General features: G+C 39.2%; 50 protein-coding genes. 33 read left to right on the forward strand and 17 right to left on the reverse strand.

Annotated elements, in window-relative coordinates:
- Positions 1-591 precede the first annotated feature (591 nt).
- Complete coding sequence (locus tag H6F45_RS21480; RefSeq protein WP_190348348.1) at positions 592-1,386, forward strand: DUF2993 domain-containing protein; 795 nt, start codon at positions 592-594, stop codon at positions 1,384-1,386.
- 292 nt (positions 1,387-1,678) lie between these two features.
- Here the strand turns inward: H6F45_RS21480 and H6F45_RS21485 are convergent, their stop codons facing one another.
- From H6F45_RS21485 to H6F45_RS21520, 8 genes are all read right to left on the reverse strand, one after another.
- Positions 1,679-3,070 carry a UDP-glucose/GDP-mannose dehydrogenase family protein gene (locus H6F45_RS21485; RefSeq protein ID WP_190348349.1) on the reverse strand — a complete coding sequence of 464 codons (1,392 nt, stop codon included), beginning with the start codon at positions 3,068-3,070 and terminating at the stop codon, positions 1,679-1,681.
- A 90-nt stretch (positions 3,071-3,160) separates the two neighbouring features.
- Positions 3,161-4,096, reverse strand: a complete 936-nt coding sequence (locus H6F45_RS21490) for a UDP-glucuronic acid decarboxylase family protein (protein ID WP_190348350.1) — start codon at positions 4,094-4,096, stop codon at positions 3,161-3,163.
- Positions 4,097-4,670: 574 nt separating this feature from the next.
- Positions 4,671-6,827, reverse strand: a complete 2,157-nt coding sequence (locus tag H6F45_RS21495; RefSeq protein ID WP_137669090.1) for a cation:proton antiporter — start codon at positions 6,825-6,827, stop codon at positions 4,671-4,673.
- A 160-nt stretch (positions 6,828-6,987) separates the two neighbouring features.
- Positions 6,988-7,641: an HAS-barrel domain-containing protein gene (locus H6F45_RS21500; RefSeq protein ID WP_096569294.1), complete on the reverse strand. Its 654-nt coding sequence runs from the start codon at positions 7,639-7,641 to the stop codon at positions 6,988-6,990.
- A 131-nt stretch (positions 7,642-7,772) separates the two neighbouring features.
- Positions 7,773-7,967 carry an NAD(P)H dehydrogenase subunit NdhS gene (locus tag H6F45_RS21505; RefSeq protein ID WP_096569291.1) on the reverse strand — a complete coding sequence of 65 codons (195 nt, stop codon included), beginning with the start codon at positions 7,965-7,967 and terminating at the stop codon, positions 7,773-7,775.
- 162 nt (positions 7,968-8,129) lie between these two features.
- On the reverse strand, positions 8,130-9,443 hold the full coding sequence (rodA, locus tag H6F45_RS21510; protein ID WP_190348351.1) for a rod shape-determining protein RodA: 1,314 nt from the start codon (positions 9,441-9,443) through the stop codon (positions 8,130-8,132).
- Positions 9,444-9,593: 150 nt separating this feature from the next.
- Positions 9,594-10,664: an Mrp/NBP35 family ATP-binding protein gene (locus H6F45_RS21515; protein ID WP_096569286.1), complete on the reverse strand. Its 1,071-nt coding sequence runs from the start codon at positions 10,662-10,664 to the stop codon at positions 9,594-9,596.
- Between the two features lie 179 nt (positions 10,665-10,843).
- Positions 10,844-11,368, reverse strand: a complete 525-nt coding sequence (locus H6F45_RS21520; protein WP_096569283.1) for a polyketide cyclase / dehydrase and lipid transport — start codon at positions 11,366-11,368, stop codon at positions 10,844-10,846.
- A 550-nt stretch (positions 11,369-11,918) separates the two neighbouring features.
- Between H6F45_RS21520 and hemF the strand changes: the two genes are divergently transcribed.
- The 3 genes from hemF to psb29 all read left to right on the forward strand — a co-directional run bounded on the left by hemF (position 11,919) and on the right by psb29 (position 14,715).
- Positions 11,919-12,965, forward strand: coding sequence for an oxygen-dependent coproporphyrinogen oxidase (gene hemF / locus H6F45_RS21525; RefSeq protein ID WP_137668124.1), 1,047 nt, complete (start codon positions 11,919-11,921; stop codon positions 12,963-12,965).
- A gap of 535 nt (positions 12,966-13,500) precedes the next feature.
- Positions 13,501-13,875 carry an STAS domain-containing protein gene (locus H6F45_RS21530; RefSeq protein ID WP_096569275.1) on the forward strand — a complete coding sequence of 125 codons (375 nt, stop codon included), beginning with the start codon at positions 13,501-13,503 and terminating at the stop codon, positions 13,873-13,875.
- Positions 13,876-14,010: 135 nt separating this feature from the next.
- Complete coding sequence (psb29, locus tag H6F45_RS21535; RefSeq protein ID WP_096569272.1) at positions 14,011-14,715, forward strand: photosystem II biogenesis protein Psp29; 705 nt, start codon at positions 14,011-14,013, stop codon at positions 14,713-14,715.
- Between the two features lie 299 nt (positions 14,716-15,014).
- Here the strand turns inward: psb29 and H6F45_RS21540 are convergent, their stop codons facing one another.
- The 4 genes from H6F45_RS21540 to H6F45_RS21555 form a co-directional block, all read right to left on the reverse strand.
- Positions 15,015-15,377 carry a phage holin family protein gene (locus tag H6F45_RS21540; protein ID WP_096569269.1) on the reverse strand — a complete coding sequence of 121 codons (363 nt, stop codon included), beginning with the start codon at positions 15,375-15,377 and terminating at the stop codon, positions 15,015-15,017.
- 389 nt (positions 15,378-15,766) lie between these two features.
- Positions 15,767-16,429: a biopolymer transporter ExbD gene (locus H6F45_RS21545; RefSeq protein ID WP_137668121.1), complete on the reverse strand. Its 663-nt coding sequence runs from the start codon at positions 16,427-16,429 to the stop codon at positions 15,767-15,769.
- On the reverse strand, positions 16,419-17,216 hold the full coding sequence (locus H6F45_RS21550) for a MotA/TolQ/ExbB proton channel family protein (RefSeq protein WP_096569263.1): 798 nt from the start codon (positions 17,214-17,216) through the stop codon (positions 16,419-16,421). The genes H6F45_RS21545 and H6F45_RS21550 overlap by 11 nt, the downstream gene beginning before the upstream one ends.
- On the reverse strand, positions 17,204-17,887 hold the full coding sequence (locus tag H6F45_RS21555) for an RNA-guided endonuclease TnpB family protein (RefSeq protein WP_236104087.1): 684 nt from the start codon (positions 17,885-17,887) through the stop codon (positions 17,204-17,206). The genes H6F45_RS21550 and H6F45_RS21555 overlap by 13 nt, the downstream gene beginning before the upstream one ends.
- Before the next feature lie 64 nt (positions 17,888-17,951).
- Here H6F45_RS21555 and tnpA point away from each other — a divergent pair, with 64 nt between their 5' ends.
- The 15 genes from tnpA (at position 17,952) to H6F45_RS21625 (ending at position 29,024) form a co-directional block, all read left to right on the forward strand.
- Positions 17,952-18,380 (forward strand): IS200/IS605 family transposase, encoded by a 429-nt coding sequence (tnpA, locus tag H6F45_RS21560; protein WP_096569260.1) that lies wholly within the window; start codon positions 17,952-17,954, stop codon positions 18,378-18,380.
- Positions 18,381-18,699: 319 nt separating this feature from the next.
- Positions 18,700-19,014, forward strand: coding sequence for a YkvA family protein (locus H6F45_RS21565; RefSeq protein ID WP_096569257.1), 315 nt, complete (start codon positions 18,700-18,702; stop codon positions 19,012-19,014).
- Between the two features lie 504 nt (positions 19,015-19,518).
- On the forward strand, positions 19,519-20,829 hold the full coding sequence (gene urtA / locus H6F45_RS21570) for an urea ABC transporter substrate-binding protein (RefSeq protein ID WP_137668118.1): 1,311 nt from the start codon (positions 19,519-19,521) through the stop codon (positions 20,827-20,829).
- A gap of 56 nt (positions 20,830-20,885) precedes the next feature.
- Positions 20,886-22,040, forward strand: a complete 1,155-nt coding sequence (locus H6F45_RS21575; RefSeq protein WP_190348352.1) for a branched-chain amino acid ABC transporter permease — start codon at positions 20,886-20,888, stop codon at positions 22,038-22,040.
- Positions 22,041-22,059: 19 nt separating this feature from the next.
- A complete protein-coding gene (gene urtC, locus H6F45_RS21580; RefSeq protein WP_096572716.1) occupies positions 22,060-23,181 on the forward strand; it encodes an urea ABC transporter permease subunit UrtC in 1,122 nt (373 codons plus the stop codon).
- Positions 23,156-23,902, forward strand: a complete 747-nt coding sequence (urtD, locus tag H6F45_RS21585) for an urea ABC transporter ATP-binding protein UrtD (protein WP_096569247.1) — start codon at positions 23,156-23,158, stop codon at positions 23,900-23,902. Before urtC ends, urtD begins: the two co-directional genes overlap by 26 nt.
- A gap of 72 nt (positions 23,903-23,974) precedes the next feature.
- A complete protein-coding gene (gene urtE / locus H6F45_RS21590; protein ID WP_096569244.1) occupies positions 23,975-24,673 on the forward strand; it encodes an urea ABC transporter ATP-binding subunit UrtE in 699 nt (232 codons plus the stop codon).
- A gap of 112 nt (positions 24,674-24,785) precedes the next feature.
- Positions 24,786-25,241 carry a DUF29 domain-containing protein gene (locus tag H6F45_RS21595; protein ID WP_137667956.1) on the forward strand — a complete coding sequence of 152 codons (456 nt, stop codon included), beginning with the start codon at positions 24,786-24,788 and terminating at the stop codon, positions 25,239-25,241.
- Positions 25,242-25,423: 182 nt separating this feature from the next.
- Positions 25,424-25,513: a type II toxin-antitoxin system HicA family toxin gene (locus tag H6F45_RS27125; protein WP_268932442.1), complete on the forward strand. Its 90-nt coding sequence runs from the start codon at positions 25,424-25,426 to the stop codon at positions 25,511-25,513.
- Between the two features lie 92 nt (positions 25,514-25,605).
- Positions 25,606-25,836, forward strand: a complete 231-nt coding sequence (locus H6F45_RS21600) for a DUF433 domain-containing protein (protein ID WP_137667957.1) — start codon at positions 25,606-25,608, stop codon at positions 25,834-25,836.
- A gap of 88 nt (positions 25,837-25,924) precedes the next feature.
- The gene (locus H6F45_RS21605) at positions 25,925-26,254 is read left to right on the forward strand and encodes a hypothetical protein (RefSeq protein WP_137667958.1); all 330 of its coding nucleotides are present in this window, start codon (positions 25,925-25,927) and stop codon (positions 26,252-26,254) included.
- 6 nt (positions 26,255-26,260) lie between these two features.
- Complete coding sequence (locus H6F45_RS21610) at positions 26,261-26,710, forward strand: type II toxin-antitoxin system VapC family toxin (protein ID WP_137667959.1); 450 nt, start codon at positions 26,261-26,263, stop codon at positions 26,708-26,710.
- A gap of 456 nt (positions 26,711-27,166) precedes the next feature.
- Positions 27,167-27,976 (forward strand): DUF3800 domain-containing protein, encoded by an 810-nt coding sequence (locus H6F45_RS21615; protein ID WP_137667960.1) that lies wholly within the window; start codon positions 27,167-27,169, stop codon positions 27,974-27,976.
- A gap of 302 nt (positions 27,977-28,278) precedes the next feature.
- Complete coding sequence (locus H6F45_RS21620; RefSeq protein ID WP_137667961.1) at positions 28,279-28,695, forward strand: XisH family protein; 417 nt, start codon at positions 28,279-28,281, stop codon at positions 28,693-28,695.
- Entirely contained in the window at positions 28,683-29,024 is a 342-nt protein-coding gene (locus H6F45_RS21625; protein ID WP_137667962.1) for a XisI protein, read from the forward strand. The genes H6F45_RS21620 and H6F45_RS21625 overlap by 13 nt, the downstream gene beginning before the upstream one ends.
- Positions 29,025-29,184: 160 nt before the next feature.
- Here H6F45_RS21625 and H6F45_RS21630 read toward each other — a convergent pair whose 3' ends face one another.
- Positions 29,185-29,493: a DNA-binding protein gene (locus tag H6F45_RS21630; protein ID WP_199291105.1), complete on the reverse strand. Its 309-nt coding sequence runs from the start codon at positions 29,491-29,493 to the stop codon at positions 29,185-29,187.
- A 3-nt stretch (positions 29,494-29,496) separates the two neighbouring features.
- On the reverse strand, positions 29,497-29,718 hold the full coding sequence (locus H6F45_RS21635) for an antitoxin family protein (protein WP_096668005.1): 222 nt from the start codon (positions 29,716-29,718) through the stop codon (positions 29,497-29,499).
- A gap of 279 nt (positions 29,719-29,997) precedes the next feature.
- Between H6F45_RS21635 and H6F45_RS21640 the strand changes: the two genes are divergently transcribed.
- From H6F45_RS21640 to H6F45_RS21665, 6 genes are all read left to right on the forward strand, one after another.
- Positions 29,998-30,240 (forward strand): hypothetical protein, encoded by a 243-nt coding sequence (locus H6F45_RS21640; RefSeq protein WP_137667963.1) that lies wholly within the window; start codon positions 29,998-30,000, stop codon positions 30,238-30,240.
- 17 nt (positions 30,241-30,257) lie between these two features.
- Positions 30,258-30,602, forward strand: a complete 345-nt coding sequence (locus tag H6F45_RS21645) for a type II toxin-antitoxin system PemK/MazF family toxin (RefSeq protein WP_137667964.1) — start codon at positions 30,258-30,260, stop codon at positions 30,600-30,602.
- A gap of 372 nt (positions 30,603-30,974) precedes the next feature.
- The gene (locus H6F45_RS21650; protein ID WP_028089796.1) at positions 30,975-31,265 is read left to right on the forward strand and encodes a hypothetical protein; all 291 of its coding nucleotides are present in this window, start codon (positions 30,975-30,977) and stop codon (positions 31,263-31,265) included.
- Complete coding sequence (locus tag H6F45_RS21655) at positions 31,262-31,702, forward strand: PIN domain-containing protein (protein ID WP_190348353.1); 441 nt, start codon at positions 31,262-31,264, stop codon at positions 31,700-31,702. Before H6F45_RS21650 ends, H6F45_RS21655 begins: the two co-directional genes overlap by 4 nt.
- Positions 31,703-32,447: 745 nt before the next feature.
- Positions 32,448-33,227 (forward strand): hypothetical protein, encoded by a 780-nt coding sequence (locus H6F45_RS21660; RefSeq protein ID WP_035371694.1) that lies wholly within the window; start codon positions 32,448-32,450, stop codon positions 33,225-33,227.
- Positions 33,199-33,573 (forward strand): type II toxin-antitoxin system PemK/MazF family toxin, encoded by a 375-nt coding sequence (locus H6F45_RS21665; RefSeq protein ID WP_028089797.1) that lies wholly within the window; start codon positions 33,199-33,201, stop codon positions 33,571-33,573. The genes H6F45_RS21660 and H6F45_RS21665 overlap by 29 nt, the downstream gene beginning before the upstream one ends.
- Before the next feature lie 153 nt (positions 33,574-33,726).
- On the opposite strand, the gene H6F45_RS21670 is transcribed toward H6F45_RS21665, so the two are convergent.
- The 3 genes from H6F45_RS21670 to H6F45_RS21680 all read right to left on the reverse strand — a co-directional run bounded on the left by H6F45_RS21670 (position 33,727) and on the right by H6F45_RS21680 (position 36,745).
- On the reverse strand, positions 33,727-35,130 hold the full coding sequence (locus H6F45_RS21670) for an NAD(P)(+) transhydrogenase (Re/Si-specific) subunit beta (protein WP_190348354.1): 1,404 nt from the start codon (positions 35,128-35,130) through the stop codon (positions 33,727-33,729).
- A complete protein-coding gene (locus H6F45_RS21675) occupies positions 35,127-35,420 on the reverse strand; it encodes an NAD(P) transhydrogenase subunit alpha (RefSeq protein ID WP_096569218.1) in 294 nt (97 codons plus the stop codon). The genes H6F45_RS21670 and H6F45_RS21675 overlap by 4 nt, the downstream gene beginning before the upstream one ends.
- 170 nt (positions 35,421-35,590) lie before the next feature.
- Entirely contained in the window at positions 35,591-36,745 is a 1,155-nt protein-coding gene (locus H6F45_RS21680) for a Re/Si-specific NAD(P)(+) transhydrogenase subunit alpha (protein ID WP_137667970.1), read from the reverse strand.
- Between the two features lie 681 nt (positions 36,746-37,426).
- Here H6F45_RS21680 and H6F45_RS21685 point away from each other — a divergent pair.
- The 8 genes from H6F45_RS21685 (at position 37,427) to H6F45_RS21720 (ending at position 41,737) form a co-directional block, all read left to right on the forward strand.
- A complete protein-coding gene (locus H6F45_RS21685) occupies positions 37,427-37,933 on the forward strand; it encodes a DUF2808 domain-containing protein (protein ID WP_190348355.1) in 507 nt (168 codons plus the stop codon).
- Positions 37,934-38,118: 185 nt separating this feature from the next.
- Complete coding sequence (gene rpmH / locus H6F45_RS21690) at positions 38,119-38,253, forward strand: 50S ribosomal protein L34 (RefSeq protein ID WP_096569209.1); 135 nt, start codon at positions 38,119-38,121, stop codon at positions 38,251-38,253.
- A 22-nt stretch (positions 38,254-38,275) separates the two neighbouring features.
- The gene (gene rnpA / locus H6F45_RS21695; RefSeq protein ID WP_137667972.1) at positions 38,276-38,698 is read left to right on the forward strand and encodes a ribonuclease P protein component; all 423 of its coding nucleotides are present in this window, start codon (positions 38,276-38,278) and stop codon (positions 38,696-38,698) included.
- The gene (locus tag H6F45_RS21700; protein ID WP_190348356.1) at positions 38,685-39,074 is read left to right on the forward strand and encodes a PH domain-containing protein; all 390 of its coding nucleotides are present in this window, start codon (positions 38,685-38,687) and stop codon (positions 39,072-39,074) included. The genes rnpA and H6F45_RS21700 overlap by 14 nt, the downstream gene beginning before the upstream one ends.
- Entirely contained in the window at positions 39,061-39,207 is a 147-nt protein-coding gene (locus H6F45_RS21705) for a hypothetical protein (RefSeq protein ID WP_190348357.1), read from the forward strand. Before H6F45_RS21700 ends, H6F45_RS21705 begins: the two co-directional genes overlap by 14 nt.
- An 82-nt stretch (positions 39,208-39,289) precedes the next feature.
- Positions 39,290-40,441, forward strand: a complete 1,152-nt coding sequence (yidC, locus tag H6F45_RS21710; RefSeq protein ID WP_096569200.1) for a membrane protein insertase YidC — start codon at positions 39,290-39,292, stop codon at positions 40,439-40,441.
- A 2-nt stretch (positions 40,442-40,443) separates the two neighbouring features.
- Entirely contained in the window at positions 40,444-40,977 is a 534-nt protein-coding gene (locus tag H6F45_RS21715) for a R3H domain-containing nucleic acid-binding protein (RefSeq protein ID WP_190348358.1), read from the forward strand.
- A gap of 250 nt (positions 40,978-41,227) precedes the next feature.
- Entirely contained in the window at positions 41,228-41,737 is a 510-nt protein-coding gene (locus H6F45_RS21720; RefSeq protein WP_137667974.1) for a DUF177 domain-containing protein, read from the forward strand.
- Positions 41,738-41,873 lie beyond the last annotated feature (136 nt).

Consider the following 41,873-nt stretch of genomic DNA (forward strand, 5'->3'; position numbering starts at 1 on the left):
TCACTCCATACCCAGCTTAATGCTATTTACTCTCATTAAGCCTCTTAACTTTTAAGTTACCTTTAGTTATTATGTACTACTTTAATGGCTTTTTTGATCTGTGACAGTTGAGGGTGCGGAATGTGGGTTAAAAAATGTCTTTAATTCTCCTCCTGACTCCTGACTCCTCACTCCTGTACGGGCGAAGTAGGGGCGAAGCATTCGGAAAATAACCTGTGATAAAAATTGATAATTTATCGCCCGAATGCTTCGCCCTTACAGGAAAATAGCCTTTTCATAAAATTGATAATTGGTCGTCCGAATGCTTCGCCCCTACGACTCCTGACTCCTAGCCCTAACGAAAAGACTTTTTCAGCAAACCCTTTTTAAACACCCTCTAAAGTGTAGAAGCTCAAAAATTTTGGATTTGGGGGTTACGATTTTTCCCATACCAAATTTTTTCATCTAAAATCTCAAATCTCAAATTCCCGGTAAAGCAAAGCATCAGTTATCCTGCTCAAACCTATTAGAACAAAAAATCTGGGGATCGCTTGCAGAATTGTTCACAATTTGTTACAAAAGTACAAAGAACTTCTAGAGACCCAAAACCTAATGTTAGGCGGACTTACTGGTTTAACAGATCCCAAAGGCACAGATTGGGGAGAGCGAATGCTCAACACAGTCGCCAGCCAAACGATTCGCCACCTGTTTACCCAGAGCGAGTCAGTAGAAGTCTTTGTGCGCTGCTATCCCTCCAGCAAACTGTTGCAAGGCAGCATTGATAGCTTTAAAATGAGCGGTCGTGGCCTAGTAATTCGGAGAGACTTCGCTGTTGAAGAAATGTCTTTTGAAACCGATGCGGTTGCCATTGACTTTAGTTCGGTTTTGAGCGGCAAACTCAACCTTAAACAACCCACCCAAGCAGTAGCGCAAGTAATATTATCAGAAGCAGGTATTAATCAAGCTTTCCAAGCAGAATTGGTGAAAAAGCGACTTCTCAACCTTTCTGAACCAGCTTTAACAGCAATTTCAGGTGGTGAACCAGTTTCCTTTACCGACGTTCAAATACAGTTATTACCGGGAAATCGCTTACATCTTCTAGCTAAAGCTGACTTAAATAACGGTGAAGTCATACCCCTGAGTATGACTTTAAGTATAGGTATTGAAAGACGGCGACGAGTTTCTTTTAAAGATCCAAAAATTGAACTAGAACAAGTACCAGAAGCACAACGGGAAACCTCCCAAACTTTAAGCATGGCACTGGTAGAAATTTTAGATAATATGGTCGATTTAGACCGTTTTGACCTGGATGGTGTAAAAATGCGACTTAATCGTTTAGAAACCGAAGGTCAAAGATTGATTTTTAGTGGATATGCAGAAATAGAACGAATTCCTAAAAGTGGTTAATGGGGATTGGGGGAGAGGTGATAGTTAATAGTTGATAGTTGATTGGGTTATTACAGCAGTTTTCATGTCTTTAGACCACAGTAAGGGCGAAGCATTCGGACAATTAATTATCGGTTTTTACCTAAGACTATCATCCGAATGCTGATGCTTCCAGCACGCTTCGCGAACGCCCCTACATTGTTGACGCGAAACCTAAATCAAAATGTGGTTTATTTACCTGAAAATAGCTGTAATCTCCCCATCTCCCCAATCATCAATCACCAGTCCCCAATCACCAATCACCAATCACCGTTTATCTACCAACACCTACATATTGGAAACCCGCTCTTACCATCGTTTCCGGGTCCAAGAAGTTACGACCATCAATCATAACGGCGTGGTTCATTAATTTTGCCATTTTTGCATAGTCCAAAGTGCTGAACTGTTGCCATTCGGTAACGAGTACCAAAGCATCACAGCCATCAGCCAGTCTTTCGGCATCGGTTTCTACCAATACTCCTGAAAGACCATGACGCATACCTGTTTGGGAAATAATCGGGTCATAAGCTTTGACTTTAGCTCCCAGTCGATTGAGTTGCTCAATCAAGTTGAGTGCAGGAGCATCCCGTAAATCGTCTGTATCGGGTTTGAAGGTTAAACCGAGTAGTCCCACAGTTTTACCTTTGAGGATTTTTAAAGCTTGTTGTAATTTTTCCAAAGCAATCAAACGCTGACGTTCATTCACACTCACAGCAGCTTTGAGTAACTGGGCTTCATATCCATAATCATCAGCGGTGTGAATTAGTGCTGATACATCTTTGGGGAAGCAAGAACCACCCCAACCTATGCCCGCTTGCAAGAACTTGTTACCAATTCGGGAATCTAAACCAATACCTTTTGCTACTTGGGTAACATCAGCACCAACGCGATCGCAAATATTTGCCACTTCATTAATAAAACTAATCTTGGTTGCCAAAAAAGCATTGGCAGCATATTTGATCATCTCTGCTGAACTCAAGTCTGTCACCAGCACTGGTACAGGCGGTAAAGACTGATCAACAGCAAACTTGCGTTCTACAATCGGGGCATAAAGTTCCTTCATCATGGTGATCGCCTGTTGACTGTTCCCCCCCAAAACAATCCGATCCGGGTTAAAGGTGTCGTAAACTGCTGAACCTTCCCGCAAAAACTCTGGATTACTCACAACATCAAAGTGAGCGGAAATTTCCGGTGGTTTTTCCTCAGCAGATGAACCACCTACCGCCACCAATGACTTCTGACGTTCAACAATACCATCTAAAACAATCATCCGTACCCAGTCACCAGAACCGATGGGTACTGTAGATTTATTCACAATTACCTTATAACCGCCATTGAGATTAGCTCCAATCCCACGCGCTACAGCTTCCACATAACGGGTATCACTTTCACCATTAGGTAATGGCGGAGTTCCCACAGCAATAAACAGAATTTCTCCGTGGGCAACTCCCCCAGCCATATCCGACGAAAATTGAATATTTCCACTATTAATAGCAGCTTGCATAATTTCCGAAAGTCCAGGCTCGAAAATTGGCGACTGCCCAGATTTCATTAACTTTAGTTTCTCTTCGTTGTTATCTATGCAGATGACATCATGACCAATATAAGCTAAACAAACTCCTGTGACTAAACCCACATAACCAGTCCCGATTACACAAACACGCATTTTTTAAACTCCTCGTTTTTTTATTATCAGTCATTGGTTATTAGTCATGAGTTGTTGGTTAACAAACGACTAATGAGAACTGATTATAGACTAATCATTAGTTTTGATACGTTGACGGAAATCTTCTACTGTTAGTTTTAACCCTTCTTGTAAAGGAATGGTAGGTTCCCAATTTAATAAAGTTTTTGCCTTGGTAATATCGGGACGACGACGACGAGGATCATCGGAAGGTAGGGGTTCAAACTTAATTTCTGCATCTGGGTTAACCATATTTTGTACTGTCTGTGCCAGTTCTAAAATAGTGTATTCATCAGGATTACCCAGATTTACAGGTCCGATGTAATCACCATTCATCAGCCTCATTAGACCTTCAACTAGATCAGATACATAGCAAAAGCTGCGAGTTTGTGAACCTTCACCGTATACAGTTAAAGGAATTCCCTTTAATGCTTGCACAACCAAGTTACTGACTACCCGACCATCGTTTTCTAACATCCGTGGTCCATAAGTGTTGAATATTCGAGCTACACGAATATCAACTTTATTTTCTCGGTAGTAGTCAAATGTCAAAGTTTCCGCAATTCTTTTACCTTCGTCATAGCAGGAGCGGATGCCAATGGGATTAACACTACCACGATAATCTTCGGTTTGGGGATGGATTTCTGGATCACCGTAAACTTCACTGGTGGAAGCTAATAAAAATCTCGCTTTCACCCTTTTAGCTAACCCCAACATATTCAGGGTTCCCATCACATTAGTTTTGACGGTTTTAATGGGGTTGTATTGGTAATGCACAGGAGACGCAGGACAAGCCAAATGATAGACTTGATCCACTTCTAAGCGAATTGGCTCAGTAATATCATGACGGATCATCTCAAAATAAGGGTTATTGAACCATTTGAGGAGATTGCGTTTATTTCCCGTATAGAAGTTATCCAAACATATAACTTCATGTCCATCAGCCATTAGTCGGTCTATCAGATGAGAACCAATAAACCCAGCACCGCCAGTCACTAAAATTCTCATAGTTTCCCAATTATTTTCTAGATATTTCCAGGGGTATTATCCTTATTTTTAGATTACCCGGCTTCAGTATATTAATACATAGTTAAGGAAAATAACTCTCAGTAGATTAAGCAATTTTCCCACAGAGCCTGTACAAAATTATTATTGATTTTCTTTTATCTTCTAAATGAATTTGGAATTTTCTGTTATTTTTCATCAAATCTTCAACATAATCTAAAAAATGTCAAGTTTTTTTACAAGAAGTGTCGCCAGTGATGATGAATTAAATAATGAGCAAGTCCTAAGTTGACAATTTCATAGACAAAACTATACTTGTATTAACAAAAATCAATATATTTTTAGGAAAAAATCAACTACTTGATATATAATACGGTGATATCAAGTATTGAATTGAGACTATTGCCGACGCGAAAACCAAGCAATGATGGTGGTATTCTTTTTCAGAAACTTAATTGGAACACAATCGCGTCTGGCTAAGGCGTGAAAGTCTACTGAGGGATAACTGCTCCCATGCTCCCGTTGAAGTAGAAAGTAAAGTCTAGTTTTGTCTAGGTTTTATATAGCAGAATTGTGGTTAGTATTTTTGTGAAACCGCTATTTTATTGTGGTTAATATTTGACAAAGCAAGTGTATGATGGCGTTGTGGTTCTCCCAGAATGATTATGGAGCAGGTAAGTTGCCTAGCTAATTCGCTGGTAACATCACTCATAGCTAACCCTCCAGGGATAGTACGATTACGGATAAAAGGCAATACAACTAAATCATACAATCTTGCAGCCTGTAAAATAGCTTGAGCAGGATTTTCATGAGTGAAAATTTGAATTTCTGGTGGATTTGGCACAGCTAAATTAGATACCCATTGGGATAAATGCTCTCTTCTGGCAGAAAGTTGACTAGCACTGGTGCGGCGATCGCAAACATTGAGAAGAGTAATCTGGCTTTGATTAGCATCTGCCAAGGTTTGAGCAAATTGTACAGGTGTAAGTGCTGGCGTGGTTAAATTTTCTATCGGCACTAAAATACGCTGAATTTTTTTTGGTGATTCTACCAGACGTGCCACAGCCACTGGACAATGGGAAGCCCAAAGCACATTATCAATGACATTCCCTAATAAACGCGCCCGCAAACCAGTACGTTTACCCCAACCTATAATAATCAAATTCGCTTTTTGTTCACGAGCAGTCCTGCATATTCCAGGAGCGAAAGCATCATCAATTCTCAGTAATGGTTCTGCTGGTGCGCCTAATAACTGACTTTGTGCAATGGCTTTAGCCAATAACTTTTCACTGTGCTGCCAAGCGGTATCTAACTGGGGTGCATCCATTTGAGATGTAGCATGAGCGATCGCTAATGGTAAAACTTTACCCTGGGATTGACAGGCTAATAAGGCCGCCATTTCCATCAAATACTTTTGCGTTTGGGGATTTTGGATAGGTACGATGATAGTAAAATTACCCTGAGATGATTGTGATTGCTGCTGAGAAAAAGTAATTGGTGATACTTCTTCCACCGATGAACAGGTCAAATTCACAGCACACCCAGCAGCCATGAGACTTGTCAGCCAAGGTCCCAAAGTCGCTGTAATCAGCACCAAGATAATGGCAGTGTTTAATACCTCTCCTGACAGTACACCAGACCTGTATCCCCCTACAGCCACCGCTAATGTTGTACCTCCCAAGGGAAGAGATAGTGACCAAATAGTTAGTGTTTCCTGCCAACTATAGCGGTAAACCAACCTTGCCAACACAGATGCCATAAATTTGCCGACAATCAAACCCACTAAAATTAATAGTAATAACTTGATTGTGCTGTACCCAGCAAAGAAGCTAGGTAAATCAATCCTTAAACCTAAGTCAATAAAGAAAATAGGAATAAATAAAACACTGCCGATAAATATTAATTTTTCTTTAACTGGTCCTTCGCCTATAGCTTCATTAACGGCTAAACCTGCCAGGAAAAAGCCCACAATTTTGTTTAAACCCATCAGTTGTGCAATGACAACTGCCAGAAATACAGACATCAACACACACAAAAACTTGTTACCCTCCTCATCCCCAGAACGGCGGAAAAATTCTTGGATCGCCCAATCAAAACCGACTAACACTATCATGAAGTATATTATTACCCAGCCTAATATAGTTATTAGTTGAGAAAATTTGGATAACCCACCATGAAAGCTGGTGATAGCAACAGTTAAGATTAGCAGTGTGCCGATATCTTTAAAAATTGTGGCTCCCATTGTCATAGTCACAGCCTGATTATTTGTCAATCCCAAACGATTGATAATTGGATATGCCAAAAGAGAGTGAGAAGACAGGAAGCAGCCTATTAGTATAGAACTATGCCAACTAAAGTCCAAAAATCGTCCTCCTAATGTTCCTAGCATCAGGGGTAAAAGGAAACTAAAAGCACCAAATATTAAGGAACGACTTTGCTGTTGACGGAAAAGTGGGATATTAAATTCCAATCCGGTGATAAACATCAAGTAAACTAACCCAATGTCTGATAGCAAGGCCATCATTGGCAATTCAGGTTCAAATAAGCGCCAACCTGATGGACCTAGTACCACTCCAGAGCCAACCAAACCTACTAATGCTGGCAATCTTAGTCGCTCAAAGAGGATAGGTATAACAAAAATAACTAACAGTAAAATAGCCAAGGGAACAATAGGTTCTGGTCCTAGAACTTGAAAGGTTGGATCTAACGTCAGAACTTGTGACACAAGTGGCATCATAAAAAACATTTATCAGTTATCAGTTGTCAGTTATCAGCTATTAGGAGTTCAAAAATTTCCAGGACTCAGGAGTTATACACTGAATACTGAATGTTGAATGTTAAATGTTGAAGTTTTGTCGCTCCCTGCTCGCTACCTATTCCCTATTCCCTATTCCCTATGGGTGAATTTGGCTCAAAATAAAGCGTAGTCGATCATAATCGTCTTTTAGCAGTACACTGAGATGGCGACCAGCTTTAATCAGCCATTCTCTGTCAGCTTTGCGTAATTGGTAAACTTCACGAATAGCAGATGCAGCTAAAGATTCTACTGGCGCACCATTAATCAAAAGTAACGTCCTTAAAAAATCTAATTTTTCTGTGAACCTGACGATCGCTTCTGGTTGACACCGATAAACCGCTTGATGTATTTGGGGCGGACGTGGTGGGAGATACTGATACACTCCTTGGTTACTGAGATTTTGTGACTGCTGCTCAAATCCAACAATTGCCGCCCGAAATTCTGTTCTGAGCATAGCAAATATCTGGGGTTGTTCTTCTCGCAAAGTTTGCAAAGACAAACCCAACGCCCTAGCCCGGTGTACAGAATCTATGGGCATAGTTGTGGCATGATATACTACAGCATAGATTTGATTCCCAGATTCTTCATCTACAGCACAAACCCAACTACCAAAAGGTGGCATAACTGGAAAACTCAAGTCTTCTGGTTCTAGACATTGCGCCAAAAATTCGGTAGTTGTGGTTTCGATCACCTCCGCAATGTGGTGAGGATGGCGATCGCCTGTCGCAAACTGTGGTAAGGGTAGACGCATGACAATCAGTTATCAGTTAACAGTTATCAGTTATCATCTGTCTTTTATCAACTGTGGACAAATGACAACTGACAAATGACAACTGACTAATGATGACTAATGATGACTAATGATGACTAATGACGAAAGAATTATTTTCCTTTTTTCTTGGCAGTAGTTTCTACGAGTTCTAATTCTGGCAAGCGGAAGGTAATAATTTTGTCCCAGTTACCACCTTCAAACAGTACAGCTACTTTACCATCACTTACTCGTTGCACAAGTCCTTCATACCGATAGTATGTATCTGCGGGATTTTTGACGCGAACAGTGGCTCCAGGCAGAATCATGTTTTTACCCTCAATTTGTTCTCTTTTATTAGCTTAATATTAGTTGATGGTGATTGGTAATTGGTAATTGGTAATTGGTGATTGGGAAAATCAAATTGATTACCCAGTCCCCAGTCCCCAGTCCCCAGTCCCCAGTCCCCAGTCCCCAGTCCCCAGTCCCATTTAATAATATTTTTGCCCTTGCCGGAAATTAGCCACAGATTCCACAATTCCCAAGGCAATAAAGTTTGCCAGAATGGCAGAACGTCCATAGCTCATCCAAGGTAGGGTAATACCGGCAACAGGAACTAAACCAATGGTCATACCTACATTAATAATTAACTGAAACACAATCATTAACAAAACACCAATAGCTAACAAAGAACCAAAATTATCTTTGGCGGTTTGAGCTACGTGTAATAGTCGGTAACAAATTAAGCAGAAAGCGAAAAGTAAAATTAAACAACCCACGAAACCAAATTCTTCACCCACAGCAGAGAAAATAAAGTCAGTATGCTGTTCAGGGACAAAATTTAGTTGTGTCATTGGGCCTTTGAACAAACCCCATCCCCAGATTTCCCCAGAACCAATGGCTATTCGAGATTGAATTAGGTGATAACCAGCACCAAGGGGGTCAAGTTCAGGATTAATAAATACAGTCAGTCTATCTTTTTGATACTCTTTTAATAGATGATTCCAGGCAAAAACACCTAGTCCACCACCGAGCATATTGAGACATAATGTACCAATACCACTAAGTCCAAATTTACGCCAAGGTAAAGTTTGCCAACCCACAATTCCCATAGCTCCTGCCCAGGCTAAACCCAAAGGAGTAAGAGAAATATTTTCAAAGAGAACTATTGAGTTGGACAAAGGCCAAGGTATGCTGAATAAAATTGCTGAGAATACAGGCGAAACCAGCAAAATTAACCAACCAGGATTAGCATTTGCCCAATAGAGCATTCCTAAAACTATTGACCCAAAAACCAGTGATGTATCCAAATCTGGCTGTACAAATACTAATCCCCAAGGAACAGCAGCGATCGCCAGGGAACGCAAAACACTATCAAATGTAGGATCTGTACGTTTATGTAGCAAAGCAGCCAAGCTAATAATTAGACCAACTTTAGCAAATTCTGATGGTTGCACATGAAACCCACCAATACTAATCCATCGCTGTGCGCCTTTGGCACTTGTACCAACCACCATCACCAAAATCAGACTAAAGTTAGTCAGAGCATAAGTGATCCAATGCCACTGCATTAAGTTTTCGTAGCGACAACGAGCCAAAAACAGAGCAATGATTGATCCAATACCAGTCATCAGCCAATGCCACCACCAGTCAGTTACTGGCTTATTCAGTTCTGTACTGAGGATCATAAGTCCACCAAACATACTGACAGCAACAGCTAGGCAAAATAATAGCCAATCTACCTGCTGCCAAGGCTTAATCCAATATTGCCAGCGGACTTTAGGGAGCGAACGTTTTAACAACATTGTGCGAAGAGCGACTTGAGTTTTAAATGGGGACTGGGGACTGGGGACTGGGGACTGGGGACTGGGGACTGGGGACTGGGAAGAAAAAACTCTATCCTGCCTCCTGCCTCCTGCCTCCTGCCTCCTGCCTCCTGCCTCCTGCCTTCTTGCTTATGTCAGAGCAGCAACTGATACTTTACCTGCGATAGCTAGAGCGATCGCTTTTAAAGCTTTAGCAGAAGCTGAATCTGGATCAGAAACCACTATGGGTATACCACTATCTCCACCAACTCTGGTAGAAATTTCCAAAGGAACACAGCCCAAAAGTGGTACATCTAATTCGGCAGCAGTTTTTGAACCTCCACCAGAACCAAAAATGTCATATTGTTTATCTGGTTGATCGGGAGGAATAAAATAACTCATATTCTCCACAATCCCTAATACTGGTACATTCATTTGCTGGAACATCCGCAAACCCTTGCGAGAATCCAGTAATGCGACATTTTGAGGTGTAGTCACAATTACTGCTCCTGCCATTGGTACTGCTTGGGTTAAAGTTAACTGAGCATCTCCAGTTCCCGGAGGCATATCGACAATTAAATAATCAATTTCTCCCCATTGCACCTGATACAAAAATTGACGAATTACGCCATTGAGCATTGGACCACGCCAAATAACTGGTTGATCGCGGTCAATCAAAAAGCCCATTGATACTAATTTGACTCCATGATTAAATGCAGGTTCGAGAATTTCCCCAGTTTCTGTGGAGCGCACAGTAATTTCTGCATCAGCTAAACCCAACATGGTGGGATCATTGGGTCCGTAAATATCAGCATCTAGCAAACCAACTTTCGCCCCTGTTTGTGCCAAAGCAACTGCCACATTTACGGCAACTGTGCTTTTACCAACACCACCTTTACCGCTAGAAACCGCAATAATATTTTTCACCCCAGCCACACCAGTGCGATCCGGTAGGCTTTTTTGTTGGGGTGTTTCTGCTGTTACTTCTACGCTGATATCTGTTACACCAGGCAGTTTTTGCACAGCTTTTTTACAATCTTCGACAATAAATTCTCGCAAAGGACAGGCGGGAGTAGTCAACACCAAAGTAAAGCTAACCTTGCCACCGTCAATTTTGACGTTGCGAATCATATTCAGTTCTACCAGACTTTTGCGAAGTTCTGGATCTTCCACTGGTCGCAACACTTCTAGGACTGACTGGGAATTGAGGACATCATACATAGCGTTTGTACCGTTGCCGCCTTAATAAAGCTTAAAAAATTTTCATGTTCTCCTACTTGAATCTTAACTTTCTTGGGGCATTAGTGATTGGTGACTGGTGATTGGTGATTGGTGATTGAAAATATAAATAATTTCTCCCTGCTCCCTGCTCCCCTGCTTCTTCCCCAGTCCCCAGTCACTTAAAAATCAAAACAACTGTCATCGAGAGATTTTTTCTTGCCGGAAACTGCTTGCAGTGCTGCTTTTTCTACAGATTCTACTAAAGACCGTGCTACTCGATCTACATAGGGACGGGACAAAGACCAAATTAGAGGTGATAACCAGCCACGTAGTGTTACAGAATAAGACAAATAACTGCCACAAACCGTTGACTCTACTTGGTATGTGATCCGTTCCTCAATCCCAGGAATTGCCAAAACGCGGATACTTAACATCTGTTTAGGATTTACCCGTTCTACAAAAATCTGGATGGGAACTGGCCAAAAGCGTGTTACCGCTAGGAAAATTAATCCGGGTTTGGGTACTAATCCTAATGGTACGTTAGTGCTTTTGAGGAGTGGATGCCAGGAAACATCTGTTAAGTCAGCCACCTTTAACCAAAGTTCATCTACAGAAGCAGAACTGATCTCTCGATAAGTCCGCACCAGAGAAGCACAAAATCGACGACGTTTGCGGTGGATGAATTTGGATAACCAACCTTGCACTGTCCTAATCCTCCTGGCTACAATCTGTCTGGTGACTCTGGCATCTGGGAAAATTTGAGTCAAGCTTATCTACTCACTACAGATACCATACAGAAAATCGACTGCTTTGTGGACTAATTCTCTAGGTTCTGGTGTTCATAACAGAAATATCTCCATAATTATTGCAAAGAAACTTAATGAATCTACAAGCCTATACGCATTTGATGGAAAATAGCTTTAGTCAATCAATTTTGGATTTTAGATTTGCGTTAGCGAAGCGTACGCAGCGCAGCGAGTATTTTAGATTGACTGCGCCGACAAAGGGACGCAGTTTGGGGATTTGAGATTGAGGGCGGGGCTGGAAGTAAAAAATCATCCAAAATCCAAAATCCAAAATCCAAAATCTAAAATCTAAAATTGGCATGGTCAAGATAATCTATTGGTTTTGACCACTCATCAGAAAAAGCAGTTTTGGCAAATTGCGCCAGGTTTTTGGCTCTAATTGTCAAGAAATTTTTAAAATGGAAATTTGTAGCTTGCACAAAAATTGTAATTTTAGGTTCGGGAATCTATGTTGACCAACTCGCAAACCCCCACTATCACAACAGAATCATCCAAATTTCTCCCAGCACCTGACGCTCAGTCCAGAGTTAGTCAGTTTATGAAACAGTTGCAAGACGAAATCACCAACGAGTTAGAAGCACTGGATGGTGTTGGTAAGTTTATGGAAGACAGTTGGGAGCGTCCAGAAGGGGGTGGTGGGCGATCGCGTGTCTTGCGTGATGGCGCTATTTTTGAACAAGCTGGTGTAAATTTTTCTGAAGTTTGGGGTTCCCATCTCCCCCCGTCAATTTTAGCCCAGCGCCCAGAAGCAACAGGACACGGATTCTATGCTACTGGTACTTCTTTGGTGTTACACCCTCGTAATCCTTATGTACCTACAGTCCATTTAAATTACCGTTATTTTGAAGCAGGTCCAGTTTGGTGGTTTGGTGGTGGTGCGGATTTAACACCTTATTACCCCTTTGCTGACGATGCGGCTCATTTCCATCAAACTTTGAAACAAGCTTGCGATCAACATCACCCAGAATATTACCCTGTGTTTAAACGCTGGTGTGACGAATATTTCTATCTCAAACATCGGGGGGAAACTAGAGGTGTTGGCGGTCTGTTTTTAGATTACCAAGATGGTCAAGGTGCTATTTATCGCGGACCGGATCCCAAAGGAGAAGCCGCAAATTATAGTAATCAGGTGGGAGCATTACCTCCACGCACTTGGGAACAGTTATTTTCTTTGGTGCAAGATTGTGGTAGAGCTTTTTTACCAGCTTACGTGCCAATTGTCAAGAAAAGAAATGGCATGGAATATGGCGATCGCCAACGGAATTTCCAGCTATACCGTCGAGGAAGATATGTAGAATTTAACTTGGTTTATGACCGAGGCACAATTTTCGGTCTGCAAACCAATGGACGCACAGAATCAATTCTCATGTCTCTACCACCTCTAGTTCGTTGGGAATATGGCTACCAACCAGAACCCAATTCTCCCGAAGCTGAACTTTATGAAACTTTTCTGAAACCACAAGATTGGATAAACTGGAAACTAAATCAACAGTAACAAGTGTTGGTAACACAGTAAAATTCCACACATTTATCTAGATCCAGGAGACAGGACTGGGGCTGGTCGATGAAGAATCAAGGGTTTGGGCTGGTTTGAGGAAATAGGATGAAAGAAGATATTTGTGATCTGGTTTTAGTAAAGGATATTTAGGCAAATAGTCGCTTTTGTCTGAGAAAGATACACTTTTATCTCTAGAGAACTCTGCTTTCCATTCACCAAGAAACCGAAAATTCCCCAAACCCAGCCTCAATAGATTAATGGGAAATTTAGTGAATCCAGATACTTACCACTGTTGCAGTTAGTTAAACTACTACAATATAGGCATTGAGTCAAAATTCTCAGTTTGTAGTTATAGCCGGCTCATGTTCAAGATCAAACAGAGAGAATCCTGTAATATTTGATTTAATTAGCTGATTGAGGATTCTGGAAAATATACGGTTGATGGTGAAATTTAAACAATCACCAATTTATGAAGTCTATATAAAAAAGTGAAAAAGTAGTTTATTTTCAGGACAATATCACGGAGACAACAGTGAATATAGACCAAAAAACCTATACAAACCTAGACGGGAATACTGTAATTGTCTTGAAACCAACTGATCATCGTTTAGACATCACTACTGCTTGGCAATTTCGCCTGAAGTTACAAGAGTGTATTTCTAAACTCAGTCGTCATGTAGTTGTCAATCTGGAGCAGGTAAATTTTATTGATAGTTCTGGTCTTACTTCCTTAGTGGCGGGAATGCGTGATGCTGATAAAGCGAAGGGTAGTTTCCTGATCTGCAATATCCATCCAGAGGCCAAACTTGTCTTTGAGGTGACAATGATGGATACAGTCTTTGAAATTTTTGAAACTGAAGCAGAAGCTTTGGAAAGATTATTCCTCAACTTGGTCAAGAACGAATAGGAGTCAGGAGTCAGGAGTCAGAAGGGGAAAAAGAGAATTTTTGCGAAACTAGCTGTTAACCTCATATCTTGCATAACTTGGCAAAGTAGCCTTTAAACGAGAAAATAAAAATACGTCGCCCTTAACATTTTCTTTGTGAATAACGTCCGTACCGTCTCTGATACAAAGCGAACTTTCTATAATCTTCATACCCGTCCCATCAACACTATTTACCGTCGGGTAGTGGAAGAGTTGATGGTGGAAATGCATCTGCTGTCAGTAAATGTTGATTTTAGCTACAATCCAATTTATGCCTTGGGGGTTGTCACCACTTTTGACCGCTTCATGCAAGGCTATCAACCGGAACAGGACTTAGCATCTATTTTTAAAGCCATGATTCAGGCTGTAGAGCAAGATCCCCAACGGTATCGACAAGATGCAGCTAGATTGCAAGCTGTAGCACATAGTTTGCCAGTTAAGGATTTAATTGCTTGGTTGAGCCAAACCACTCAATTCTATCAAGATGTCGATTTGCAAGCACAACTACAAGCTATTGCTCAAAATCCTCATTTTAAATACAGCCGCTTGTTTGCCATTGGTTTATTTTCATTATTGGAATTGGCAGATGCTGAATTTGTCAAAGATGACCAGCAACGTAATGAGGGGCTAAAAGCGATCGCTCTAGGTTTACACCTATCTGAAGATAAAATTACCAAGGATTTAGAGCTATATCGTTCTAATCTCGATAAGATGGCACAAGCACTGATAGTAATGGCAGATATGCTGGCTGCAGATCGGAAAAAACGCGATCAACGTCAGCAAAAATCCACTGCTCCGGTAGCTCCTCCCAGTAACGAATAATCTGTAATTCGTGATTCGTAATTCGTAATTAAAAGTTGCAGAGCATCAAATTAAATTATTGATTATTTATGCCAAGCAACCTAATTGACAACGAGAAAAATGTACAAAGCTGTCAATTCTCATTACAAGTAAGAATTCAGAACTTAGGGGTCAGGAGTCAGAATATTTGATAAATTTGTTAATTATCAAATAGTGATTTTTCTGTAAGCATTAAAAATCTGACTACTGAAAGCCAATAGCTGAATGCTGACAATTAAGAATTACGAATTACGAATTACGAATTACGAATCATGAACTATTTACACACCCAGTAATTTGTAAATTATATTGTTAATAATGGTGAGTGCAAAAGCCCCTAAAACAGCACTCCAAATCCCATAACGTAAGCGAAAACCTTCTACTAACCAAGCAGCAATACTAAAACAAACAACAGCAATCATGAATGTAAAGATACCAGATAATAAGTCAAAAGTGGCTAAATTTGGTATCGTAAATACAACGCCTAAAATGGGTCTAACTAATGCGGTAATAATACCAAGAACTGCTGCGGAAAAAACCGCTTTCTGTGGAGAATCAATTTCCACACCCACAGGCAACTTACTAATAATCCACAAACTGATAGACGTGACTATCCAAACAATTAACAGAGTCGTAATATTCATTGCCGCAACCCTTGAAACGTAAATGGTGATTGGCGATCAAGTCAGAGAATGTTTTAAAAGCTTCCCTATCGGCGAATATAATTCGCTACTACACAAACCAAATCCACCTCGGTGAGTTTTGCCTATGTAGCCGCGATTTCTAATCGCCCACTGAGTGCTGATAGCGGAATTTACGCGATAAAATACTTGGTCTATTGATGGGAAAATCTTTGTAGCTTAACCAATTATTTATAAATTAGCAGAGGTTTTTTCTCTACAGTGATTTATTTTAAATATCTTTAGGTTTATCTAATATTTCTTGATATTGCTAAAAATAAAATTCCCCCTAGCCCATATTATGCAACCGGGTTTGAGGGAATTTAGACTGAGAAAATTTGATTAAAATTGTGTCACCTTTGTGGTGCAGAATCGCTATTTTGCGGTACAGGTACTTGGGGTGTGGTGTTGTTGGGAACTATGGGCGAAATTCCCGGATTAATCCCTTGCTCTGGTGCTGGAAATGGATTGGGTGCAGAGGGTAGAGAAGGGTTAAAATTATTTTGGGGGTCAGTTCCCGGTGTTGGTACAGTATTAGGTATTGGTACAACCGGGGTAGTAGACAAGTTTGGTGAATTAGTCAGTGGTTGAGATGCTCCAGGAATAATTCCCAAAGAAACACGATTACCTCCCACTTGTCGGAGCAAATCTAATGTTTGAATCACATCATTATAAGTTGCTGTACGAGAGGCATTCAGCAACAAAATACCATTAGGATTTGTTTGGATATACTGCTTTAATCGTGCTTGCAACTCTTCCCGTCTCACAGCTTCTTTTTCAATGTAAATTTGACCAACAGCATCAATAGTTACAGGTAAAATGTCACTTCGTAGCTGTGAACTAGCAGAGGAAGTAGTACCTGTGCTGGCTTTGGGTAAATCCACATTAATTGCCTGTTGTCTGGTAAATTGCAAAGCTGCTAACAAAAAGAAAGTCAGGATACAAAAAACAACATCAATTAAAGGAATGATTTGAATTTGAACTTCTTCGATGGGAGTATGTAAGTTAACTTTCATTTTCTAGCTCTGGTGGGGAGTCAGGAAAGGGATTTTGGTCTGTTTTATCTGTTGTATCTGAAGCTGGTTCTGGGGTTGGAGTAGAATTATTTTTGCGTCGCTTACGGGGTGAAGTAAAACGTTCCTGTGTGGGTTCCCGTACTATTCCTAATGTACTTTTGTTGGGATCTGGTGGAGACTGACGGTAAAGCAACTCTAAATCATTGCCAGCTTTATTAAAAACTTTAACTTGGTTAACAACAAAACCTTGAAACAGGCGATAAAATACCAAAGTGACGATCGCAACTATTAACCCAGCGGCCGTACTAATCAAAGATTCGCCAATCCCTGTAGTTACGCCAGCTGTAGATTCAGTACCCAAGTCACCTATTCTAATTGCTCGCAAGGACTGAATCAAACCTAAAACCGTACCCAATAATCCTAACAGTGGGGAGAGAGCAATCACAGATTCCAAGAGTTTTTCTCCTCTCCGCATCCCTGCTACTTCTTCTGCTGCTGTGGACTCTAACGCTAGTCGGAAGGTTTCCGCATCACTTTTTTGTAAGCGTAGGGGTGCATAGAGAAAACGTCCTATGGGCTGATCAATGGCTTTTTGGGCGATTTCCGTAGCTATTTCCCAATTATCGGTAGCAGCATCTAAAACGCGCTCTACAATTTCTTTTTCCTGGGTCAAGATCCGCAACCAGAACCAAAGACGCTCAAAAATCACACTCAAAGATAGGACTGACAGCACCAGCAAAGGCCACATCGCTGGACCGCCCTTGTTAAACAAATCTAAAATATCCACTTTGTAGGTTTCCTCTCTCCATTACTATTCTGTTTACTCAAAAATCTCGGTGCTTCAATTAGTCCATCTTTGTCACCATTAGTCCAAGCAATTGTATCTGTACAACCTAAATCAATTGCTATTGTCCCGGTATTGGTTTGACGACTATTTTTGAGTATTTCATCATCAACTTCTAATGCGATAGAGGCATACCATTTACCCTTGCGGTAAACAATATCACAGGTTTTAGGATTTCCCCATAACCTAGCTTTACCACGCATTTGAATTTGACCTATTTTAGCTAATTCCAAATAACCGTTATCGCCAATTGAGTGTACTTTCCATCCTGTACCAGATGGATATGTCCAACCAGAATAATGTCTAATTGATCTTAGTTTGGGGTATTTTGCTAAACCCACCAAAAATCTGTTGAATGCAAAGTCAACTCTTTTTAGTGTTGCTTGTAATGCTTGGGAATTGATATGTTTATATTCTGTCCACTGCTCCTTGAACTCTGGTAGACAATTTTGTTGATCTAGATATTTAACCGATTTACCAAACTTTTGATATTCGGTTTTGCGGTGATAAACAGCAACATTATACAGATCCTTGTGGAGTCTGCGGTGGTAGAGCAATGTTTCATTTATTTTCTGGGTTGGATATAGTCTAAATGTTGCTCTACGCAATGCCACTATTTATCACCTCTTTGGTTTTGATGTATTGTTAATTATAGTCACTCTATAATCGGTTGTCAATATGGAAACTACCCTAAACAGGGCTTCTCATGCTGTTTACAACATTCAGTTACATATAGTGCTAGTAACCAAATATCATAAGGATGTTATCAATCAAGCAATATTAGGTAAGCTACAAGAAGTTCTTGACCGTGTATGCTCTAAGCGAAAGAGTAAATTACTCGAATTTAGTGGAGAAGAAAATCATGTTCATCTATTGGTAGACTTACACCCAGACAACAATATTTCTCAATTTGTTAGTTCGCTAAAATCTGCATCTAGCAGAATTATTAGAAGCGAATTTCAGGAATATCTAAAACAGTTTTATTGGAAAAAAGAAGATCCTAGTTTTTGGACAGATGCTTATTGCGTTATATCTGTTGGCGGTGCTTCCCTGGAAACCGTCAAGCAATATGTCCAAAACCAAAAACAACCAAATAGGGCTTGCTGAATAAATGTGAAAATATTACAAGTAAAGGGTCTTAGCCTGCTGGAAGTTAAAAAAGTGCAAGACTTTACGAGGTGGGAACTCAAAAACCTTGCATTTAATTTCTACACAAAGGAAAAATCGCTCCCATCGAACTCTTGAAACTGTTCCCTGTTAAGAGTTCCCTGTCTCCACGACAAGACTTTTTCAGCAAACCCTAAGTAGTTAACAAAGCATGACTATTACCCATCTTCTATACTCCAAAGGGCGGTTATTCCTACCGGGAGTTTAGAAGATAATTTGCCAAAATAGAAGTTAATTGCAGGTACTAGAGGTTAAAAATATGAGCTTCTCTATTCAATCGCTTTACACTTGGTATCGCAATGTACTGCGTAACCCTAAATATCGTTGGTGGGTAATTATCGGTACAATAGCTTATCTTGTTAGTCCTATTGATATTGCTCCTGATTTTATCCCTGTTGTTGGTCAAATTGATGACCTGGTTTTGTTAACATTGCTGGTTTCAGAAGTTTCTGGATTGGTAATTGACGGTTGGAAAGCTCGTAAAGGTGATGTTGAATCTAGCGTCAATGAGTCTACATCTACAGATAATACTGTAGATAATACGGTTGATGTTGATGCTGTTTCTGTAAAGTAGTTTTAGGGAAAAAATACGTAAGCATTCAGCTATCAGTAATCAGTAATCAGCTTTTACCTAGGGGTTGATGATATTTATTAAGCGATTAACTGGGAAATGTTTTGTAGTTAATCGCTTTTTTTATCATGGAAATTCCTATTGCTGGATAATTTATATTCACTTCTTTAACTTCGTAAAATCCTTTTTTATCTCACGCAAAGACGCAAATTAAAAGTTTAATTTAAATCTTTACCAAGGAGAAGACTATGACACATCAACCTATGATATTAACTAATAATCTTTATGCAGAAGATTATAATTTATGTATTAGACATCTCCGAAAATTACATAAGCATAACCTGAAACCCATTCGTAGGGACAATTCATGAATTGTCCCTACATCTTTTTCGGAGAAGTCTATTGAAAAAACCGCTTCTTTATTAAAATTTTGTATATTAGATAACTTTTTCATAGTAAAGTGTCGAACTATCATCAAATCTGATAGTGTAACAAAATAACCAAAATATGGGTAAACAATTTAACCGAAGGAAGTTTTTACTTTATAGTTCTGCAACTATCGGTACTAGCCTTTTACTCAAGGCTTGCGGGAATGACTCACCCACTGCTACTGATACTGTTACCAATGGCAGTAGTGATACCGCTACAGATAGCAATAGTACCATCAAAGTAGGTATTTTACACTCCTTGAGCGGGACAATGGCCATCAGTGAAAGAAGCGTTGTTGATGCTGAAAGATTAGCAATTAAAGAAATTAATGCTGCTGGTGGTGTGTTAGGTAAACAAATTCAAGCGATTACTGAAGATGGCGCTTCTAACTGGGATACCTTTAGAGAAAAAGCTACCAAACTAATTGATCAAGATCAAACTGTTGTCATTTTTGGTTGTTGGACCTCTGCTAGTCGCAAGAATGTTAAGCCGGTATTTGAGAGTAAAGACCATATGCTCTGGTACCCAGTACAGTATGAAGGTCAAGAATGTTCTAAAAACATTTTCTATACTGGTGCGGCTCCCAATCAACAAATTGAACCATCTGTTGATTGGATGTTAAAAAATAAAGGCAAAGAATTCTTTTTAGTAGGTTCTGACTACGTATTTCCCCGGACTGCCAACACCATTATTAAAGCTCAATTGCAGGCTTTAGGTGGAAAAACTGTTGGTGAAGATTATTTACCACTTGGTAACGTAGAAGTTACACCTATCATCTCTAAAATTAGGCAAGCTTTACCCAATGGTGGCGTAATTTATAACACCCTCAATGGTGACAGCAATGTGGCATTTTTCAAACAATTAAAAGGGGCTGGATTAACAGCAGATAAATATCCCTCTATGTCTGTAAGTATTGCAGAAGAGGAAGTTAAAGCCATTGGTGTTGAATATCTCCAAGGTCACTATGCAGCTTGGAATTACTTTCAAACAGTAGACACACCTGCAAATAAAAAGTTTGTAGCAGCTTTTAAAAAAGAGTATGGTGCAGACCGGGTAATTAACGACCCCATGGAAGCAGCATACATCGCCGTTTATTTATGGAAACAAGCAGTAGAAAAAGCTGGAACAACTGACTTAAATAAAGTTCGCGCTGCGGCCTATGGTCAAACTTTAGATGCACCAGAAGGTAAAGTGACCATGAACGCCAATCATCACTTGTCGAAAATTGTCCGCATTGGTCAAGTGAGACAAGATGGTTTATTCGATATTGTCTATGCTACCCCCGCACCAGTAGAGCCAATTCCTTGGAATCAATTTGTTCCAGAAACTAAAGGATTTGGCTGTGATTGGTCAGACCCAGCTAAAGGTGGTAAGTACAAGCAAGTTTAAGTTAATGGTCAATAGTCAATGACCATTGACTATTGATATTTTTTGAGGATAAATAAGTGTTAATAGGTTTTTTGGAAGCTTTATTTAATGGTATTAGTATTGGAGCAGTATTATTAATTGCTGCTTTGGGACTAGCCATTATATTTGGTTTGATGGGCGTGATTAATATGGCCCATGGTGAATTGATGATGTTGGGAGCTTATACGACTTTTGTGGTACAAAATGGCTGCAAACAGTTGGGGGGAGTGTGGTTTGATTCTTATATATTTTTGGCTTTGATGATTGCTTTTCTATTCACTGCTCTTGTGGGGTTAGTGTTAGAACGGGGGGTGATTCGTTATCTGTATGGACGACCTTTAGAAACTCTCCTAGCTACTTGGGGGGTGAGTTTAATTTTTCAACAGTTTGTTCGCAGTGTGAATTGGTTATTAGTAGTTGGCATCTTCCTATTTTGTGTGTTGTTTTTTGGAGGTTTACGGGTTTTAAATGCTCGGAGTAATGGGGGGAAAGTTAGTAAATGGTTTGTAGGATTGTTGTTGTTACTATCTCTGGGTATAACAATAACAATGGGAAATTTATTGAGTGAGCAACAGGTGTTTACTCAACCTTGGTTTGGCGCTCAAAATGTAGATGTGACTGCTCCTGGTTGGTTGCAAAAGGGAATGTCTGTAGGTGGTCTCCAATTACCTTATGCTCGCTTGTTTATTATGGCTTTGACAATAATTTGTGTAGGAGGAATTTATCTATTTTTACAGCGTTCTAACTGGGGATTAAGGATTCGTGCTGTCACCCAAAATCGCAGTATGAGTGCTTGTTTGGGTATCCCTACTCAAAAGGTGGATGCTATCACCTTCGCTCTGGGTTCGGGGTTGGCTGGTGTAGCTGGTTGTGCTATTAGTTTACTCGGTTCTGTAGGACCCAACACCGGACAAAATTATATTATTGATACCTTTATGGTAGTAGTAGTCGGTGGTGTGGGGAATTTAGCAGGAACTATTATGGCGGCTTTGGGAATTGGTACGGCTAATTTCTTAATTGGTTCTGGGACTCTAGCCTTGGTATTATCTCCTATTCAACCTTTAGCCGATTTGTTGAATTTCTTTGCAACCACAAGTATGGCTAAGGTGTTAGTGTTTGCACTGATTATCGCGTTTTTACAGTGGAAGCCTGGGGGAATTTTTCCCCAGAAAGGTCGTACTGTTGATGTTTAAACCACAAAGGACGCAGAGCATGAGTCAGAAGGGAGGAAGGTTAATTTTAATTGAGATTGGGGCGGTGGTAGCGATCGCACTGATCCTGATTTTAATTATACCAGCAATGCTGTCTGGGTTTCGGTTGAATCTACTGGGGCGGTTTTTGTCCCTGGCTATTGTGGCTTTGGGTCTGGATTTAATCTGGGGTTATACCGGGTTGCTGAGTTTGGGACATGGGATTTTCTTTGGTTTGGGGGGATATGCGATCGCCATGTACCTAAAACTCCAAGTCCCCTCAGGGGAATTACCTGATTTTATGGGGTTGTATGGAGTGAAAGAACTTCCTTGGTTTTGGTATCCTTTCTATTCTTTTCCCGTCGCTACCGTGGCGGTGGTGTTCATTCCTGGCTTACTAGCGGGATTATTAGGATACTTAGTATTTCGTAATCGCCTCAAGGGGGTTTATTTTTCCATATTAACCCAAGCCGCAGTGATTATATTTTTCAACTTCTTTAATGGTCAACAACAACTGTTTAACGGTACTAACGGACTCACAGGTTTTAGAACCTTATTTGGGGTCAATGTCAGTGACTCCCAAACCCAATTCATTTTCTATACCCTGACGGTACTTGTTCTCGCCCTCACCTATGGTATTTGTCGCTGGTTGACAAGTGGACGCTTTGGGCGATTATTAATCGCTATTCGAGATGATGAAAGTCGGGTGCGATTTTCTGGCTATAACCCCACAGAATTTAAAGTTTTAGTGTTTGCGGTATCCGGTGCGATCGCTGGTATAGCAGGAGCATTTTATACACTTCAAAGTGGATCTGTATCACCTCGAACCATGGATATTGGTTTTTCTATTGAAATGGTGATTTGGGTGGCGGTGGGGGGACGCGCTACCTTAACCGGGGCGATAGTCGGTACTTTATTAGTCAATTATGCCCGTACTTTTTTAAGTGAACAATTTGCCGAAATTTGGCTATTTTTTCAAGGCGCACTATTTTTAATAGTCGTCACAGTCTTACCTGACGGTCTCATGGGATGGTTAAAAAAGCAAGAGATTTCTTTTTTCCATCGCCCCCGCCCAATCCCCACATATCCCACCTTAGAAGCAGACCCAGAAGTGCAACATGAACGCGAAAATCTTGGAAACTGAAAACGTCACCGTCAGTTTTGATGGTTTTAAAGCTATCAATCAACTCAACTTTAGTATGGATGCGGGAGAGTTGCGGGTAGTAATTGGTCCCAACGGTGCGGGAAAAACCACCTTTCTGGATGTAATTACCGGGAAAGTACAACCAACAGTTGGGAGAGTTTTATTCAAAGGTAAAAATCTCCGTTCTTTACCTGAACATGAAATCGCCCGCTTAGGAATTGGGCGAAAATTCCAAACACCGCGAATTTACCTCAACTTAACCCCCCGTGAAAACCTAGAAATTACTATTAACCGCCACAAAAATGTATTTTCCACCCTATTTAATCCCCCTCATGCTACGGAAAACAATAGTATTAAAGGCTTATTAGAAACAGTTGGTTTAACCCCTAAAGCAGACATTCCCGCCGGTTTACTTTCCCACGGAGAAAAGCAACGTTTAGAAATTGGGATGTTAGTAGCACAGTCCCCCGACTTATTACTAGTTGATGAACCAGTTGCAGGGTTAACGGACGAAGAAACCTATAATATCGGACAACTACTATTAACACTCGCCCAAAGCCATTCAATTCTAGTCATTGAACACGATATGGAATTTGTGCGCCAAATTGCCAAGACGGTAACAGTATTACATGAAGGTTCCGTACTATGTCAGGGGAGTTTTGAACAAGTCCAAAATGACCCTCGTGTGATCGAAGTATATCTAGGAGAACAGCCAGAATAAAACTGCTGTTTTTTAACCCCGATGGTCTGGAGTTTAGATAAATCATAACCGCTATTGAGAATCAAAAAACTGATGCTAAAAATTTCTCAACTTAACGTTTACTACGGTGAAAGCCATATTTTACGCAACGTAGATTTAAGCGTACCACCAGGGCAAATGATCTGTTTAATTGGACGTAATGGTGTAGGTAAAACCACTCTACTTAAAACAATTATGGGGTTACTCTCACCCCGCAGTGGTACAATTAACTTAAATGGAGAATTAATTAACTCCAAATCTCCAGACCAAAGGGCAAAAATGGGAATTGGTTATGTTCCTCAAGGACGAGAGATCATCCCCCGGTTAACAGTCAGAGAAAATTTACTTCTAGGGTTAGAAGCTAGACAGAAACAATCAAGAAAAGCAGAAATTTCTGAAGAAGTTTTTAGCTTATTTCCGGTGTTGAAAACTATGTTATCCCGGATGGGTGGTGACTTGAGCGGTGGACAACAACAACAGTTAGCGATCGCCCGTGCTTTGATGGGAGAACCACAGTTACTCGTCTTAGATGAACCCACCGAAGGAATACAACCCTCAATCATCCTGGAAATTGAAGCCGCAGTACGTCGCATCGTAGAAACCAAAGGGATTTCTGTGTTATTAGTAGAACAACACTTACACTTTGTCCGTCAGGCTGATTACTATTACGCCATGCAAAAAGGTGGTATTGTCGCCTCTGGTTTCACCACAGAACTGAGTCAGGATGTGATTCAAAAGTTTTTAGCTGTTTAATTTGTTTAATTTTGATTAAGTATTTTACCGTAAAGTCAAATCCTCACTACTAACCCACATTCCGCACTTCGTTTTGTAATCGACAAAAACTACAGGAATTAAGGAGAAAACTATGACACATCCATCTATGATATTAACTAATAATTTTTATGCAGAAGATTATAATTTATGGATTGAAAAAACCGCTTCTTTATTAAAGAATAAGCAGTTTTCAGAATTAGAATTAGAAAATTTAATTGAAGAAGTTGAAAGTATGGGAAGAAGTGAAAAAAATGCTTTAAAAAGTAATTTACGAGTTTTAATTATGCACTTGCTTAAATACAATTTTCAACCTCAAAACAGGTCAAATAGTTGGTTGTATACAATATATGAACATCGTCAAAGATTACAAGATGCGTTTTTAGATAGTCCTAGTTTAAAAGGCTATTATTTAGAAGTTTTGGATAATTGTTATCACCACGCTCGTAAAGAAGCAGCGATTGAAACTGGACTTCCTTTATCTATTTTTCCTGAAGATAATCCTTTTTCCTCTGATGAAATTTTAGATGCTGATTTTTTTCCAGTTTAATCATAATTTCTGTTGTTAAACGATACCTACGGTAAGCTATGCGATCGCACTTCCTCAACCTCCAAAACAGCGAACCGACCAGTCAGCACTTGCGTGATCGCTAAGTTGGATTTACTTGGATTTACTGAGAAATTTTTTATAATTTCTGATATGATATTTATATTTATTCCAACAAATTGTCCATGAAAATAAATGGTAATCGTGATTTACCTACTGGTACACTCAGAAGTATTTTGAAAGATGCTGGTTTGACTGAGGAAGATTTAGATTAATTTTGTTGATCGCACCTCCTCAAGTTCCCAAACATTCTTTTTTATAGATAAATTTATGCTACTATCAAAGATAGTGAAGAACAAATATTTTTATGTTAAATTTAGACAGAATTACATTTGATAGACAAATTATGGCAGGACAAGCTTGTATTCGAGGAATGAGAATACCTGTTTCTTTAGTGGTAAATTTAGTAGCTAATGGTAAACCGATAGAGGAAATTTTAGAAGAATATCCTGATTTAGAAGCTGAAGATATTCGTCAATCTTTACTTTATGCAGCTTGGTTAACTCAAGAAAAAGTTTATTCTATTAGAACTGCGTAGTAATCATATTTTTATTAAGAATTAAAATGAATTTTACTAAGTTCTTGATATACTGATAATATACCAAAATAATAAAATCTAGGATTTTATGATTAACAATCACCAATCCATTACAGATAAATCATCAACGAAACCCCGCAATGATTTATTACTAGAAATTGAACATACTCCAGAAGAATACATACCAGAATTACTACAAATTGTCCGGTTATTTCGTCAAAGTGTGACGATGAAACAGACATCTTTAAAGAACTGGGAAAATGCTATTAATGAAATTAATGAAAGTGATGCAATTAAAAAAGAAGATAGAAAAAATAATATTAAAAGATTGTTTGAGTCATGGAATGAATCAGATGATCAACAAGAACAACAAGAAAATTTAGAAATTATTGAATCTATGAATAGTATTTCAATTTAAAATAAAATGAGTAAGGTTATTGTTTTAGATTCTGCACCTGTGGGATTAATTACTAATCCTAAAGCAAATCCTCTAGCTGTGCAATGTCAAGAATGGTTTTATAGTCTTTTTGAAAGAGGTTATGAGGTAATTTTACCAGAAATTATAGATTATGAAATTAGACGGGAATTATTGAGGGCAAATAAGTTATCAGGAATTAGAAAACTGAATCAAATAAAAGCAGAAATTATTTATCTTCCTATTACCACAGAAGTGATGTTAAAAGCAGCAGAATTATGGGCTGAAGCGAGAAATAAAGGTAAATCTACAGCAGATAATAAAGCTTTGGATGGTGATGTTATTTTAGCTGCCCAATCTATTTTAGTTGCTAATTATGGACATGAGGTAATTATTGCCACGAGTAATAAAAAGCATCTTTCTATTTTTATTGATGCTAGGGAATGGGGAGAAATTTAAAATGTGCGATCGCACTCCCTCCAACCTCACCAAAAGCGATACCTTCGGTAAGCTTCGCTAACGCACCCCTTCAACTTCCCAAAAAGCGATACCTTCGGTAAGCTTCGCTAACGCACTCCCTTCAACCTCCCCAAAAGCGATACCTTCGGTAAGCTTCGCTAACGCACCTCCTCAACTTCTAAATATCCCTTTTTTATCTCACGCAGAGACGCAGAGAACGCAGAGAGTTTCGCGCAAAGTCGCAAAGGAGCAAAGACGCAAAGGATCGCACTTTTACCCAGTATCCTTTTTTAACGAACCACGTTCACCGAAGGTGTTCCCGAAGGGTAGACGCGAAGAACACGAAGGAAGAAGAGAAGAAAGAGCGAATTTTACATTTTCCAGTCAAGTATCCCTTTTTGCCATTAAAATATGTAATACTATTAGGAAATTTATTAAATGTAACAAAATTAGAAAATGAATCAACAAGATAATATTAAATTTGCTATATATATTGATGAATCTGGTAGTGCAAAACCAAATCCTAAAGATGAATGTCCTGTTTTTGCTATGAGTGGAGTTTTAATTAAAAGAAGTGATGAACAAATTATTAATCAATTGGTACTAGATTTTAAAAATCGTTGGAATATTAGTCAAGAACAACCTTTACATGGTAACGAAATACGCTCTAAGAAAAAAGGATTTGCTTGGTTAGGTAAATTATCTAAGGTTGAACAGCAGCAATTTTTGGAAGATTTGACACAAACTATAATTAGTTGTCCTATAGTTGTTCATGCTTGTGTTATCTCTCGTCAAGGATATCTCAATCGTTACTTAGAAAAGTATGGTGAAAATACTTGGGAAATGATGAAAAGTGCCTTTTCTATTTTAATAGAACGTAGTGCTAAATATGCAGCTATTAATAATGGTAGTTTAATGGTTTATTTTGAAGCAGCAGGTAAAAATGAAGATAATCTGCTAAAACAATATTTTTACGATTTAAGAGCTAAAGGTCAACCTTTTAATGTTACAACATCTGATAAATATTCACCTTTATCTGCTGATGATTTATCAAAATTGTTAAGAGGAATAGACAGCAAAACAAAAGCTAGTTCTGTTATGCAAATTGCTGATTTATGTTTGTATCCAGTTGTGCGTAGTAAAGATAGTCCTGATAATCAAGCGTTTTTAGCTCTTAAAAATGCTAACTTGCTTGTGGACTGTAGGTTACAACAGGATCAAGTTACTACTTTGGGAATTAAGTATTATTGCTTTGATAGCCCCTAAAAACAACAAAACCGCTACGCGAGCGGTTTATGATGCGGCAGTCATACGACTACCCCCAGGCTATGCCTACCTTTATATTATCTTCTGATTTATTAATTGTCAATATCTGATTGAGGTTTTTATTGTTTTGGTAAAGCGATACCTTCGGTAAGCTTCGCTAACGCACCCCTCAAACCTCACTAAAAGCGATACCTTCGGTAAGCTATCTCTTTGAGACGCTATGCGAACGCTAACGCCTGAGTATATGATATAATTGTACTATTAAGATTAATGAGTGTTCACTCAATATTATCAAAAAAACAATGCCAGCAAAAGATATTTACCACGATGCTGTTAAAAACGCTTTAATTAAAGATGGTTGGACAATTACGGCTGATCCTTATAAAATCAAGTATAAAGATGCTGAATTGTTCGCTGATCTATCCGCAGAAAAACCGATTGCAGCAGAACAAAGTGGACGGAAAATAATTGTTGAAATTAAGAGTTTTCTTAGTCCTTCTCCCATGAGAGATTTTGAAATAGCTTTAGGGCAATATATTTTATATCGTAATTTAATTACTCTCACAGAACCAGACTATACAATTTATTTGGCTATTAAAGAAAGTACATATCAAAACTTTTTTACAAGAGATTCAATTAAAGAGATTGTCCAATTAAATCAAATTTTGATCATTGTCGTGAATGTAGAAAAGGAGGAAATATTACAATGGATAAAGTAGAAAAATATCAAATAGCAATTAAACAAGTTCTCACAGAATATCATAATTGGGTTTCTGGTGCAACAAATTTAACTGATGAAAGTTGTTTGGTTTTTGATGATAATAACTATCACTACATTTGGTGTTTTTTGGGTTGGGATGGGAAGAAAAGAACAAATAAAATTCAAGTTAATGTCAGAATTAAAAATGATAAAATTTGGATTGAAGAAGATTGGACTGAGGAAGGAATAGCTAATGAGTTGATGAGGTTAGGTATTTCTAATCTTGATATTGTTTTAGCTTTTCATCCTCCTGATGAAAGGAAATATACTGAATTTGCTATTGCTTAAATATTATAGCGATCGCCTACAATAACCTATGCGATCGCACCTCTCAACCTCACCAAAAGCGATACCTTCGGTAAGCTTCGCTAACGCACCCCCTTCAACTTTCCAAACAGCGATACATTACGGAACGACTTGAAAAATACCAAATTGACGAAAATGATAATCAAATGAAAATGCTTGGATAATATCTAACTTTTCCATGATAACTACAAAAAAGCTGCCAAGTTAGGCGAATATCTTCTTCTGTTAAATAATATATAGTTGCTAATTTACCTGAGAAGAAAGCTTCACCTAAAATAATTGCTCTTTTTGCTTCTCCTCTTGCTCTTAATAAAGTTAATGTTTCATCAATTACATAATCAGTTGTTACTAAAGAATCTGTATTATTAGTTAACCATAAAATAGCGTTTTTATGGTTGGAATCTGAAGGAACAACACTAGCAAACCAAGCACCCATATCTACAAAAATCATAAACTATTGACAATATAAAACTTGATCGTGATCTTTACCATCAAAAGGATCTGTTTTCCCCTCTAAAGGAAGTTCAGCAATCTCTTGCAAAATTTCTAATGTTTTTTTCTGTTGATAATTAGATTCTAGAGGAATGATAATTACTTGTACTTTACTTCCTTCTGCTAGTTTTATCGGTTGTGATAGTCTTAATGTTCCTTGTTCATAAATGGCTTCTACTGGCATATAATTTATCTTGGAATTTGATTATTTAAATTATAGCACTATCTCCTAAATCCCATCATCCTCAAACAGCGATGCTTTTGCTTGGTGCTTCGCTATCGCATCCCCTCAAACCACCCAAAAGCGATACCTTCGGTAAGCTATCTCTACGAGACGCTACGCGAACGCTAACGCACTCCTTCAACTCCCCCAAACATCTATTTTTTAAGCCACTACTTCTATTACTCAACTTATGATATAATAAACAAAATATTAGTTAAAAACAAAGTTAGATAAATTAATATGGAAACGCAAGCAATTCTTCAATCTTTACCAAATCTCAGTATCAATGAAAGGTTACAAATTGCTGAATTTGCTTTACATTTAGTTAATCAACAACAAGAATTTTTAACAAAGGAACAACAAAAACGTCAATTAGTGTTAGCAGCAATTACAGCTATTGAAGATTATGCAAATGATGGTGAATTAGTTGTTTTCTCTGATTTAGATGGAGAAGATTTTTATGAATATCCAGATGAAGATTAAAATAAGTTATTAAAATTATGTATAGAGGTGAAGTTTGGTTAGTTAATTTAGATCCCACTGTAGGAACAGAAATTAGTAAAAAACGTCCTTGTATTATAGTTAATGATGATGCAATTGGGATTTTACCTTTGAAGGTTATTGTTCCAGTTACAGATTGGAAAGAACGGTATTCTATTAGACCTTGGATGGTAAAATTAGAACCATCAACTGAGAATAGTTTGGCAAAAGTTTCTGGTGTTGATACTTTTCAAATTCGTTCGGTTTCGGAAACACGATTAATAAGAAAATTAGGCCAGCTTTCTCAATCGGAAATGCAGATGATTTCTGAAGCATTAGCTGTGGTATTAAGTCTTTCTCTGTAAAATTGCGATCGCACCTCTTCAACCTCACCAAAAGCGATACCTTCGGTAAGCTATCTCTACGAGACGCTACGCGAACGCTAACGCACCCCTTCAACTTCCCAAAAAGTGATCGCCTCCCCTCAACTTCCCAAACAGCGATACCTTCGGTAAGCTATCTCTACGAGACGCTACGCGAACGCTAACGCACTCCCTCCAACTTCCCAAAAAGCGATACCTTCGGTAAGCTATCTCTACGAGACGCTACGCGAACGCTAACGCACCCCCTTCAACTTCCCCAAAAGCGATACCTTCGGTGTTTAAATCTGATATACTTTTAATAGATCAAGTTAATCATAAGTTTTACTTGATATTAATTAACTAGAATCTAAGAATATGAAACAATATAAAACTATACAGCTACAATTGAAACCAGAAATAGAAGATCGTCTGATTACCCAAGCTAATAAACAAGGTTTATCAATTGAATCTTATCTTGAATCTTTAATTGAAGATAGTTTGAAAAATCAAGAGGAAAAATCTTTTTCTCAAGTAACAAATGAGGAAGATTGGGAAACAGCACTAATGAATTTAATCAATAGTCCTGCTTTTGCTGTAGCACCACCACTTTCAGATGCAGCTATTAGTCGAGATAGTATTTATACCAGAGAAGATGAAATGTTATGAAATATCTGGTAGATACTAATATTTTACTGCGTTTAGTACAAAAAAATAGTCCTATGCACCTTGATACTCAAAGGGCAATTGTAACGCTCAAAAAGCAAGGTAATTTTTTATGTATTATTCCCCAAAATATAATTGAATTTTGGGCTGTTGCTACAAGACCTCTGGATAAAAATGGGTTAGGTTTATCTATTACTCAAGCTGAAGAAGAAAGCGAAAAACTTAAAAAGATATTTATATTGGAATTGGACACACCACAAATTTTTACTGAGTGGGAATCTCTTGTGATTAAATATCAAGTGATGGGAAAACAGGTACATGATGCTCGTTTAGTAGCAGCTATTTTAGCTCATAATATCACACATTTATTAACATTTAATGTTGATGATTTTAAGCGGTTTGCAGATATTGTAGTTGTTGATCCGCGTAGTGTTGTTTAATTATATTGAAAGTGCGATCGCACCCCCTCAACTCCCAAACAGCGATACCTTCGGTAAGCTAACGCTAACGCATCCCTTCAACTTCCAAACAGCGATACCTTCGGTAAGCTTCGCTAACGCACTTCCTCCAACTTCCCAAACAGCGATACCTTCGGTAAGCTTCGCTAACGCACCCCTCCAACTTCCCAAAATAGCGATACCTTCGGTAAGCTAACGCTAACGCACCTCTTCAACTTCCAAAACATTCTTTTTTTAACGAACCACAGAGACACAGAGAACACACAGAAAGAGCGATCGCACTCCTTCAACTTCCCAACATCTCTTTTGAAACGAACCACAGAGACACAGAGAACACAGAGTAAGAGCGATCCCACCCCTCCAACTTCCCAAATAGCGATCGCACCCCCTCAACTTCCCAAACATTCTTTTTTTAACGAACCACAGAGACACATAGGACACAGAGGATCGCACATTTTCCCCAGCATCCTTTTTTAACGAACCACGAAGACGCAAAGAACACGAAGGAAGAGGAGAAAGATCGCAATTACTCCCCCAAATATTACAATCAAATCCTGAACATCATCGTTTGACTTCACGTACAGGAAGAAGGAAACGCCTACTTAGGTAAATATGGTATTTTTATATTCAGTAGTCTTGATATTTAGCGTAAGACAAGCTAGGATAAAGTGGAACAAGGTAAAACAGACTAAAACAATAATGCGCTTTTTCAGCGTAGGTGTTGCAAATGAGTATCCTAGAGGCTATCAAACCTGATTATTTTGAAGAATTTCGGCTTGAAGAAGCTCAATCATTTTTAGAGCAGTGTTTAGCCTGTGACTCTTCCAATGCTGAATTTTATGAATTTCTTGGAAATATTGCACAACGTCAAGGCATAAACATAGATCAAGTAAAATCTAAGCTCTCTGAGGCTCTCCAAGAATTTATGATTTTGGTCGAGCTTCAAGAACAGCTTTGTATCACAGGTTCACAAATCAAGGAGCTTGCTGAACGTATTCCTGCTGATGATTCTGAAAATAAATCAAAACGTAGTTACGTCCTTGAAAAAAAATTCTTGGACATGGCTTTTCAGAAGTTTATAGAAAGAGTTTCGGAAATTAATTATGTTCAATCTAGAATCGTAGAGAACTACTGGAACTATCTCACTGATAAGCTTCAAGACTTAATTTTGTTTGGTTATATCAAAGAATTATTGTCTCAAAGACGATATTCTTTATCTGAATTTGGTATTTCTCAAGCTATTTGCGAAAAACACGAAGATTCATTTTTGAAATTCAAGAGTTCTCTTTTTCATGTATTAAGTGATTCTGATGTAAATGTACGTTTGCCTCACTTAATAAATAAATATGAGCAAATAGTTTCTAATAACTCTGACAATAATCCTAGTTACCAGGCAAAAGCACTATGTAAGAGGTATAATTTGGAGGAGTTCTTAGCAAAAATGACTCCTAACAATTCTCATGGTGAAAGTGACTGGGGTGAACCAATCGGTAAGGAAGTCTGGTAGTAATGTCTATGTACCAGATCGGGGCGATATTGTATGGCTATATTTCGACCCTCAAGCGGGTCATGAACAAGCTGGTAATCGCCCCGCTTTAATTATTTCTCCTATGATATATAATGATTTCGGTCTTGCTATAGTTTGCCCAATAACTAACAGTACAAAAGGTTATGCTTTTGAAGTTCCTGTACCTAACGGTATAAACACTACAGGTTTTGTTTTAGCAGATCATATTAAAAGTGTTGACTGGAAAGCAAGAAAAGCTAAATTTATTGAAAAAGTTTCAGTTGAATTTGTTACTGAAGTAATTAGTATATTATCGTCAATAATTCCTTATCCTCAAACAGATTAAAATTGTTGTAATGGCTTAGGGTAAAAGCAATTAGTAAAATACTAATAGCCGTTTTAAATTGTGCGTTAGCCAGATAAGCTCATAGTAATTGCCTAGTAAACTTGCCACAGGAATATCAAAACCCAAGGCAAGTTAAATATCTAAAACTATTTTTTACAGTTGCTTCACCTCACTAACCAACTTAGCCACCATATCCTTAGCACTACCAAACAACATAGTCGTCTTATCCTTATAAAACAACTCATTATCCACACCAGCAAAACCCGCACTCATACCGCGCTTAATCACAATAGTTTGCTTCGCCCGATCAACCTCTAAAATTGGCATCCCATATATCGGACTACTCGCATCACTACGCGCCGCAGGATTTACCACATCATTAGCACCAATTACTAACGCTACATCAGCCTGTTCAAACTGGGGATTAATATCCTCCATATCATATAACTGCGTATAAGGTACATTAGCTTCCGCCAATAATACGTTCATGTGTCCCGGCATTCTCCCCGCAACCGGATGTATCGCATATTTCACATCCACACCCATGCGTTCTAGTTGATCCGCCAACTCCCGGACACTATGCTGTGCTTGAGCAACTGCCATCCCATAACCTGGTACAATCACCACAGAACGGGCATAACCTAACATCATCGCCCCTTCTTCAGGATCTATACTGCGAACAGTTTGATTACTTGTACCCGCAGCACCTCCACCACTGGCAGTAGTTACAGAACCAAAAGCACTAAATAACACACTGAATAACGACCGGTTCATGGCCTTACACATAATTTCTGTAAGGATGATACCCGAAGCACCCACCAAAGCACCGGCGATGATTAACATATTGTTCATCACCACAAATCCCGCAGCCGCAGCAGCAACACCTGATAAAGAGTTTAACAACGAAATCACCACCGGCATATCACCGCCACCAATGGGTAATACAAACATCACCCCTAACACCAAGGAAACCGCTACCACTGCTAAAAACACGGGTAAACTATCCGGTGAGATGATTAAATAAGCACTTCCAGCCAAGTATGTACCTAAAAGCAAGAGGTTAACAGGTTGCTGCAAAGGAAAGGTAATAGGAGTACCACTAACCAAACCTTGCAACTTAGCAAAAGCCAGAAAACTACCCGTAAACGTCACACCACCGATCAACACATCCAATAACATAGATATATTGATATCGAGGGGGATAGGTTGAGAAGCATCTAACAACCGCCAAAATTCGGCAACTGCTACCAGTGCGGAAGATGCACCACCCAAACCATTGAGTAAACCAACCATTTGGGGCATTTCCGTCATTTGCACTTTGTAAGCTGCCACAGCCCCAATAATAGAACCAATGACTAAACCCACTAAGATCATCTCGTAATTTAATACGTGCTGATCTAATAAAGTGGCAACCACAGCTAATAACATTCCCACCGCAGCAATCACATTACCATTGCGTGCAGTTGCCGGAGAACCGAGCTTTTTTAAACCAAAGATAAATAAAGATGCAGCTACTAAATAAGTTAGCTGAATCCCAGTAGGGATAAAAGTATTCATGCTTTAACATCCTTCTTTTTAAACATTTGCAGCATTCTGTCTGTAACCAAAAAACCACCGACAACGTTAACCATTGCCAATATCACCGCAATTAAACCGAGAATTACTGATAAATTGGTGTTTCTTTCCCCCGCAGCGAGAATTGCACCTATTACCGAAATGCCAGAGATAGCATTAGAACCCGACATCAAAGGAGTGTGAAGAGTCGGGGGAACTTTGTTAATGACTTCAAAGCCGATAAAAGAAGCCAAAACAAGCACAAATAAAGCCGCTAGTAAAGTTTCATTCATGTTATTTAAGATGTTAAATTGTTAGCTCACGCAGAGACGCAGAGGCGCAGAGAGAATTTAGAGAACAAACGGAAAATCTCTCTCTAACACTCTTTCCTACCCTTCGGGAATACCTTCGGTGAACGTGTACTTTGCGTTCTTTGCGGTTCGTTCCTAAAAAATCCTCAAAACTAAACCACAACAGCTTGCAAAGCATCCTTCACCCGTTGATTTCTAATTTCACCACCATAAGTAACACAAGCAGCATCAACAATATCATCGGCAAAATTAACCTGTAACGTTTTATCTTTAATCAATAACTGCATTAATGCAGTAATATTTTTAGAGTACAATTGACTAGCGTGTACAGGCATGGATGAAGGTAAATTAATTGGTCCAATAATTGTTACACCGTTCCAAACAATATCCTTACCCGGTGCGGTACAAGCACAGTTTCCACCCTGTTCTGCTGCTAAGTCTACTATTACAGAACCGGGTTTCATGGCTTTTACCATCTCTTCTGTAACTAGGATGGGTGCTTTTCTGCCTGGTACTTGGGCGGTGGTAATGACTACATCGGAATTTTTGACGTGTTCAGCAACTAATTCTTGGGTGCGTTTTTTGCTGTCTTCTGATATTTCCTTTGCGTAACCACCTGCTGCTGTAGTTTCTTCTTCGAGTTTAACTTCGACGAATTTCGCCCCTAAGCTTTGTACTTCTTCTTTGACGGCTGGACGAATATCAAAGGCTTCTACTACTGCTCCTAGTCTTCTTGCAGTGGCGATCGCCTGTAAACCTGCTACACCTGCACCCATAATAAATACTTTAGCAGGGGCAATAGTACCGGCAGCAGTGGTTAACATCGGAAAATATTTTGGTAATGCTGCTGCTGCCAAAAGTACGGTTTTATACCCTGCTAGTGATGCTTGGGAAGATAAAGCATCCATGCTTTGCGCTCTGGTAGTACGGGGGATTAATTCCATACTTAAAGCTGTAATTTGCCGTTGTGCTAATTTTTGCGCTATTTGGGGATTTCCTAATGGGTTGAGAAAGCTGATTAAAACAGATCCAGTTTTGAGTAAGTCTATTTCAGAACGTCCATCTTCTCTTTCTTGGGGTGGACTGACTTTTAACATTATGTCTGCTTCACCCCATAATGTAGCAGGATCACTAATTATTTTCGCTCCTGCTGCTTCATAGTCAGCGTCAGTAAAAAATGCTTTTTCTCCCGCACCAGTTTCTACATAAATTTCTAATCCTTGTTTGATTAATTTGGCTACAATGTCAGGAATTAATGATACCCGACGTTCACAAACTTCTATTTCTTTAGCTACTGCTATTTTCATGCAATCTCCTAGAGATAAATACTTAATATTTGTTAGCTATTTTTAGCTATTTATTGATGTACGTCTTTAATAAACTGATACAACTAATGCAACATGAACCATGAACTTTGTCTTGAACCCTTGTGTAAAGCATTTTTGCTATTGGCAAATATGATCTAGATGGTTCTCAACTGTTGTGGTTACTGCACATCTTATGTGCATTTTTTGATGTTATATCTATGTCTTCAGATTATTTTCGGGATTGTGCAATTTAATTTCTACTTTCTGCCATACTTAAATTGGGTAAGTTTGATATTTTCTACTTAACTGCACGATTTTGTCAGGATTCAGAATATACAAAGGTTGAGTCTCAACAATTGATTGATTGTAATTTAAGGAGCGATCGGCAAAAACTTTTTTCAACTTTTATCAAAAAAATGTTATTTTACTCAACATCTCTATACAATCTGCAACACAAACAAAGAAAAACTTTACACCCCACATCCCACACCATAGGATTAAGCCTTATTTTTGCCTGATTGTCACATCTTCAGAGTAAAAATGTACTTTTGGCACTTTTATGTTCATTTTTCGTCTATGATTAAGTATAAAGTAGTAAAGTTTAGTTAAGAATACTAACAAGACTGTTACTGAAGATTACAGAGAACTCAGAAATAATATTTATTTAGAGGAAGCCTAACTATGCGACGTTTACTTTCTGCTTTAGCTGTAACTGGTTGTTTATTAACGACTTTTCCGGCTGTCAGTTTGGCACAACAAGGTTTTACACTATTTAGCGGTGTTAAGGGAGAAAATCAACTACCCTTCCGTTTAGATTTTGGTGGACAAACCAACGCCACGGATAGATATATACTCAGACTACCCGCCAAAAAAATGAAATTGGCAGTTGCTCAATTTGCCATTACTTACCCTGATTATTACAAAGGCAGTTTTGATCCAAAAGCAGTTGAAGTCAGAGTCAAAGAAAAAGGTGTTCCTTTAAGTGAAGTTAAATGGAATAAAGAAGGACGGATAATAGAGATATTTCCCGAAGAACCAGTACCAGCAGGTAGTAAAGTTGAGTTAGTGCTATCCAACGTGCAAAATCCTGCCTTTGGGGGAATGTTCCATTTTAACTGTCAAGTCCTCTCCCCTGGAGATGTACCAATGTTGCGCTACTTAGGTACTTGGCTCATCAGCATCAATTAACAAGGGAACAGGTAACAGGTAACAGGTAACAGGTAGCAAATTATTTGTATTTTCCCAATCACCAGTCCCCAATCACCAGTCACCAATCACTAGAAACTGTATCCAGAAATATACTCTTATTGCCTGTAAAGTGGTAAGATAACAGATTGTGACTTTTTATGAAAATCGCCTAAGAGGACAAAGAAATGCAAAGAACATTGGGTGGAACTTGTCGGAAGAGAAAGAGAACCTCTGGTTTTCGTGCTAGAATGCAAAGCCCAACTGGCAGAAGAGTAATTAGAGCCAGAAGAAAAAAAGGTCGTCATCGTTTAAGCGTTTAGGCATCCAGCAAATAGAGAAGCTGTGGCTTTGCCCAAAGCATATAGATTAAAATCCCGCAAGGATTTCCAGGCGGTTTTCCGGGAAGGAATTCGGTGTCATAGCTCTCATTTCACTTTGAGAGCTTTAAAACCGTCACGTCCACAAGAAACTTCTAGTGATAATGACGCTGCTACCATAAAATTAACTAAATGTCAAGATTTAGCTAGTACAAAAATTGGCGTTTCCATTAGCACCAAAGTCAGTAAAAGAGCAGTAGTTCGCAATCGGATTAAACGGCAAATTACAGCCGCATTGTCTCAAATATTGCCTAAGTTATCACCTGGATGGCGATTGGTAGTGATTGTCAAGCCAAAGACAGCAGAATCTGAGTGCGTAAGCCAACAATTTCTGCAAGAATTAGAGCAGTTGTTGGTAAAAGCAGAGGTAATAAATGGGTATTCGTGAAGAAGTTTATTATGAAGGTGGTCCCCATATTGGAGATTTGATTCTCAATTTATTGATTGGGCTAACGGTTGTGGGTTTACCATTAACTATTGGAGCGATAGTTAGAGCGTTATGGTTACGTTTTAAAATCACTGATCGGCGAGTTGCTGTGATGGGTGGTTGGATGGGACGAGATCGCACTGACGTAATTTATTCAGAAATAGTCAAAGTGGTAAAAGTTCCCCGTGCCATAGGTTTGTGGGGAGATATGGTACTTACCCTGAAAAACGGTAGTCGGTTAGAAATACGGGCTATTCCCAATTTTCGGGAAACTTATGATTATATAAGTGAGAAAGTCGCCGCTAAAAATCCCCAATATACTGATGCTCAAAAGTAGGCAGGAGGCAGGAGGCAGGAGGCAGGAGTCAGGAGTCAGGAGTCAGGATAAAGAAGGTAAATATTTCTTCCCAGTCCCCAGTCCCCAGTCACCAATCCCCAGTCCCCAGTCCCCATTGTGCGGCTATCCGTAGCCAATGATAGTCGCTAATAAATCACGATTTAGATAAATTAGATTCAGTTCAGTTTACAGTACCTTGGGTTGGATTTAGAATAATGGATTTTGGTATCGGGTTTCTCTCGAACAACGTAATGCTGCCAATCATAGACTTTTTCTATGGTTTTTTTCCTAGCTATGGATTGGCGATCGTTGCTTTAACATTAATCATTCGGTTTGCACTCTATCCCCTGAGTGCAGGTTCTATTCGCAGTATGCGCCGAATGCGAATAGTGCAACCTCTCATGCAAAAGCGGATGGCGGAAGTTAAAGAACGCTATAAAGACGATCCGCAAAAGCAGCAAGAGGAAATGGTGAATGTTCAGAAAGAGTTTGGCAACCCCTTAGCTGGATGTTTGCCCCTGCTGTTACAGATGCCAGTTTTACTAGCACTGTTTGCAACTTTGCGGGGTTCACCATTTGCAGGTGTGAACTACTCCGTTAACTTGCAAATCTTTCCATCCGAACAAATAGAACGCATTCAACCCCAAGCCTTTGCAACTCCTCCCCAAAACATCTACATTGCTGATGGGGATCACACAAAAATTACCGCTATTCTTCCCGGTGGTAATAAGTTAGCGGTGGGAGAAAACACAAAGATCCAATATCAAACATTGGAGGGCAAACCCTTTGAGGCTCTGTTAGCAGAACATCCAGAAACTAAATTAACTCCTGAATGGAAAATAACCAAAGGAGAAGATAGAGTTAAAATTGATGCCGAAGGCAACATAGAAGCCTTACAACCTGGAGATGTGACAATACAAGGCACAATTCCCGGACTGGCAGCAGATAAAGGATTTCTGTTTATTGATGCTTTAGGTAGGGTAGGGGCAATAGATCCAGATGGTGTAGTTCACTGGGATATTGTCGGCATGATAGTCTTCTTTGGCATCAGCTTGTACTTTAGCCAAATGCTGTCTGGGCAAAATTCCAGTGGTGGTAATCCACAACAGGATACAGTTAATAAAATTACACCTGTGATCTTTTCGGGAATGTTTTTGTTCTTCCCGCTACCTGCTGGTGTACTCATGTACATGGTAATTGGTAACGTTTTCCAAACCCTGCAAACCTACATTCTTTCCCGCGAACCTCTACCAGAGGAACTGCAAAAAATTGTAGCTATCCAGGAAAAGGAACAACAAGCGGCAACTGTAGAGGTTAAAGCTTTGCCCTTTGAACCAAAAAGTTCTAAGAAAAAGGCTACAGGCTAATTATGAGTGAAATTTCTATGCAGCGTGGTGAACAATGGTTAACACAATTGCTGCAACTTACTGGAATCTCTACTAATGTTAAGGGTAATTTAGGGGCTGCTCCTACTCTGGGGGCAGTTTCTCAAGAACCTGATAGCTATTGGTTGACTATTGATGAATCGAATTTGATGCCAGAACAAATCAAAGTTTTGATTGGTGCTGGTGGTTCAGTGTTAGATGCTATGCAGTATCTAGCTAATTCGGTACTAAATTTGCATCAGCCAGAACATGAGCAGACATCTTATACCATTGAGTTGAATGGCTACCGTGTCAGACGACAAGCGGAAATAACTGCTTTAGCTAGAACTGCGGCTCAAGAAGTGCGTTTTTCTGGACGAGAAGTGGAAATTAGATCCCTCAGTTCAGCGGAAAGGCGACAAGTTCACAGCTTTTTAAAGGAATTTCCTGATTTGGAAACCTTTAGCCGTGGTAAAGAACCCCATCGTAATTTAGTAGTTCGTCCTGCGACTGAACCACCAACAGATCCTGGCTATTAAAGCTAAAATCAAAGATAAGTATTCAGCTATCAGCAGTCAGCAGTCAGCTTTTTAAAGCTTGCGCCTAAACTCCCTATTTTGATAATCTACCAATTTATCAAACATTCTTACTCCTGAACGGCAGTTGCTTTATGCCGGGGAACTCGTCCACCGCACTGCCTCCTCCTGACTCCTGAATTCCTATATCAGCTATCAGCAATTTTGCTGATCATTAACCATAATTTTTTGTGAGGATATCTCACTCATCATAATGGACGCTATTTTTATTCCGCAGCTAACCAAAGCCCCGGAACGGACAGAGGAAATTCAAGTTAACGAGTCTCTGCCTGGACTGGAAACTTTAACCCCTGTGCGTGGAACTATCCGCGTCCAGCATCAGGGTAATTATTTAGAAGTTTCTGGTCAGGCAGAATCAATTATTACTTGTACCTGTAACCGCTGTTTGCAGCAATATAATCAACGTTTGGCTGTTAATACTAAAGAAATTATTTGGTTAGATGCTAATGCTAATCAAGTTGAAGACTTGCCTTTAGAAAGGGAAGTTGCTATGGAAGATTTAGTAGAAACGCTTTCACCTGATGGTTATTTTTATCCTAGTGAATGGCTGTATGAGCAAATGTGTTTAGCTATTCCTCAACGTCAATTGTGCGATCGCAATTGTCCGGGTATTTTAGATAATACTGCTGCTGGTGGTGCTGAAAAGCAGGTTGATAGACGTTGGTCTGCTTTGGAAAGTTTGAAAAAACAACTTCCTGAATAATGGTCTATATAGGGGTTGCTGAGAAAGTCTTTCCGTGAGGGCATAGGAGTCAGGAGTCAGGAGTCAGGAGTCAGGAGGAGATTTGAAAATTTCTTTGCCATCTCTTGAAATCCCAAAAAATGCACACTTTTTCCGG

The sequence above is a fragment of the Sphaerospermopsis sp. FACHB-1194 genome, assembly GCF_014696235.1.
In the GTDB taxonomy this organism is placed as follows: Bacteria; Cyanobacteriota; Cyanobacteriia; order Cyanobacteriales; family Nostocaceae; genus Sphaerospermopsis; species Sphaerospermopsis kisseleviana.

Coding starts and splice junctions, on each gene's coding strand:
- H6F45_RS21480 (WP_190348348.1), top strand. CDS start 592: ATGTTAGGCGGACTTACTGGTTTAACAGATCCCAAAGGCACAGATTGG.
- H6F45_RS21485 (WP_190348349.1), bottom strand. CDS start 3,070: ATGCGTGTTTGTGTAATCGGGACTGGTTATGTGGGTTTAGTCACAGGA.
- H6F45_RS21490 (WP_190348350.1), bottom strand. CDS start 4,096: ATGAGAATTTTAGTGACTGGCGGTGCTGGGTTTATTGGTTCTCATCTG.
- H6F45_RS21495 (WP_137669090.1), bottom strand. CDS start 6,827: ATGCCACTTGTGTCACAAGTTCTGACGTTAGATCCAACCTTTCAAGTT.
- H6F45_RS21500 (WP_096569294.1), bottom strand. CDS start 7,641: ATGCGTCTACCCTTACCACAGTTTGCGACAGGCGATCGCCATCCTCAC.
- H6F45_RS21505 (WP_096569291.1), bottom strand. CDS start 7,967: ATGATTCTGCCTGGAGCCACTGTTCGCGTCAAAAATCCCGCAGATACA.
- rodA (WP_190348351.1), bottom strand. CDS start 9,443: ATGTTGTTAAAACGTTCGCTCCCTAAAGTCCGCTGGCAATATTGGATT.
- H6F45_RS21515 (WP_096569286.1), bottom strand. CDS start 10,664: ATGTATGATGTCCTCAATTCCCAGTCAGTCCTAGAAGTGTTGCGACCA.
- hemF (WP_137668124.1), top strand. CDS start 11,919: ATGTTGACCAACTCGCAAACCCCCACTATCACAACAGAATCATCCAAA.
- H6F45_RS21540 (WP_096569269.1), bottom strand. CDS start 15,377: ATGAATATTACGACTCTGTTAATTGTTTGGATAGTCACGTCTATCAGT.
- H6F45_RS21545 (WP_137668121.1), bottom strand. CDS start 16,429: ATGAAAGTTAACTTACATACTCCCATCGAAGAAGTTCAAATTCAAATC.
- tnpA (WP_096569260.1), top strand. CDS start 17,952: ATGGAAACTACCCTAAACAGGGCTTCTCATGCTGTTTACAACATTCAG.
- H6F45_RS21565 (WP_096569257.1), top strand. CDS start 18,700: ATGAGCTTCTCTATTCAATCGCTTTACACTTGGTATCGCAATGTACTG.
- urtA (WP_137668118.1), top strand. CDS start 19,519: ATGGGTAAACAATTTAACCGAAGGAAGTTTTTACTTTATAGTTCTGCA.
- urtC (WP_096572716.1), top strand. CDS start 22,060: ATGAGTCAGAAGGGAGGAAGGTTAATTTTAATTGAGATTGGGGCGGTG.
- urtD (WP_096569247.1), top strand. CDS start 23,156: ATGAACGCGAAAATCTTGGAAACTGAAAACGTCACCGTCAGTTTTGAT.
- urtE (WP_096569244.1), top strand. CDS start 23,975: ATGCTAAAAATTTCTCAACTTAACGTTTACTACGGTGAAAGCCATATT.
- H6F45_RS21595 (WP_137667956.1), top strand. CDS start 24,786: ATGACACATCCATCTATGATATTAACTAATAATTTTTATGCAGAAGAT.
- H6F45_RS27125 (WP_268932442.1), top strand. CDS start 25,424: ATGAAAATAAATGGTAATCGTGATTTACCTACTGGTACACTCAGAAGT.
- H6F45_RS21600 (WP_137667957.1), top strand. CDS start 25,606: ATGTTAAATTTAGACAGAATTACATTTGATAGACAAATTATGGCAGGA.
- H6F45_RS21605 (WP_137667958.1), top strand. CDS start 25,925: ATGATTAACAATCACCAATCCATTACAGATAAATCATCAACGAAACCC.
- H6F45_RS21610 (WP_137667959.1), top strand. CDS start 26,261: ATGAGTAAGGTTATTGTTTTAGATTCTGCACCTGTGGGATTAATTACT.
- H6F45_RS21615 (WP_137667960.1), top strand. CDS start 27,167: ATGAATCAACAAGATAATATTAAATTTGCTATATATATTGATGAATCT.
- H6F45_RS21620 (WP_137667961.1), top strand. CDS start 28,279: ATGCCAGCAAAAGATATTTACCACGATGCTGTTAAAAACGCTTTAATT.
- H6F45_RS21625 (WP_137667962.1), top strand. CDS start 28,683: ATGGATAAAGTAGAAAAATATCAAATAGCAATTAAACAAGTTCTCACA.
- H6F45_RS21630 (WP_199291105.1), bottom strand. CDS start 29,493: ATGATTTTTGTAGATATGGGTGCTTGGTTTGCTAGTGTTGTTCCTTCA.
- H6F45_RS21635 (WP_096668005.1), bottom strand. CDS start 29,718: ATGCCAGTAGAAGCCATTTATGAACAAGGAACATTAAGACTATCACAA.
- H6F45_RS21640 (WP_137667963.1), top strand. CDS start 29,998: ATGGAAACGCAAGCAATTCTTCAATCTTTACCAAATCTCAGTATCAAT.
- H6F45_RS21645 (WP_137667964.1), top strand. CDS start 30,258: ATGTATAGAGGTGAAGTTTGGTTAGTTAATTTAGATCCCACTGTAGGA.
- H6F45_RS21650 (WP_028089796.1), top strand. CDS start 30,975: ATGAAACAATATAAAACTATACAGCTACAATTGAAACCAGAAATAGAA.
- H6F45_RS21655 (WP_190348353.1), top strand. CDS start 31,262: ATGAAATATCTGGTAGATACTAATATTTTACTGCGTTTAGTACAAAAA.
- H6F45_RS21660 (WP_035371694.1), top strand. CDS start 32,448: ATGAGTATCCTAGAGGCTATCAAACCTGATTATTTTGAAGAATTTCGG.
- H6F45_RS21670 (WP_190348354.1), bottom strand. CDS start 35,130: ATGAATACTTTTATCCCTACTGGGATTCAGCTAACTTATTTAGTAGCT.
- H6F45_RS21675 (WP_096569218.1), bottom strand. CDS start 35,420: ATGAATGAAACTTTACTAGCGGCTTTATTTGTGCTTGTTTTGGCTTCT.
- H6F45_RS21680 (WP_137667970.1), bottom strand. CDS start 36,745: ATGAAAATAGCAGTAGCTAAAGAAATAGAAGTTTGTGAACGTCGGGTA.
- H6F45_RS21685 (WP_190348355.1), top strand. CDS start 37,427: ATGCGACGTTTACTTTCTGCTTTAGCTGTAACTGGTTGTTTATTAACG.
- rpmH (WP_096569209.1), top strand. CDS start 38,119: ATGCAAAGAACATTGGGTGGAACTTGTCGGAAGAGAAAGAGAACCTCT.
- H6F45_RS21700 (WP_190348356.1), top strand. CDS start 38,685: ATGGGTATTCGTGAAGAAGTTTATTATGAAGGTGGTCCCCATATTGGA.
- H6F45_RS21705 (WP_190348357.1), top strand. CDS start 39,061: ATGCTCAAAAGTAGGCAGGAGGCAGGAGGCAGGAGGCAGGAGTCAGGA.
- yidC (WP_096569200.1), top strand. CDS start 39,290: ATGGATTTTGGTATCGGGTTTCTCTCGAACAACGTAATGCTGCCAATC.
- H6F45_RS21715 (WP_190348358.1), top strand. CDS start 40,444: ATGAGTGAAATTTCTATGCAGCGTGGTGAACAATGGTTAACACAATTG.
- H6F45_RS21720 (WP_137667974.1), top strand. CDS start 41,228: ATGGACGCTATTTTTATTCCGCAGCTAACCAAAGCCCCGGAACGGACA.